The 55781-nt window shown below is 62.0% G+C and carries 55 protein-coding genes (2 of these 55 only partly in view); 30 read left to right on the forward strand and 25 right to left on the reverse strand.

Annotated elements, in window-relative coordinates; all coding sequences use genetic code 11:
- A protein-coding gene (locus ISP19_RS09190; RefSeq protein ID WP_204681064.1) for an NAD(P)H-dependent glycerol-3-phosphate dehydrogenase crosses the window boundary here: on the reverse strand, positions 1-827 show its 5' portion. It extends 199 nt beyond the left edge of the window; the window shows 827 of its 1026 coding nt (coding positions 1-827); the start codon lies at positions 825-827; its stop codon lies off the left edge, out of view.
- Between the two features lie 10 nt (positions 828-837).
- A complete protein-coding gene (gene secB, locus ISP19_RS09195) occupies positions 838-1335 on the reverse strand; it encodes a protein-export chaperone SecB (RefSeq protein WP_204681065.1) in 498 nt (165 codons plus the stop codon).
- Between the two features lie 417 nt (positions 1336-1752).
- Between secB and rpmB the strand changes: the two genes are divergently transcribed.
- From rpmB to ISP19_RS09215, 4 genes are all read left to right on the forward strand, one after another.
- Entirely contained in the window at positions 1753-1989 is a 237-nt protein-coding gene (gene rpmB / locus ISP19_RS09200; RefSeq protein WP_128899395.1) for a 50S ribosomal protein L28, read from the forward strand.
- 10 nt (positions 1990-1999) lie between these two features.
- Positions 2000-2167, forward strand: coding sequence for a 50S ribosomal protein L33 (rpmG, locus tag ISP19_RS09205; RefSeq protein WP_126675274.1), 168 nt, complete (start codon positions 2000-2002; stop codon positions 2165-2167).
- A 92-nt stretch (positions 2168-2259) separates the two neighbouring features.
- The gene (locus ISP19_RS09210) at positions 2260-2811 is read left to right on the forward strand and encodes a DUF4166 domain-containing protein (RefSeq protein WP_204681066.1); all 552 of its coding nucleotides are present in this window, start codon (positions 2260-2262) and stop codon (positions 2809-2811) included.
- A complete protein-coding gene (locus ISP19_RS09215) occupies positions 2804-3220 on the forward strand; it encodes a thiol-disulfide oxidoreductase DCC family protein (protein WP_204681067.1) in 417 nt (138 codons plus the stop codon). The genes ISP19_RS09210 and ISP19_RS09215 overlap by 8 nt, the downstream gene beginning before the upstream one ends.
- Here ISP19_RS09215 and ISP19_RS09220 read toward each other — a convergent pair.
- Together ISP19_RS09220 and ISP19_RS09225 are read right to left on the reverse strand one after the other, a co-directional pair.
- The gene (locus ISP19_RS09220) at positions 3210-4322 is read right to left on the reverse strand and encodes a saccharopine dehydrogenase family protein (RefSeq protein WP_204681068.1); all 1113 of its coding nucleotides are present in this window, start codon (positions 4320-4322) and stop codon (positions 3210-3212) included. The two genes, ISP19_RS09215 and ISP19_RS09220, sit on opposite strands and share 11 nt — an antisense overlap.
- Before the next feature lie 72 nt (positions 4323-4394).
- A complete protein-coding gene (locus ISP19_RS09225) occupies positions 4395-5594 on the reverse strand; it encodes a DesA family fatty acid desaturase (RefSeq protein ID WP_204681069.1) in 1200 nt (399 codons plus the stop codon).
- Positions 5595-5738: 144 nt separating this feature from the next.
- Here ISP19_RS09225 and ISP19_RS09230 point away from each other — a divergent pair, with 144 nt between their 5' ends.
- From ISP19_RS09230 to mutM, 5 genes are read left to right on the forward strand one after another with little or no spacing between them, the layout of a single operon-like run.
- The gene (locus ISP19_RS09230) at positions 5739-6491 is read left to right on the forward strand and encodes an ABC transporter ATP-binding protein (protein ID WP_204681070.1); all 753 of its coding nucleotides are present in this window, start codon (positions 5739-5741) and stop codon (positions 6489-6491) included.
- The gene (locus tag ISP19_RS09235) at positions 6488-7273 is read left to right on the forward strand and encodes an ABC transporter permease (RefSeq protein ID WP_204681071.1); all 786 of its coding nucleotides are present in this window, start codon (positions 6488-6490) and stop codon (positions 7271-7273) included. Before ISP19_RS09230 ends, ISP19_RS09235 begins: the two co-directional genes overlap by 4 nt.
- Positions 7273-8595 carry a GldG family protein gene (locus ISP19_RS09240; RefSeq protein ID WP_204681072.1) on the forward strand — a complete coding sequence of 441 codons (1323 nt, stop codon included), beginning with the start codon at positions 7273-7275 and terminating at the stop codon, positions 8593-8595. Before ISP19_RS09235 ends, ISP19_RS09240 begins: the two co-directional genes overlap by 1 nt.
- Entirely contained in the window at positions 8592-9086 is a 495-nt protein-coding gene (locus ISP19_RS09245; protein WP_204681073.1) for a hypothetical protein, read from the forward strand. Before ISP19_RS09240 ends, ISP19_RS09245 begins: the two co-directional genes overlap by 4 nt.
- A 1-nt stretch (position 9087) precedes the next feature.
- Positions 9088-9915, forward strand: coding sequence for a bifunctional DNA-formamidopyrimidine glycosylase/DNA-(apurinic or apyrimidinic site) lyase (mutM, locus tag ISP19_RS09250; RefSeq protein ID WP_204681074.1), 828 nt, complete (start codon positions 9088-9090; stop codon positions 9913-9915).
- Positions 9916-10029: 114 nt separating this feature from the next.
- Here the strand turns inward: mutM and ISP19_RS09255 are convergent, their stop codons facing one another.
- Positions 10030-10806 carry a hypothetical protein gene (locus ISP19_RS09255; RefSeq protein ID WP_204681075.1) on the reverse strand — a complete coding sequence of 259 codons (777 nt, stop codon included), beginning with the start codon at positions 10804-10806 and terminating at the stop codon, positions 10030-10032.
- A 24-nt stretch (positions 10807-10830) separates the two neighbouring features.
- Positions 10831-11463, reverse strand: coding sequence for a thymidine kinase (locus ISP19_RS09260; protein WP_204681076.1), 633 nt, complete (start codon positions 11461-11463; stop codon positions 10831-10833).
- A 261-nt stretch (positions 11464-11724) separates the two neighbouring features.
- On the opposite strand from ISP19_RS09260, the gene ISP19_RS09265 reads away from it, so the two are divergent.
- On the forward strand, positions 11725-13707 hold the full coding sequence (locus tag ISP19_RS09265; RefSeq protein ID WP_204681077.1) for a UvrD-helicase domain-containing protein: 1983 nt from the start codon (positions 11725-11727) through the stop codon (positions 13705-13707).
- 9 nt (positions 13708-13716) lie between these two features.
- Complete coding sequence (bluB, locus tag ISP19_RS09270; protein ID WP_204681078.1) at positions 13717-14421, forward strand: 5,6-dimethylbenzimidazole synthase; 705 nt, start codon at positions 13717-13719, stop codon at positions 14419-14421.
- Between the two features lie 136 nt (positions 14422-14557).
- On the opposite strand, the gene ISP19_RS09275 is transcribed toward bluB, so the two are convergent.
- Positions 14558-15541 (reverse strand): AI-2E family transporter, encoded by a 984-nt coding sequence (locus ISP19_RS09275; RefSeq protein WP_204681176.1) that lies wholly within the window; start codon positions 15539-15541, stop codon positions 14558-14560.
- A gap of 431 nt (positions 15542-15972) precedes the next feature.
- Here ISP19_RS09275 and ISP19_RS09280 point away from each other — a divergent pair, with 431 nt between their 5' ends.
- From ISP19_RS09280 to ISP19_RS09295, 4 genes are all read left to right on the forward strand, one after another.
- Positions 15973-16947, forward strand: coding sequence for a hypothetical protein (locus ISP19_RS09280; protein WP_204681079.1), 975 nt, complete (start codon positions 15973-15975; stop codon positions 16945-16947).
- 163 nt (positions 16948-17110) lie between these two features.
- A complete protein-coding gene (gene plsB / locus ISP19_RS09285) occupies positions 17111-19789 on the forward strand; it encodes a glycerol-3-phosphate 1-O-acyltransferase PlsB (protein WP_379946231.1) in 2679 nt (892 codons plus the stop codon).
- A gap of 448 nt (positions 19790-20237) precedes the next feature.
- Entirely contained in the window at positions 20238-22628 is a 2391-nt protein-coding gene (locus ISP19_RS09290) for a hypothetical protein (protein ID WP_204681080.1), read from the forward strand.
- Positions 22629-22749: 121 nt separating this feature from the next.
- Positions 22750-23808: a hypothetical protein gene (locus ISP19_RS09295; RefSeq protein ID WP_204681081.1), complete on the forward strand. Its 1059-nt coding sequence runs from the start codon at positions 22750-22752 to the stop codon at positions 23806-23808.
- Positions 23809-23911: 103 nt separating this feature from the next.
- On the opposite strand, the gene ISP19_RS09300 is transcribed toward ISP19_RS09295, so the two are convergent.
- Complete coding sequence (locus tag ISP19_RS09300; RefSeq protein WP_204681082.1) at positions 23912-24829, reverse strand: LysR family transcriptional regulator; 918 nt, start codon at positions 24827-24829, stop codon at positions 23912-23914.
- A gap of 141 nt (positions 24830-24970) precedes the next feature.
- Here ISP19_RS09300 and ISP19_RS09305 point away from each other — a divergent pair, with 141 nt between their 5' ends.
- The 6 genes from ISP19_RS09305 to ISP19_RS09330 are packed head-to-tail and all read left to right on the forward strand — an operon-like array spanning position 24971 to position 30608.
- A complete protein-coding gene (locus ISP19_RS09305; protein ID WP_204681083.1) occupies positions 24971-26200 on the forward strand; it encodes an acyl-CoA dehydrogenase family protein in 1230 nt (409 codons plus the stop codon).
- Positions 26197-27267, forward strand: a complete 1071-nt coding sequence (locus ISP19_RS09310) for a phosphotransferase family protein (protein ID WP_204681084.1) — start codon at positions 26197-26199, stop codon at positions 27265-27267. Before ISP19_RS09305 ends, ISP19_RS09310 begins: the two co-directional genes overlap by 4 nt.
- A gap of 2 nt (positions 27268-27269) precedes the next feature.
- Positions 27270-27959 (forward strand): histidine phosphatase family protein, encoded by a 690-nt coding sequence (locus ISP19_RS09315; RefSeq protein WP_204681085.1) that lies wholly within the window; start codon positions 27270-27272, stop codon positions 27957-27959.
- 30 nt (positions 27960-27989) lie between these two features.
- A complete protein-coding gene (locus ISP19_RS09320; protein ID WP_204681086.1) occupies positions 27990-28760 on the forward strand; it encodes an SDR family oxidoreductase in 771 nt (256 codons plus the stop codon).
- A 15-nt stretch (positions 28761-28775) separates the two neighbouring features.
- On the forward strand, positions 28776-29564 hold the full coding sequence (locus ISP19_RS09325) for an SDR family oxidoreductase (protein WP_204681087.1): 789 nt from the start codon (positions 28776-28778) through the stop codon (positions 29562-29564).
- Between the two features lie 27 nt (positions 29565-29591).
- Complete coding sequence (locus tag ISP19_RS09330) at positions 29592-30608, forward strand: NADP-dependent oxidoreductase (RefSeq protein ID WP_204681088.1); 1017 nt, start codon at positions 29592-29594, stop codon at positions 30606-30608.
- Between the two features lie 83 nt (positions 30609-30691).
- On the opposite strand, the gene ISP19_RS09335 is transcribed toward ISP19_RS09330, so the two are convergent.
- The 4 genes from ISP19_RS09335 to ISP19_RS09350 are packed head-to-tail and all read right to left on the reverse strand — an operon-like array spanning position 30692 to position 33782.
- On the reverse strand, positions 30692-31621 hold the full coding sequence (locus ISP19_RS09335; protein ID WP_204681089.1) for a c-type cytochrome: 930 nt from the start codon (positions 31619-31621) through the stop codon (positions 30692-30694).
- Positions 31618-32280, reverse strand: a complete 663-nt coding sequence (locus ISP19_RS09340) for a c-type cytochrome (RefSeq protein WP_204681090.1) — start codon at positions 32278-32280, stop codon at positions 31618-31620. Before ISP19_RS09340 ends, ISP19_RS09335 begins: the two co-directional genes overlap by 4 nt.
- Positions 32277-33227, reverse strand: a complete 951-nt coding sequence (locus ISP19_RS09345; RefSeq protein WP_204681091.1) for a substrate-binding domain-containing protein — start codon at positions 33225-33227, stop codon at positions 32277-32279. The genes ISP19_RS09340 and ISP19_RS09345 overlap by 4 nt, the downstream gene beginning before the upstream one ends.
- A gap of 15 nt (positions 33228-33242) precedes the next feature.
- The gene (locus ISP19_RS09350; protein WP_204681092.1) at positions 33243-33782 is read right to left on the reverse strand and encodes a DsrE family protein; all 540 of its coding nucleotides are present in this window, start codon (positions 33780-33782) and stop codon (positions 33243-33245) included.
- A gap of 136 nt (positions 33783-33918) precedes the next feature.
- Between ISP19_RS09350 and ubiE the strand changes: the two genes are divergently transcribed.
- A complete protein-coding gene (ubiE, locus tag ISP19_RS09355) occupies positions 33919-34668 on the forward strand; it encodes a bifunctional demethylmenaquinone methyltransferase/2-methoxy-6-polyprenyl-1,4-benzoquinol methylase UbiE (protein ID WP_204681093.1) in 750 nt (249 codons plus the stop codon).
- 25 nt (positions 34669-34693) lie between these two features.
- Here the strand turns inward: ubiE and ISP19_RS09360 are convergent, their stop codons facing one another.
- From ISP19_RS09360 to ISP19_RS09375, 4 genes are all read right to left on the reverse strand, one after another.
- On the reverse strand, positions 34694-35239 hold the full coding sequence (locus ISP19_RS09360) for a lipid A 3-O-deacylase (protein ID WP_239556694.1): 546 nt from the start codon (positions 35237-35239) through the stop codon (positions 34694-34696).
- Positions 35240-35312: 73 nt separating this feature from the next.
- Complete coding sequence (locus tag ISP19_RS09365) at positions 35313-35786, reverse strand: acyloxyacyl hydrolase (protein ID WP_204681094.1); 474 nt, start codon at positions 35784-35786, stop codon at positions 35313-35315.
- 255 nt (positions 35787-36041) lie between these two features.
- Positions 36042-36731 (reverse strand): glutathione S-transferase family protein, encoded by a 690-nt coding sequence (locus ISP19_RS09370; protein ID WP_204681095.1) that lies wholly within the window; start codon positions 36729-36731, stop codon positions 36042-36044.
- 29 nt (positions 36732-36760) lie between these two features.
- Positions 36761-37693: a DMT family transporter gene (locus ISP19_RS09375; protein WP_204681096.1), complete on the reverse strand. Its 933-nt coding sequence runs from the start codon at positions 37691-37693 to the stop codon at positions 36761-36763.
- 113 nt (positions 37694-37806) lie between these two features.
- On the opposite strand from ISP19_RS09375, the gene ISP19_RS09380 reads away from it, so the two are divergent.
- The gene (locus tag ISP19_RS09380; protein ID WP_204681097.1) at positions 37807-38313 is read left to right on the forward strand and encodes an Lrp/AsnC family transcriptional regulator; all 507 of its coding nucleotides are present in this window, start codon (positions 37807-37809) and stop codon (positions 38311-38313) included.
- A gap of 44 nt (positions 38314-38357) precedes the next feature.
- On the opposite strand, the gene ISP19_RS09385 is transcribed toward ISP19_RS09380, so the two are convergent.
- A complete protein-coding gene (locus ISP19_RS09385) occupies positions 38358-39980 on the reverse strand; it encodes a DUF3300 domain-containing protein (RefSeq protein WP_204681098.1) in 1623 nt (540 codons plus the stop codon).
- 319 nt (positions 39981-40299) lie between these two features.
- Between ISP19_RS09385 and pip the strand changes: the two genes are divergently transcribed.
- From pip to ISP19_RS09405, 4 genes are all read left to right on the forward strand, one after another.
- The gene (pip, locus tag ISP19_RS09390; RefSeq protein WP_204681099.1) at positions 40300-41250 is read left to right on the forward strand and encodes a prolyl aminopeptidase; all 951 of its coding nucleotides are present in this window, start codon (positions 40300-40302) and stop codon (positions 41248-41250) included.
- 78 nt (positions 41251-41328) lie between these two features.
- Positions 41329-41970 (forward strand): glutathione S-transferase family protein, encoded by a 642-nt coding sequence (locus ISP19_RS09395; protein ID WP_204681100.1) that lies wholly within the window; start codon positions 41329-41331, stop codon positions 41968-41970.
- 75 nt (positions 41971-42045) lie between these two features.
- Entirely contained in the window at positions 42046-43902 is a 1857-nt protein-coding gene (locus ISP19_RS09400; protein WP_204681101.1) for a M1 family metallopeptidase, read from the forward strand.
- A 147-nt stretch (positions 43903-44049) separates the two neighbouring features.
- Positions 44050-45039: an alpha/beta fold hydrolase gene (locus ISP19_RS09405; protein WP_239556695.1), complete on the forward strand. Its 990-nt coding sequence runs from the start codon at positions 44050-44052 to the stop codon at positions 45037-45039.
- A gap of 122 nt (positions 45040-45161) precedes the next feature.
- Here the strand turns inward: ISP19_RS09405 and ISP19_RS09410 are convergent, their stop codons facing one another.
- From ISP19_RS09410 to ttcA, 6 genes are all read right to left on the reverse strand, one after another.
- A complete protein-coding gene (locus ISP19_RS09410) occupies positions 45162-45890 on the reverse strand; it encodes a hypothetical protein (RefSeq protein WP_239556696.1) in 729 nt (242 codons plus the stop codon).
- A gap of 137 nt (positions 45891-46027) precedes the next feature.
- Complete coding sequence (locus ISP19_RS09415) at positions 46028-46609, reverse strand: methyltransferase family protein (RefSeq protein WP_204681102.1); 582 nt, start codon at positions 46607-46609, stop codon at positions 46028-46030.
- Positions 46610-46685: 76 nt separating this feature from the next.
- Positions 46686-47453, reverse strand: coding sequence for a M48 family metallopeptidase (locus tag ISP19_RS09420; protein ID WP_239556697.1), 768 nt, complete (start codon positions 47451-47453; stop codon positions 46686-46688).
- A gap of 347 nt (positions 47454-47800) precedes the next feature.
- Positions 47801-48712 carry a recombination-associated protein RdgC gene (locus ISP19_RS09425; protein WP_204681103.1) on the reverse strand — a complete coding sequence of 304 codons (912 nt, stop codon included), beginning with the start codon at positions 48710-48712 and terminating at the stop codon, positions 47801-47803.
- Positions 48713-48829: 117 nt separating this feature from the next.
- Positions 48830-50029: an amino acid aminotransferase gene (locus ISP19_RS09430; RefSeq protein WP_204681104.1), complete on the reverse strand. Its 1200-nt coding sequence runs from the start codon at positions 50027-50029 to the stop codon at positions 48830-48832.
- 56 nt (positions 50030-50085) lie between these two features.
- On the reverse strand, positions 50086-50967 hold the full coding sequence (gene ttcA / locus ISP19_RS09435) for a tRNA 2-thiocytidine(32) synthetase TtcA (RefSeq protein ID WP_204681105.1): 882 nt from the start codon (positions 50965-50967) through the stop codon (positions 50086-50088).
- 106 nt (positions 50968-51073) lie between these two features.
- On the opposite strand from ttcA, the gene ISP19_RS09440 reads away from it, so the two are divergent.
- Positions 51074-51280, forward strand: a complete 207-nt coding sequence (locus tag ISP19_RS09440) for a YdcH family protein (RefSeq protein WP_204681106.1) — start codon at positions 51074-51076, stop codon at positions 51278-51280.
- 56 nt (positions 51281-51336) lie between these two features.
- Positions 51337-51933, forward strand: a complete 597-nt coding sequence (locus ISP19_RS09445; protein ID WP_204681107.1) for a GNAT family N-acetyltransferase — start codon at positions 51337-51339, stop codon at positions 51931-51933.
- Between the two features lie 287 nt (positions 51934-52220).
- On the opposite strand, the gene pssA is transcribed toward ISP19_RS09445, so the two are convergent.
- Together pssA and ISP19_RS09455 are read right to left on the reverse strand one after the other, a co-directional pair.
- Positions 52221-53618 (reverse strand): CDP-diacylglycerol--serine O-phosphatidyltransferase, encoded by a 1398-nt coding sequence (gene pssA, locus ISP19_RS09450; RefSeq protein ID WP_204681108.1) that lies wholly within the window; start codon positions 53616-53618, stop codon positions 52221-52223.
- A gap of 48 nt (positions 53619-53666) precedes the next feature.
- Positions 53667-54212 (reverse strand): MarR family winged helix-turn-helix transcriptional regulator, encoded by a 546-nt coding sequence (locus ISP19_RS09455; RefSeq protein ID WP_204681109.1) that lies wholly within the window; start codon positions 54210-54212, stop codon positions 53667-53669.
- A 527-nt stretch (positions 54213-54739) separates the two neighbouring features.
- Here ISP19_RS09455 and ISP19_RS09460 point away from each other — a divergent pair.
- Positions 54740-55781, forward strand: the 5' portion of a protein-coding gene (locus ISP19_RS09460; RefSeq protein ID WP_204681110.1) for a 2-isopropylmalate synthase. 620 nt of this gene lie beyond the right edge of the window; 1042 of the gene's 1662 nt are visible here — the first part of the coding sequence; the start codon lies at positions 54740-54742; its stop codon lies beyond the right edge, outside the window.

A 55781-nucleotide genomic window follows, 5' to 3' on the forward strand; every position in this document is an offset into this window, starting at 1 on the left:
TGCGCTACCGCTTCGTGAATGCCGATGCCCTGCCCCAAGGCCAGGCCCAGACGGCGATTGCGCGACAGATCGCCGGTGCAGGTGAGCACCAGGTCGCCGAGACCGGACAAGCCCATCAGGGTTTCCGGCCTGGCTCCGAGCGCCTTGCCCAGGCGCAGCATCTCGTTCATGCCGCGGGTGATCAGGCCGGCACGCGCGTTCAAACCCAGCTTCATGCCGTCGGCCACGCCGGTGGCGACGGCGAGCACGTTCTTCATCGCACCGCCGAGTTCTGCGCCGAGCACATCGTTGCCGGAATAGGCGCGGAAGTTCGGCGCATGCAGCAGCACGGCGAGTTCCTGGGCGAAGGCATCGTTTTCCGAATGCACGGTGACCGCACTGGGCAAGCCCGCCGCCACCTCGCGCGCAAAGGAAGGACCGGTGATCACCGCCCGTTCGCGCCCCGGCAGCTTTTCGGCCACCAACTCATGCAGGAAACGGCCGGTACCCGGTTCGAAACCCTTGGTCGCCCAGGCGATGTTGGCGTCGGGATCGAGCAGTGGCGCGATCTCGTCCAGCATTTCGGCAAAGGCGTGGCTGGGCACGACGATCAGCACGACCTTGGCGCCGCGCACGGCGGCGGCCAGATCAGGTTCGTAGTCCAGCTCCGCCGGGAGTTCGAGGTCCGGCAGGTAGCGCTGGTTGCGACGGCTGACCTTCATCGCGGCCAGCGCCTCGGCATTGCGCCCCCACAGGCGGGTCGGCACGCCGTTGCGGGCGGCCAGGGTCGCCAGCGCCGTTCCCCAGGAGCCGGCGCCCAGCACAGCCATCACGGGCTGATCGCTCATGATGGAACGATCAGCTGTTGAGCGTATGCGGCTCACCACCCGCGCGGCGCTGCTGCTCCGCGTAGAGAGCCTCGAAGTTGATCGGCTGCAGCAGGAACGGCGGGAATCCACCCTCCTGCACCAGGCTGGAGATCACCTGGCGGGCATACGGGAACAGCAGGTTCGGGCAGTAGCTGCCGATAATGCCGGCGTGATCGACCTCGTTGAAGCCGGCGATGCCGAACAGGCCGGCCTGATGCACTTCCGCCAGGTACGCGGTGCGGTCGTTGACGGTGCAGGTCAGGGTGAGGCTCAGCACGACTTCGTACAGGTCGTTGCCCAGACCGGTCGCGCGCTGCGTCAGGTTCAGCTGGACCTGCGGCGCCTCGCTGATTTCGCTGACTTCCTGGAAGATCTGCGGAGCATTGGGCGCCTCGAAGGACACGTCTTTTACATAGATCTTCTGCAACGCCAGCATGGGCTGGTTGGCCGGGCTGTTGACCTGGCCGTTGGCGGTGATATCTGCCATGGGAATCCCTCGGTTCAAATAGGCGCGCGCGTGGAGCGCAAAGCATGGGATTGTTCCATACATCCCGGTCTGCGGCTATGAGACGGTTTCGGGTGGGTGGATGTTCAAAGGCGAGGCACCGGGGGTTAATGGCGGGGGGCAAGCCGGTGGGTTTTCGGGAGGCGGCTGGCTGGTGTTTTCGCCACTCGCTGCCAACCCCTAACTCCTCGCCCCTGCTCAAATATTGCACAGGACCCCGTTTTCCTGAGAGAATGCGCGGCTCGCCCCTGTCGACCCGGCTTTCCGGGCATGTCCGCAACGCGATGCGGACCTCACGGCACGCGGCGAAAGCAATCTCTCCAGCATCGCGAGGCGCGTAGCGCCGCTGGGCCGATGTCGCCCTGGCCAACGGGCGGTTCACGAATTACGGAGGTCATCATGGCCCGTGTATGCCAAGTCACCGGAAAGGGTGTGCAGACCGGCAATAACGTCTCGCACGCCAACAACAAGACCCGTCGCCGCTGGTTGCCCAACCTGCATGAGCGTCGCTTCTGGGTTCCCAGCGAAAACCGTTGGGTGAAACTGCGCGTCTCCAACCAGGCGCTGCGTACTATCGACAAGAAGGGCATCGAGGCCGTGATCGCCGACCTGCGTGCCCGTGGTGAAAAGGTCTAAGGAGTAAGTCATGGCTAACAGCAAGCAAGACAAGATCCGCCTGATCTCGTCGGCCGGTACCGGCCACTTCTACACCACGCAGAAGAACAAGAAGAACACCCCGGACAAGTTCGAGTTCAAGAAGTACGATCCGGTCGTTCGCAAGCACGTGATCTACAAGGAAGGCAAGATCAAGTAATCGATCTGCTTCCTGCGTTTGAAAACCCGCCTCCACGGCGGGTTTTCTTTTGCCCGCTTGCCAGCGTCGCAACGGCCTCCGATGATCCGCCCATGGAGAATGCCGACGCCCTCTTTCCTGGTTTGCTGGGCGAGGCTGCCTGGCGCAGCCTGCCTGAACCCGTGCAACGAATGCATGGCGCCGCAGCGCGCGTCACGGCTCACGGCATCGCCGATGTGGAGGGAGATGGCAATCTGATTGTCCGCATGCTTCGTCGGATGCTCGGACTACCTGCGCCCGGCAGGCAGCAATCGCTGGAATTCTTTATCGAGCGCCGCGGTTGTAAAGAAACATGGACTCGGCGCTTTGCGCATGGCGAGATGCGTTCCGAACTGAATCGCGATGCGAACGCGCTGCAGTTGCTTGAAAGGCTGGGCCCGGTGACCTTGTGCTTTGCCTTGCATCACGACCCTTCCGGCATCGACTGGCATCTGCTTCGCGTGTCGGTGCTTGGCGCCCCAGTGCCGCGTGCGTGGTTCGGCCACGTACTTTCGCGCAGCAGCTCTGATGATGGCCGTTACGCCTTCACCATCGACACGCGCCTGCCGCTGGTGGGCAGGCTGGTCGCCTATCGCGGCTGGCTGGAGATCGTGCCAGATGTCTGAACCTTGCACGCAACCGGTGGTGGTCTATGACGGCGTCTGCCTGTTGTGCAGCCGCTGGATTCGCTTCCTGCTCAAGCATGATCAAGCGGGCCGCTATCTATTAGCGGCCATGCAATCCGACAGCGGGCGCACGCTGCTGCAATCGCATGGACTCGATCCGGATTCCCCGTTCTCGATGCTGCTGGTGGAAAACGGACACGGCTATACCGATACCACGGCCATTGCGCGAGTCCTGCGCGGCCTGCCGGATCGACGCTGGCACTGGCTCAGTGCAGCGATGTTGTCCGTGCCGCGGCGCTTGCGCGATTCGGTTTATCGCCTGGTCGCGCGCAACCGTTACCGACTGTTCGGGCGCAGCGCGCAATGCTTTGCGCCCACGCCGGAACAGCGTAAGCGTTTCATGCCGTAAGCGTTTCGAGCCGGGTGCTGATTGCATAGGCGGAGAGCGCATCCAGCGCTTCATCCAGATTGAACAGACCCATGCACGGCACCGCGCCAGTGACATCAAGCGAGCCAGCGGCGAGTTTCCGCGCGAGCACCACAGCAGGCATGGCTGGAATCTGTGGCCCATCGCCCGCGGTCGCATGCAGCGACCATCGCAAATGGATGGGTTTCGCCGCTGCGTCGTGGCCGCGTAACTCAACCACCATTCCGCCAGCATCTGTACCGGTACGCAGGAACCATTCGCTCATGCGGCGCAAACCGTGCGCATGTCGTGGCAGATCACGCAGCAGCCCTGTACGAACCAGCCATGCAAGCAACCACATGCCAAAGTGCAGCCGACGCAATTCCAATCCAGCGCGAAAGACGACACGCTGCACGCCTGCATAACGCTGCGGAAACAAAGCCAGATCGGGCACATCGCACAAACCCACCCAGCGCGGTCCTGACATGAATGACGCACGCCGCGTCGACAGCCAGCCGTAGCCTCGATGCCACTCCCCGTTCTGCCAGATGGATACGGGACGTCCGCAGTAACCCAAGATCGCCGCTACCGTTGCATCACCGCGTGGGGTGCGATTGCCGGGACTGATGGCGTGCTCGATAGACCGCAGGGATGCAAAGCCGGCTTGAAGCCGATCGATCACCGCACTGCTCAACGCTGGCAACGTCGAGGCCCCGCTGACCAACAGGCGGCCGGCCGCCCGCGCTCGCGCATCCAGGGCAGCGAAGCCGGCCACAAAATCGCGCCCATCGGCCAGATCCACATAGTCGCTATGGCATGCCAGGCAGGCTTCCGCGACGCGATAGTCCTGGGCCTGGAATGGCCCGGCCGCGTGGATCACCAGTTGTGGCGCAAGACTGTGCAGCGTTGCCAGCAAATCGATGGCATCGACATCGATCACGGCAATCCTTACCAAGACATCGCCCAGTTGATCTCGCAAATGTTCCAGGCCTGCGCGAGTGCGCCCAGCCAGGATCAACTCAAACCGCGAATCATGCGCGAGGCGCGCGGCAATACGTGCGCCGAATACGCCGGTCGCGCCGATCAACAGGACTCGCAACGCCATGTCGCCCCCATCAACAAAAAGCCCGCCATCATGGCGGGCTTTTAACGCTTGCCGGTTAGTGGTGCAAAGCCCTCAGGCGTTGCTGCCCACCAAGGCATAGCTCTTCAAGCGCTGCGCGAATTCCTGCAAGGAGCGAATGCCGCTCTGCTCGGCTTCGACAATCCACTGCTGCAAACCCTTCAACGCCTGCTCGGCGCCACGCTGTTCCATCAGCTCGGCGAGACGATTGCGGAAATCGCACACCGTGCTGAGGTTCGGGCGCTTGGCCAGCACGGCTTGCATGCGCTCGCGGCCTTCGCCGTCGAGCCAGCGGCCGCCATCGGCGAAAGAACGACGCAGGCGGCGCGGCACGGCCTTGATGCTTTCGCCGGCGTGCTGCGCTTCGTCGGCCAGGGTCGGCACGATCACGTTGCGGTAGTAATCGGTCATCGCCTGGAAGCGATGGGTCAGCACGGCCTTGAGCGTTTCGGCATCCGGCAGGTGCACGTTGGGACGCACGTCCAGGGTCGGCGCCACGCGCAGCACCTTGGCCAGGCCAACCGAGCGCAGCAGGCAGATCATCGCCCAGCCGATATCGAACTCCCACTTGCGCAGGGCGAATTTCGCCGAGCTGGGGAAAGCGTGATGGTTGTTGTGCAGTTCTTCACCGCCGATCCAGAAGCCCCAGGGGATCAGGTTGGTGGCGGTGTCGGAGCTTTCGAAGTTGCGATAGCCCCACCAGTGGCCGATGCCATTGACGAAGCCCGCCGCCCAGAACGGAATCCACGCCATCTGCACGGCCCACACGGCCAGGCCGATCACGCCGAACAGTGTGAAGTTGATGATCAGCATCAGCACCGGGCCCCAATAGGGATGGCCGGTGTAGAGCTTGCGCTCGATCCAGTCGTCGGGGGTGCCGCGACCGTACTTCTCCAGGTCTTCCTTGATCAGGCTGGCGTCGCGGTACAGCGACACGCCATCCCAGAACACCTTCTTGATGCCGTAGATCTGCGGGCTGTGCGGATCTTCCTCGGTCTCCACCTTGGCGTGGTGCTTGCGATGCACGGCGACCCACTCCTTGGTGACCATGCCCGTGGTGAGCCAGCCCCAGAAGCGGAAGAAATGCGAGATGGACGGATGCAGGTCGACGCCGCGATGCGTCTGGCAGCGGTGCAGATAGAGGGTGACGGTAAAGATGGTGATCTGGGTGACTACCAGCAGGTAGACAAGGATCTCCACCCAACCGGCGCGACTCACACCACCGGAGAGGAAATGCAGCACAGCATCTAACATCTTGGATATACCCGGAATCGTTGAAAAAGCAGTGTAGTGGAGGGTCCCCATACCCACCAGCATGGTAGCGCTCTGTCCGTTAAACCACCGCTTCGTGACGGTGTACGGTTGTGCAACGGATGGGGTCGCCGTGACAATCATGCAATGAACGCGCCGAAACCTGCTTTACCTCCCGTACTGCAACTTGAAAAGGTCACCCGGCGCCGCGCCGGCCGTACCGCCGTGCGTGACCTCGACCTGAGCCTGCAGAGGGGCCAGGTGCTTGGCCTGCTTGGGGTGAACGGGGCCGGCAAGTCGACCACCCTGGCGATGATCGCCGGAGCGCTGCGGCCTGATGGTGGCAGCATCCTGTTACAGGGACAGGATTTCCTGGAGCAGCCCGAACTGGCCCGGCAGGCGATCGGCTGGCTGCCGGAAGCTGCCCCGCTCTGGCCGGAATTGACGGTATGCGAACACCTTGAAGCCCACGGCCGTCTGCGCGGCATGCCGCGCGCCGATCTCACCCGCGCCCGGGACGCCATCCTTGAACGACTTGAGCTGAAGGACATCTCGCGCCGCCTCGCCGGCGTATTGTCGCAGGGCCAGCGCCAACGCCTCGGCCTGGCCTGCGCGCTGCTGCATCGCCCGGCCTTGCTGGTGCTGGACGAGCCGGCCAATGCGCTCGATCCGGTGCAGGTCGTCGCCTTGCGCAGCTTGCTGCGCGAGCTGGCCGCAAACGGCACGGCGGTGATCCTGTCCACCCACCAGCTCGCCGAAGTGACGGCGGTGTGCGACCGGGTGGCGATCCTGCACGAAGGCACCCTGCGCTACGACGCACCACTACCCGCGGACCAGCACGCCGCCTTGGAAAAAACCTTCTTCGATATCGCCATGGCCGGCAGGGCTCAAGCCGCATGACACTTCTTGCTGTGACGCGGCTGGAACTGCGCCGCCTGTTGGTGCGTCCGCTTGGCTGGATCATCGCCGCGCTGGCGCTGGCCGAACTCGGCTGGCGCTTTGCGTTGCTGCTGCAGATCTTCCTGCTCAACCAGGTTCGGCTGGCCGCGCTGCCCGATGGCCCCGGCTATACCGATCTGGTGGCGGTGCGGATGGACAGCAGCTTCATCACCGGCAGCCCTTTGCCGTTCGGCGTGATCGAACTCGCGCTCCTGGTGGTGCCACTGCTGACCATGTCGACGCTGGCGAGCGAACGCAGTGCCGGCACCTTGCCGCTGCTGTTTGCCAGCGGGCTTTCGTCTGCGCAGATACTGCTGGGTAAATATCTCGCGGTACTGATCTGGCTCGCCTTGTGGCTGCTGCTCGCTCTGGCCATTCCGGTGAGCCTCGCGCACGGCGCCACGCTGGACTGGGGCAAGCTCGCCGCGGCAACCCTGGGCACCTTTTTGGCGCTGGCCGTGCTGGGCGCCATCGGCGTGGCCTGCTCCGCGTTCGCTTCGCACCCCGCCGTCGCCGCGGTCGCCGCATTGATGCTGGGGCTAGCCCTCAACTGCATCAATCTCGGCGCGCAAATGGCGGGGGTCAGCAACGGCTTCCTCAACTGGCTGGCGATGAGTACGCATCAGGAAACACTGCTACGCGGCCTGGTTTCGAGTGCGGATATCGTGTGGTTCCTGTTGGCCATCGCGGTTGCACTCGCATTGGGTGTGCGACGCCTGGCGGCAGATCGGGAGCGCGGCTGATGAGCAGGATTACCCGCCGCCTCAATAGCTGGCTGTTTGCCGTGCTCGTGCTGCTCGGGGCAGGCGCGATCGGCTATCTCACGGCGCGCCACGATCACGTCGCCGACTGGACCTACGGCAGCCGCGTCAGCATGTCGCCGCAAACACGCGCCGTGCTGGCGAAGCTGGACGGCCCGCTCGACATCGTCAGCTATGCCGATCCGCAGGGCGATCTGCGCCAGACCATCGCCGCCGTATTGCAGCGTTATCAGCAGGCCAAGCCGGACATTCATCTGAGCTTCGTCGATCCGCAGAAAGATCCGGCGGCCATGCGTAATCTCGGCATCACCGTCGATGGCGAGTTGATCCTGCACTATCGCCATCGCGAGCAACGCCTGGATGTACTGAACGAGCGCAGCTTCACCAACGCACTGGAACGGCTGGTGCGCGGCAACGATCGCGTCGTCGCCTTCGTCGCCGGCGATGGTGAGCGCCGTGCGGACGGTGATGCGAATGCTGATCTGGGCACTTTCGTTGCCCAGTTGGAAGATAGCGGCATGCGTGCCGTGCCGCTGAATTTCTCGCAGACGGCGAGCGTGCCCGAGCAAACCGACCTGGTCGTATTGGCCAGTCCACAAGCGGCGTTGTCGCCCGCCGCCAGCAAGGCGCTGGTTGATTACCTTGGCAACGGCGGCAATCTGCTGTGGCTGGCCGATCCCGGCAATCAGGATCCCAGCTTGCAACCGCTGGCGGATACGCTCGGCATTCGCGTGCTGCCCGGGGAACTGATCGATCCATCGTCTTCGGCGCTGGGACTGAAAGATCCACGCATGATTCCGCTCGGCGACTATCCCGTCAGCCCGATCACGCGCGGCTTTGTGCTGACCACGCTGTTCCCCGAGGTCGCGCCGCTGGCGGAAGTGCGCAAGAGCGAATGGCAGATCACGCCGTTCCTGCGCTCCAGTCCGCAGGCGACGATGCAGTCCCTGAACGGCTCGTCGGGCAATGCCCCCAAAGGCCCGCTCGATTTCGGCTTCGCACTCAGCCGGCTTTCGCCGAGCCCGGCCAAGGCGGAGCAGCGCGTGGTGGTGATCGGCAACGGTGATTTCCTATCGAACAGTTTTCTCGGCAACGGCGGCAACCGTGCGCTGGGCGAACGCATCTTCGACTGGCTGCTGGGCGACGACCAACTGATCGACATGCCGTCGCGCAGCGCGCCGGATCGCGTGCTGAATGTTTCGCAGGGCGAACTGAACATCCTCAGCATCGCCTTCATCCTGCTGATACCCGTGCTGCTGCTGGTGATCGGCGGCGTCATCGCCTGGCGCCGGCGGCGCGCATGAAACGCGCAGTACGTCGACAGCTCTGGCTGCTGATCGTGGTTGTCGCATTGCTCGCGGCGGCCTGGTCGCAGTTGCGCAGTGATCAACAGGACGCACCCGGCACGCTGCTACCGATCAAGCCCGATGCGATCACCCGTGTAGACCTGCAAGTCGGCCAGGCCCCCGCCGAACATTATGTGAAGCACGATGAACACTGGTGGCGGGTCGATCAAACCACGTCCACACGTGCCGATGATTTGCGCCTGGGCGAACTGGTGCGCATCGCCGCCGCACCGGTGCAAAACTGGACACCCGTGGATAGCTACGATCCGGCCAAGATTGGCCTGATGCCACCGCAGGCCAAGCTGGACCTGGACGGCCAGACGCTGCTTTTCGGCGGCATGACGGCCATCGGCCAGAATGCCTACGTGCAGGTTGGCCAGCGTGTAGGTATCGTTTCCCTGCGCTATATGCCGCGCTCGGCGCAAAGCCAGAACATCAAGGCGGAATGAGATGCCTGAGTTGCCCGAGGTTGAAACCGCACGACGGGGCATTGCACCGTACCTGATCGGACGCCGCGTCGCAGGTGTCACGCTGCGCCGTGCAGACCTGCGTTGGCCTATTCCGGACGAAATCACCCAGTTGTTGCCGGGACAACGCATTGACGAAGTGGAGCGCCGCGCGAAGTACCTGCTGTTGCACACGCACGCCGGCAGCGCCCTGTTGCACTTGGGCATGACGGGTGTCTTGCGCGTACTTCCGCCTGATATCGCACCGGGCATTCACGATCATGTCGACATCGCACTTGAGCCTTTACAGGGTGAGCAGGCGCGCATCCTGCGCTTCACCGATCCGCGGCGTTTTGGCTGCCTGTTGTGGCAACCGCCCGGCACCACGCACGAATTGCTGGCCGGACTCGGCCCGGAGCCGCTCACCGATGCCTTCGATGGCGATCTGCTGTTCCGACGCTCGCGCGGACGCAAAGCTGCGGTGAAGCTGTTCCTGATGGATAACGCCATCGTGGTGGGGGTTGGAAATATCTATGCCAGCGAGGCGCTGTTCGCCGCCGGCATCGATCCACGGCGCGAAGCGGGTTCCGTATCCCGTCCGCGCTATCAACGTCTTGCAGGCGAGGTAAAGCGCATTCTTGCCTGGGCGATCGAACGCGGCGGCACCACGCTGCGTGATTTTCTCAATCCGGATGGCGCGCCCGGTTATTTCTTCCGCGAGTTGTTCGTCTACGGACGCGAAGGCGATCCGTGCAAGGTGTGCGGCACGGCGATTCGACAAGCCGTCATCGGGCAGCGCTCGACGTTCTGGTGCCCGCGATGCCAGAAATAACCGGAATGGGTTGGGTAGGTTGGGTTAGCGCAGCGTAACCCAACGGATCTTCATCGAAGCAACAAACATCGTTGGGTTACGCTGCGCTAACCCAACCTACGCACCTCTCTCCACTCACTCTTCGCTCTGCGGCCAATAGAACGCAACGTAGGTGTTGTTGAACTGCGGATCGTCATATCCGCCGCCCAGCTCGGCCGTCAAACCACCGAAGATCCCGTCGACGTCCAGCGATTGCCCATGCTTGAAGTGCGCGCCCATCGCCTGCAATTCGACCAGGCGCTGGCACAGTGCGCCGGCGCGATCGATTTGGGTTGCTGGCACATCATGCAGGCTGATATCGGGACGCCCGAACTTGCGCAAGCCGCGCGTATGAATCCACAGGCGATCGGAATCTTCTTCTTCATCGCGCAGAATCAGCACGTGATGGCGCAAGGGTGCGCCGTCCCTGATCAGATAACGTTGACGCCATTCGTCGGCACTGAACAGGGTGAGGATCTGCGGATCGAGAATCGCCACCCCGCCGATATCCAGCAAACCGGCCAGCACCCCGAACGTATCGCGCAGGTAGCCGGTATCCACACTGTCCTTGAAACGCCCGCGCAGCACCAGCACCTGCGGTGCTGCCACGGCTTTGTCGAAAGCTTCCGGGGCGTCGTTCTTGAACAGCTCGCCCAGCGCGCCTTTCAGAGGATACCCGTCCCAGTCGCGCAACACGTTGTTGTAGTGACTGGTCAGTTCCACTTCTTCCGGCAGGCCGTCGCTGCCGTATTGCGCAGACGGTACGCGGATCGGCTGGAAATCGCCGAACACGTAGAACTGCACAATGATTTCCTCGTCGCTGGGCTGCCAATGCGGGCGCTGCCAGGCAGGGAAATAAAGCGGATTGCTCATGGATGGGTCCTTGGGATGCTCTGATCAGCGCTGGTCGTCCAGCGGCAGGCTGGGCTGTTGCAGTTCGATGCGGCCGCGCCCCTGGGTGATCTTCTTGAACTCGGCCCGGCTCACCGAGAGATAGCGTTCGTTGCCGCCAATCTCAACCTGCGGGCCTTCCGTGATGGCGCGGCCCTGCTCATCCACACGCACCACCATGGTGGCCTTGCGGCCGGTATGGCAGATGGTCTTGATCTCTTCCAGGCTGTCGGCCCAGGCCAGCAGGTAACGGCTGCCTTCGAACAGCTCGCCACGAAAATCGGTGCGCAGGCCGTAGGCCAACACCGGAATGTTCAGATTATCGACCACATCGGTGAGCTGCCAGACCTGCGCCTTGCTCAGGAACTGTGCCTCATCGACGAACACGCAATGCAAGTCACCATGTGCCACGATATCCGCTTGCACCATGGCGTAGAGATCCGCATCGCCGCTGAAACGCATGGCCTCGGATTTCAGGCCGATACGCGACGCCACGATGCCTTCGCCGTAACGATTGTCCAGCGCCGGAGTAAGAATCAGCGTGCGCATGCCGCGCTCGTAATAGTTATAAGCGCTCTGCAGCAGATTGGTCGTCTTGCCGGCATTCATCGCCGAATAATAGAAATACAGCTTGGCCATGGTCCCCACCGCACGGATGACTGCACATGGTACTGCCAATCGGGCGGGATTCAGCTTCGCCTCGACGGGCATGTCAGCGCAAGCCGACGAGATCAGGGTATTGAAATCCCGGTGCCGGCAACGGCACCAGACGCTAACATCCTGTCGACGCTCGAATAACCGTTTCGGGACGATTGCCCCGCCCCGCCCAGCCGCACATTCCCGCCACGCCGCTGCTACCATCATGCGCCGCGCTCCCGCGCATCACGCTCCACCCCACGCATGCTCAACCCCCAACAACTGGCCGCCGTCGAACACGTCGAAAGCCCGCTGCTGGTGCTCGCCGGCGCAGGTTCCGGCAAGACGTCCGTGATCACGCAAAAGATCGCGCACCTGGTGCAGCGGCGTAAGCTGCCCGCCTCCAAGATCGCGGCAATCACCTTCACCAACAAGGCCGCGCGCGAAATGCGCGAGCGTGTCAGCAAGCTGGTGAGCGCGGAAGATGCCCAGGCGTTGACCGTGTGCACCTTCCACGCGCTGGGTCTGAAGTTCCTGCAGATGGAGCATGAACGCGCCGGTCTGCGCCGCGGCTTTTCCGTGCTGGATGCGGATGACAGCGAAAACATCGTCAAGGAACTCGCACCGAAAGGCGCCAAGCCGGATGTCTTGTTCGGCATTCGCAATCTGCTCAGCCGCGCCAAGAACAGCGGGCTGTCGCCGGAAGAGGCGCTGGCTGCCGCACGCAGTCCGCGTGAGCTGGATGCCGCGACCATCTACCAGATGTACCAGCAGCGTCTTGCGGCGTTCAACGCCGTTGACTTCGATGACCTGATCCGCCTGCCGCTGCGCATCCTTGAGAACGACGAGGAGTGCCGCAACGGCTGGCGCGAACGCCTGCGCTATCTGCTGGTGGATGAATACCAGGACACCAACGACGCACAGTACCGTTTGCTGAAGGCGCTATCCGGTGAACGCGGGCATTTCACCTGCGTCGGTGATGACGATCAGTCGATCTATGCCTGGCGCGGCGCCAATCCGGAAAACATCGATCAGCTTGGCAAGGACTGGCCGAACCTGCGCGTGATCAAGCTGGAGCAGAACTACCGTTGTGGCAAGCGCATCCTTCGCTCCGCGAACCAGCTGATTGCCAACAATCCGCATCTGCACACCAAGAAGCTGTGGAGCGAGCACCCGGAAGGCGCGCCGATCCGCGTGATCGAGTGCAAGGACAACGAGCACGAAGCCGAGCGCATCGCGGGCATGGCCGCCACCCTGGCCGAAAAACACAAAGTGCGCTGGCACGACATGGCCATTCTTTATCGCGGCAACTTCCAGGCGCGTCCGCTGGAAAAAGCGCTGCGGCTGGCACGCGTGCCTTATCACCTTACCGGCGCGCTGTCCTTCCTCGACCGCGCGGAGGTGAAGGATCTGCTTTGCTATCTGCGTCTGCTTACCAACCCGAGCGACGACGCCGCCTTCCTGCGCGTGGTGAATGTGCCGAAGCGCGAAGTCGGCGCCACCACGCTGGAAAAGCTCGGCCAGATTGCACAAACACGGCACTGCTCGCTGCTTGAAGCCACACGTAGCGATAGCGTGCTGCGCCAGCTAAGCCCGCGCCCTGCTGCGGCGCTCGCTTCGTTCTCCGATCTGCTCGATGAACTGCGCAGCGCCTCGCTGCACGAAAGCGCGGCCGACCTGGTCGACCGCGTGCTGACCCGCACCAACTATGCCGCGCACATTGCGACGGGCACCACGGACGCCGCCTTGCGCGACCGTCGCCTGGGAAACCTGCGCGAATTGGCCGACTGGTTCCGCGCCATGCAGAAGGGTGGCAACAGCGCCGGCGACCTCGCGTCGCAGCTCGCCCTGCTCAGCCATGCCGATCGCGACGAGCCCGGCAATGCGCTGCGCATGATGACCTTGCACGCCGCCAAAGGCCTGGAATTCCGCTTCGTGTTTATCGTCGGCTGCGAGGAAGGCACGCTGCCGCATGACGGCGCCATCGACGAAGGCCGTACCGACGAGGAACGCCGCCTGATGTACGTAGGCATCACGCGCGCAAAGGAATTGCTGACGCTGTCCTGGTCGTCCAAGAGCAAGCGCTACGGTGAAGTGCACAGCAACCAGCCCAGCCGTTTCCTGCATGAATTGCCGCAGGACGATCTGCACTGGGAGGGCAAGGATCTGGAAGCCGACAAGGAAGCGGTCCGCGAAACGGCCGAGTCGCACATGGCAAAGATTGCCGCGATGCTTGCCGGCAACTGAGATCAAGACATGACCAACCACGGCTTCCCGGACGAACAACGCGAAGGACTGTACCGCGCCATTCGCGAACGCCGTGACGTGCGCTCGCAATTCCTGCCCGATCCGATCGCACCGCAGATATTGGCGCGCTTGCTGCAGGCAGCACATCTGGCACCTTCGGTTGGTTTTATGCAGCCGTGGGATTTCCTGGTGATCGACAGCATCGAGATCAAGCGCGCGGTCAAGACGCTGTATGAGCAGGCCAACGCCGATGCGGCCAACAACTATTCCGGCGACCGCGCCGCGCAATATCGGCGCTTGAAGCTGGAGGGCATCGTCGACAGCCCCATCAATCTGTGCATCACCTGCGACCGCCAGCGTGGTGGCCCGCACGTGCTGGGCCGCAACACCATGCTGGAGACCGATCTGTTCAGCACCTGCCTGGCCGTACAGAACCTGTGGCTGGCGGCGCGCGCCGAGGGTATCGGCGTAGGTTGGGTGAGCATTGTCGATCCGGCGCTGCTGGCGGAAACGCTCAAGCTGCCCGCGCACGTGCAGCCCGTGGCTTATCTGTGCCTGGGTTATGTCAGCGAATTTCTGCCCAAGCCGGAGCTGGAAATCGCCGGCTGGCGTTCGCGTCTGCCGCTGGAACAGCTGCTGCATGGCAATACCTGGGACGGCCAGATCGAAGACGATGCCCTGCTATCAGCCGTGCGCAATCCCCACGATACTTGACGCACAACCGCGCAAGTTCGAGTAGGTTGGGTAGGTTGGGTTAGCGCAGCGTAACCCAACGGAACTCCATCGAAGCGACAACCATCGTTGGGTTACGCTGCGCTAACCCAACCTACCCGACCTACAGTGAGTGCGGTCAGATAAGTCCTTCCGATTCCAGCTCGCTCTTCAGATACGCATAGTAGATCGGCGCCGCAATCACGCCGGACAAGCCAAACGCCGCTTCCATCACCAGCATCGCCACCAGCAATTCCCACGCGCGCGCACGGATCTGCGTGCCGATGATGCGCGCGTTGAGGAAATACTCGAGCTTGTGGATCACGATCAAAAAGCCGAGCGACGCCGCGGCCACCCAGACCGATATCGACAAACCGGCGATGGTCACCAAGGTGTTCGAAATCAGGTTGCCGATCACCGGCAGCAAACCGGCCAGAAAAGTGATGACCACCAGCGTCTTGGCAAAGGGCACATAGATACCCAGCAAAGGCAGGACACCCAGCAGGAAGACGGCCGTCGCCGCGGTATTGATCAACGAAATCTTGATCTGCGCGAAAACGATGTTGCGGAATCCTTCGGCCAGATGCTGGCAGCGCTCGCCCAACGCACTGGCCAGCGGTCCGACCTGATGCGGTGGACGCGCGCGATTGAGCGCCATCAACGCCCCCAGCACCATGCCGATGATGATGCGCACCAGCACACGCGCGGTTTCCTTGCCGATGTTCTGCAGGCCCATCGCATGCTTGCGGGTCAGGTTCAGTGCCATCACGCGCAGCTCATCCACGCTGTCCGGCAGCCAGTTGGTAGTGCTTGCCGGCAGTTGCTCACGTGCTTTTTCCACCAGCGGCATCAACTGTTGTTGCCACAACAGATCCGGATCGCCCATTTCCCGGCGGAAAAAACTCACCAGCCACACCACCAGCAAAGTAAGCAGGCCCACGACAATGGCGCCCAGCACCGTTACAACCACCAGCCGCGCACGTTCGCCGGAAATGCGGCGCCCCAGCAACGGTGTCATGACGTGCACCAATTCGTACACCAGCAAGCCCGCAAGCAGCGCGGGCAGCAAATGCAGGAGCAGCACCATCAACAACGCCAACGCAGCCAGGACATAGCTGGTCATGCGAATAGCGCGGTTGGAATCGTGAAATACGGGCACGTGGGTGACCTATGGCATCCTTGATACCGGCAAGTCTGTCATAAACTTAGACGATGCTCTGCGGACGCCGCCTTCTTCGTCACGCATTGACTGATAAAAATATCAATAACTTAGATATCCATACTTAAAGTGTTGCATGAAGTTTGGCAGGCCCGTATCATGGGCCCCGCCGAATCCTGCTGACCTCCAAATACTGCGGGCAACGGCCATTTCCCTTCCGGCAATGCCGGCATCACCCCGCGAGGCCCAACGCCCGTGGGGTTTTCTTTATAGAGCCTGTCCCCTTACCAGTACGATCTACGTGCCGACATGAGACAGGCTCTAAGATGCAGCGCGGCGCCACCTCCGCCGCAGGCCTACACGGGCCGCCACCGCCCTCCCATGTGAGAGATTTCATGCGTTTTCAGACACTTGGCCGTAGCCTGCTGGTTCTGGCGATGCTCATGCTGGTCGCTTGCCATAAAAAGGAAGAGACCGCAGGACCACCCGGCGGCGCCACACCGGAAGCGGCCGTGCAGCAGTCGGCAGCCCTGATCAAAGCCGGTGACTTCAATGGATTCTGGCAGCATGCCCTGCCGCCGGCCGACTACAGCACCCTGAAGGCCGACTGGAAACTGCAGCGCGCCAACCTGCCGCCAATCACCGACCAGGACCGCGCCCGCTTCACCCTGGCCATCCAGCAGCTCACCGCCCCCAATGCGGAAACCACCCTGTACGACCAGCTCCAGCCCAAGCTGGCGCAGATGGAAGAGCAATATCACGACCAGTTGCCGGTCATGATCGGCATCGGCCAGGCCATCCTCACCACCGGCATCACGCAGAACAAGACCATGTCGGAAAACCAGAAGCAGCAGGCCCGCGATGCACTCAACGTGCTGCTGCCCTGGGCCCAGCAAACGCCCTGGTTCGATCAGGACAAGGCCAAGCAAGGGGTTGGCGTGATTGTCGCGACCGCCCGCCAGCTCAACCTGAAGAGCCCGGACCAGCTGGAGAGCATGGATTTCAACACCGCCATGCAACAGTATTCGATCGCCTGGGGTGGCGTGAAAAAACTGCTGCTGATCTACGGCCTGTCGATTGACGACACGTTGGATTCGGTAAAGGTCACCACGATCGGCATCGACCACGGCAACGCGCATGTGAAGATCGACTACACCCTGCTCGGCAAATCGCTGAGCACCGATTCGCAGCTGGTGCTGGTCGAGGGCCGCTGGTACAACCAAGAGCTGATCAACAGCGTCCATGCCCAGCACGAGCAGTTACTGCATCCACCAGCACCGGCAGTGAGCGGTAGCGCCCCGACGCCGGCCGCCAGCACGCAGGTACCGCCCGCTAGTTCGTCGGTGGGCAATGCCGTAGCGAAACCATAGCCATGCCGCGCGTCAGCCTCGATGCCTCAGCAGCAGCGCACGTCATTCCGGCACAGACCGGAACGACGGTGCGGCAAGATCTGCGGCTCGGGCAAGAACACCGGCAAAAATCGCCTTCACACACCGATCACAGGCGCCAATCCGCTAACGATAGAATATGCAGATGCCGACTATGACGACCGCGGAAACCACTTACCGCAGCCGCGCCCCCTGGTGGTTCAACATCGCCGGGCACCTGCTTGAACCCTGGGTTCGCATCCGCCGCGACCCGGCCGAACCGGCCGGGCTGCTGAAGAGCGACGCCCCGGTTTGCTATGTGATCGAGCGTGATGGCTTTTCCGATGCGCTGATCCTCGATCGCGCCTGCCGCGAGGCCGGTCTGCCCAGCCCGATGCAGCCGCTGAGCAATACGCGGCGCAAACGCTCGGTGTTCGCCCTGGCTCGTCGTGACGGTGAAGTGTTCGGCCGCAATCGCAAACGCTCGCCGAATGAACCGATCGGGCAACTGATCCGCTCGCTGGAAGGTTTCCCCGAGCGCGACATCCAGATCGTGCCGGTCTCCATCTACGTCGGCCGCGCGCCTTCGCGCGAAACCGGCTGGTTCCGGGTGTTGTTCTCGGAAAACTGGGTGGTGGTCGGCCGCTTCCGCCGCATGCTCGCCCTGCTGCTCAATGGCCGCGACACGGTGGTGCATTTCTCTGCGCCGGTATCGCTGCGCCAGGTGATGAACGAGAGCAGCGAGCTGCAGCCGGAACGCTTCGCGCGCAAGATGGCGCGCGTGTTGCGCACTCACTTCCGCCGTATTCGCGCGGCAGTGATCGGGCCGGATCTTTCGCACCGCCGTACCGTGGTCGATGCCGTGCTCAACGCCGAACCGGTGCGCGCTGCGATCACCTCCAACGCCGTGAAGGAAAACATCAGCTACGCCAAGGCGTGGGAACGCGCGCACAACATGATGATGGAAATCGCCGCCGACTATTCGCACCCGGTGGTGCGCTCGGCGTCGTTCCTGCTGCGCAACTTCTGGAACAAGCTGTACGACGGCATCACCATGCATCATTTCGACAAGGCCCGCGCTGCCGCGCCGGGCTACGAAGTAGTGTACGTGCCCAGCCATCGCAGCCATGCCGACTATCTGCTGATGTCGTATCAGCTGCATGCCTCGGGAGTGGTGGTGCCGCATATCGCCGCCGGTGTGAACCTCAACCTGCCGCTGATCGGCCCGATCCTGCGTCGCGGCGGTGCGTTCTTCCTGCGCCGCAGCTTCAAGGGCAATGCGCTGTATCCGGTGGTGTTCAACGAATACCTGGCGCAGCTGATCGACCGCGGCGTGCCGATCGAATACTTCATCGAAGGCGGACGCTCGCGCACCGGCCGCTTGCTCGCACCGCGCGCCGGCCTGCTGGCGATGACCGTGCGCGCTTTCCTGCGCGCGCCACGCCGCCCAGTGCTATTCCAGCCCGTGTACATCGGCTATGAAAAGCTGATGGAGGGCAAAAGCTATGCTGGTGAACTGTCCGGCAAGCCCAAAGAAAAGGAATCACTGATCGGGCTGATCCGCGGCCTCAGCGTGCTGCGCCAGCGCTACGGCCATGTCGCGCTGAACTTCGGCGAGCCGATCGAGCTGACGCCGATGCTCGACGCTGCCAACGGCGATTGGCGTGACAACACCAGCGATCCCAGCGTAAAGCCGGAATGGCTCAACGGCGTGGTCGACAAGCTGGCCGAACAAATCCAGATCAACATCAACCGCGCCGCTGACGTTAACCCGATCAACCTGCTTGCCCTCGCCTTGTTGGCGACGCCCAAGCATGCGATGGCGGAAAACGATCTGCTTGCGCAGCTGGAGCTGATGAAGGCGCTGCTCGAAGAGCTGCCCTATTCCGATCGCGTCACGCTCACGCCGATGGCGCCGGATGCCATCATCGCCTACGGCGAACAGATGGGATGGATTACCCGCATACGCCACCCGCTTGGCGATGTGCTGACGGTCGAAGGCGAGCCGGCGGTGTTGCTGAGTTACTTCCGCAACAACGTGCAACACCTGATCGCCCCCGCCGCGTGGGTGGCCTGCTGCTTCCTCAACAACCGCCGCATGACGCGCGCCTCGATTCTGCGCCTGGGCCGCATCATCTATCCGTTTATCCAGGGCGAACTGTTCCTGCCCTGGGACAGCGAAGGCTTCGGCCATCAGTTGCAGGCAACCATCGATTTCTTCGTGCGCCGCGGCCTGCTGGAAGCCAGCGGCGAAAGTCGCGTGCTGGAACGCGGCCCCGGCCAGGACGACGCCGCTTATCAGCTGAAAGTGATCGCGCGCAACCTGATCCAGGCTTTCGAGCGCTACTACATCGCCATCGCCGCCCTGGTGAAAAACGGCCCCCATACTGTCACCGCTGCCGAACTGGAAAACATCTGCACGCTTACCGCGCAACGCCTGAGCCTGCTCAGCGAACCTTCCGCACCCGAATTCTTCGACAAGGCCCTGTTCCGCGGCTTCATCCAGAAACTGCGCGAACGCCGCGTGGTATGGATCGACGAGAACGGCAAGCTCGACTACGACAGCGCGCTGGAAGGCATGGTGCGCGACGCCCGCGTCATCCTCGCTCGTGAAATGCGCCACTCCATCCTCAAGATCACCGGCGGCGATCCGGAAAAGGAATCAGCGCGTCCTGCCGCCGCGCCGGTGGAACCACCCGCAGCAGCAAAGCAGCCCGAGCAAGAAGAGCTTAGCGAGCAGCAGGAATTGCCGCTCAATACCAGCGAAGAACTGCACGAACGGCATGTGATCGCTGAGCATCGCGAACACGAACACCACGCCCCTGCGGAGCAGGACAAGGACTGAACTGCACCGCGTGCGTCGTTACAACCGATCGCCCGCCATCCATGACATGCACGCGCCTCATCGCGAGGCGCAGCGATCCGCACGCCGATGCCTGCTCGCCCGGCCACCTGCCTCAGCATGGACGTGTCGATGGCTTATCGATTTCCTTACCCGCGGGTTCTGCGGCCTTCGGCAGCGTCCAGTGAGAACACGCCATGCCTGGCGTCGGCTCGTGTAGGTGCGAATGAGCGCCCGTAACGAAATGACGGCGTGCCTTAACCGTGTAACACCGATGCAAAGCGGGCCTCGCGATCATGACACTCAACCGGATGCCAGTGCGAAGCCGGCAACATGACCCAACGAGTTGAATGGCGTGGAGCTCTCATGGTCGCAAGCACTTTGGCCGCTCGCTGGTCATAAGGCGTCGACTCTTGGCAGATCTGTTCGCTATTGATCGAAGGAACGAACCATGAGCGACACGACCATTTCAGCAGCGAGCACTTTCGTGCCGCCGATAGCACCGACTGAACAACGCACCGATCTAACGGCCAGCCGTGCCAGCGACCCGAATCTACAAAACAAGAGCCCTTCCACCGACCTCGCCATGGCCCGCACCGGCACGGCCGAACTCTCGGTTTTAACAAGCGCGGCGGGAGACAGCTATGGGCTCACCAGGCAACTGAAAGGCGTTCCGGCGCCATCGGTATTCAACCAAATCTATACCCCGTTACGTACTGTCACCAAGGGCATCGATTTGCCATTTCGGATCGCCGTCTATGCCCCCAGCATCAACGACCGCGAAACAAGCACTGTCGACAAGATCGCTTTAATCACCAAAGTGGCGACGGCCGCAGCCGATCTGGGGACCGAAGCAGGACTGGTCTGGGCCAATCACTTCAATAACAAAAACAACATGCAGCTGGAGCACGTGCTGGTCACCCGCCCAGCGCCTGCGACACCTACCGCCGGTGACATTCCACTGCGGGAATTTGGACATGGGCGCGTCAAGGCCCCCATCACCCCATCGAATCCGGATCCAGAAACGACGCCGCCCGCATCAGCAAACGGGAATGTGCACGATCGCACTTCCATACCGACCGCGCCGCCTGAGCCTGATGCGCCTCACCTCGCCAAACCGCAACCCTTTGATCGCAACGCACCCAGTCGCATCCCTACGAAGCGCTTCAACATGACCACTCCCGGCGAGCCATTCGCTCGCGGTAGCCTGGACATACCAGATCCGCCATTTATCCGGTACGGCGCTGGCCGCCGGCCCGTGATGAGAATCGCCACTCCGGTGCCTTCTTCATCGCTGAGTACGATCAAGGGACTCAACTATGCAAGCAATGGCATCGGCGCCCTTAGCAGCCTGGCAGACATTTACTTTGGCATGAAAGCCGTGGTCACTGAGCGGGAGCCGCTTGCCAAGACGCAAGGTGCCGCTTTCGCACTCGCCGGGACAACCGGAGTTGCCGCAACCGGCCTTGGCTCCATGAGTGTTGCAGAGATGGGCGGCGCTGCGGCAGCGGCAGCAGCAACCGGATTGTCGGTCGTATCGGCCGGAGCGGCGGCGGTCGGTCTCGGGTTGAACTTTGTTCCCCTCACCCATGGGCACGACAACCGGCGCCGCGCCTACAAAGTCCATAACGACCTTAGCTATGACGTCAAGCAGCTTGCGTTGGCCGATCACCAACTGACGCAACGCACCGGGCAGCGCATCCGCTCGGACCTGCTCCGACTGAACGCGCGCTACGGCGTCGAACCCAAGACGGTATGGCTCAACAACAACGGCGCCGACCTGATGAACGAGATCAACTCGCCCAACAATACGGCCTCGGGCCAATGGAAACCCGATGCGGACGGCAAAGTGTGGTCGGACTTCCGTGACAAATACATCCGGATAAACGGCACACCGCACCAGGAGACCAGCAGCCTGAACCTGGCCTGCGAGCACGATGGCGTGGTCAACGTACCTGCGCCACGCACAACGGTAAACATACCCGGCGACGAGAACCCGGACAAAACCCCGCAGCCGATACAGACGCCGGCCAGCGATGCCTCGCTATACACAGCGCAAGGCTGGCGCCACAGCACGCAGCAACCGTGGCTCTACAAGGATTACGGTTATCAAACCTCGGACTGGGGGTACTACTGGGAAACATCGATTCCAGCTTCCGTATCGGCGGGCCCGCTTTATGTCGCCCATGACGCCGTACCAGAAGGCAAGGACCGCGTCGTCTTGATTGAAGACACCCGCCTGGCCTCCACGCCCGCCCTGCCCAAAGACCATTATGCGGAAACGTCGCTGTTCCAATTCAACGGCAACGATGCGCAGCTATTGAATGAGCCGCAGATTGGCGAACTCATCCACGACAAAAAGCCCGTGGCAGTGCCGGCAGCCCCTGGCGACAGGGTCCAAGTCGACGGCATGAAGCTAAACGCGTCGGAAAGCCACGACAAGCAACAGGAAAACGCCTATCGGGAAGCGGTCTATCCGATGGATAGCTTGCCGCATGCGCGCTCCCCCGATGCCTTCCATCGAACGATAGAAACCGATCCATCCGCTCGCACGGTGGTTTCCCTGCCCTATATAAGGCGACCGGTAACCATCATTGCCAGGAATCCAAACGACGTGATCGACCTGCCCCAAATGCCTGAGGCAGACATGCACGTCACGCTGCCGGCGGTCGACGCTGCGATAGATAAGCGGCAGCTTGGCTTATCCGACAGAAACTCGCTCCGCCGCCAGACAGCCAGCGATGCGCCCACGCAGGTCTACGTTTTCTCCAATGGAAAAACACTGACGGTGCAGGCGGAAAATGCGGCCAGCGCCGCGAGGTTTGTCCAGGGACTCACCTAAATAATGCAGCAGTCGCCTCGGCATCGACACCTGATTTCGCCCATTCCCCAGGGAGTTTTCCGTGCAACCGTCTCCCATATCTCATGGATCTTATGACGCCCGCCCCATGGACACGCCAACCATGCCCACAGGGCAACGCGCTCCACAGACCTATCCACTGATCACGCCTTCGCATCCGTTCGCTCGCCCTTCCAATTTCCCCAATCCACCGCGCGCAGGACTCCCCAGGCCGAGCTACCCGCATGTGAGGTATCAAGGCGATGCATCCAGCAACATCAACTCGCCGAGCACATCGCAAGGCTTGCGTGGGAAACCATCCCCTGGTCCGAGCTACCCGGACAAAAGGTATCCAGGCCAATCACCCGGCAACACAACATCGGATAGCCCATCGCGTCCCCCGAGTTGGTCGGATATCAACGACAGACGCGATCGGCTCAACGACATTGTCAGCGGCGCCGACTCCGCGCGTGCGAACTTTGATAGCGCCTCTAAAGCGTGGAACGAAGGCCGCTATATCGACACGCTCTTTGACAGCTATCAAAGTGTGAATGGAGGGTTTCGCGCATTGCGTGGCGTGCTCGCTCTGGCCAGTGTGGCAGCCGACCAGGCAGGGTATCAACGCGCCGCGGAATTCCTGAAGAACACCGCCGACGACATCAAATCGGCACGCTTCGCACTGGCGGGTGTATTGAGCCCCGTGAGTAGCTTCCGTGGCCTTGCGAGCGTACTCACCGACCCATCAAGCACCCGCGCAGACGTACTCAGCAGCGGCACGGATTACGCCACTGGCCTGGGCCAGAGCACCGGCCTGGCGATCCTGCAACTGGATCGCCGCAAGGGCGACACCCCGCTGAAGCAATTCGGCTATGGGATGTTTACCCTGGCGGAAGGGGGATCCGCCGCCAATCAAGTCATCTCGGGCTATTCGCAAGCCTACGACGCGCTGGGCGAGGGCGATTTCAAGACCGCTACCAAGGCAGCCCTTGGCGCCACCACCAATCTCGTCGAAGGCCCGCAAATTGCGGCCAATTACCTGGCCGATACCTTCGACACGCTAGGCATGAAACAACAAGCCACGCGAATGTACGAGGTGTCGGCGCGCTTGCTGACCGTCGAGATCGCCGTCAAATCCGTGGCAGCCATCCTCAACCCCTTGCTCGATGACTCGAAGGAGGCATGAGTCAACGCGTAGGAGGCCGTCCAAAGGCGCGTTTTTCATCGGCCGTGTGCCTGCGTACCATCACGCGCCAGCATGACGATCGCGTGGCGCCCCACGCACCCGCTCATGCCGAAATAATGCCCGCGGCAATCGCCTCGATGACACACTGCCGAAACCATGCATGGGCCGGATCATCGTGGGTCGACGCATGCCAGTACGCCATGATCGGAATCGCTTTAAGTTTGACCGGCAACGGCAGCATCGCGATCGGCAGCATCGAGGAGACGTGCAGCGCGTAAGAACGTGGCACCGTCATCAGCAAATCGGTCCTGGACGCGATCTCGCAGGCCGAAAAATAGTGTTGGCAAACCAGCCGTACATGACGGAACTTGCCGCTTTGCCGCAGCAGCACGTCCAGCGCGCTGGCTTCGCCGAGCGGCGAGACCGTCACGTGCCCAGCGGCCAGATAATCGCCGAGCTTCAGTTGCGAAGACAGCGGATGACCGGCGCGCATCAGCACCACCAGCGTCTCGTCGGCCAAATGCTGGTGCACAATCTGCGGCCCGGCGCGTAGCGGGCGGTCGACCACCAGGCTCAAGCTTCCTCCGCGCAATTCCCGCTCCGCTTCGTCGGCGACAATGCGATGACTGGCCACTCGCACATGCGGCGCTTCACGCTCGAGCCTGGCAATCACCGCAGGCAACGCGATCGACTCCAGGATGTCGCGAAACCCGATCGTGAAGGCCAGCTCCAGCCGTGCGGGATCGAAGCTCGGCTGTGCATGCACGCTGGCATGCAAGCCTTCCAGGTGCGCCTGCACGGCCGGCATCATCGTGCGTACCTTCTCGGTCGGCAGCAGGCGATTGCCTTGTCGCACGAACAGCGGATCGCCCAGGTGATCGCGCAAGCGCTTCAAGGCGTGCGTGACGGCGGGCTGGGTAAGGTGCAGCACGCGGGCCGCAGCGCTGACGCCACCATAGGTGTAAATGGCGTCGAGTACGTGGAACAGGTTGAGGTCGATGCGTGTATCGGGGCGATCCATGGAGAGGCGCTTATCGGCTCGTTGATCCGGGGGCAAGGATACGCCAACCCATGCATCACGCTAATGGGTGCCCATAAAGGATATTCATTTCAATAATCCCCTTGGAAGGGCGTAGGCTGGACGGAATCAGGAGACAAGCCCGTGGATTTCGCCCCTTCTGCACGTACCCAGGCCCTGGCCGAACGGCTTGCCCGTTTTATGCGCGACGAAGTCGCGCCGGCCGAATCCGTGTATGCCGCCGCCTTGAGCGGCCGCAGCGATCACCGCACCTGGCGACAGCCGGCGATCATGGAAACGCTGAAGGAAAAAGCGCGTGCCGCCGGGCTGTGGAATCTGTTTCTACCCGACGCCGAGCATGGCGCCGGCCTCAGCAATGTGGACTACGCGCCACTGGCCGAGATCATGGGCCATTCGTTTATTGCGCCCGAGGTGTTCAACTGCAGCCCGCCGGACAGCGGCAATATGGAAGTGCTGCATCGCTACGGCACGCCGGAACAGCGCGAGCGCTGGTTGCAACCGCTCCTGGCAGGCGAGATCCGCTCGGCATTCGGCATGACCGAACCGGGCGTGGCGTCATCGGATGCGACCAATATGCAAGCAACCGCCCGCATCGAGGGAGATCAGGTGGTGCTGAACGGTCGCAAGTGGTGGACAACCGGCGCGGGGCATCCGCATTGCCGCTTCGTGATTTTCATGGGCCTCAACGATCCGGATGCCGAGCCCTATAAGCGGCACATGATGGTGATCTGCCCACTCGACACGCCCGGCGTGTCGATCGAACGCATGCTGCCGGTGTTTCATCACTACGACGAGCCGTCCGGTCACGGTGAATTGAGTTTTACGGAGGTACGCGTGCCGCTGGCCAACGTGATACTCGGCCCGGGACGCGGTTTCGAGATTGCGCAGGGCCGGCTCGGTCCGGGACGCATCCATCACTGCATGCGCGCGATTGGCGCGGCGGAACGTGCGTTGTCCCTGTTGTGCGAGCGTGCGCGAGCGCGCGTCGCGTTCGGCAAGCCGCTGTCGGAACTGGGTGGCAATCCGGACATCGTGGCGAACCTGCGCATGGCCATCGAACAGGCGCGCCTGCTGACTTTGAAAACGGCCTGGACACTCGACACGCAAGGCACCAAGGCGGCGTTGAGTCTGATTTCGCAGATCAAGGTGGTCGTGCCGGCGGTGGCGCAGCAGGCGGCGGATGCGGCCATCCAGATCCATGGCGGCGCGGGTCTTTCCGATGATTTTCCGCTGACGCGGCTATTTGCCTATGCCCGCGTGCTGCGCCTGGCCGACGGCCCGGATGAAGTGCACCGTAGTGTGATCGCCAAACTGGAAGCGAAAGCCCAGGCCCACCGGGAGTCTTTGCCATGAGCGACACGCTGGATCAGCCGCGCGCCTTGCGCGATGAAGACGCCTTCGACGTGGCCCGCGTCGATGCGTTTCTCAAGCAACGTATCGCGGGCCTGCATGGCACGCCGACACTGGCGCAGTTTCCCGGTGGCGCGTCCAACCTCACCTATCTGCTGACGTATCCGGATCATGAGTTGGTGCTGCGCCGGCCGCCTGCAGGCGCCAAGGCGAAGTCGGCGCATGACATGCTGCGCGAAGCGCATGTGATGGCGACGCTGAAACCGCAGTATCCCTATGTCCCGGAGATTCTCGCGATCTGCGATGACGAAGCGGTGATCGGTCAGCATTTCTACGTCATGCAACGCCTGCGCGGCAGCATCCTGCGCCGCGATCTTCCTGCCGGACTGGGCATGCGCGCCGACGATGTGCGCACGCTGTGCCTGAGCTTTGTCGACCGGCTGGTCGAACTGCATCAGGTCGATACGTCGCGGCCAGACATACAGCAGATCGGCAAGGGCGAAGGCTATATCGCACGGCAGGTTGCCGGCTGGAGTGATCGTTGGCGCGGAGCCCTCACCGAAGGCACCGACGCCTGCGAAGACGTGCTCGCCTGGCTGGCGCAAAAGCAACCACCACGCGACAACGCCGTTTGCGTGATCCACAACGATTACCGTTTCGACAATGTGGTGCTCGATCCACAGCAACCGCTGCGCATCATCGGCGTACTGGACTGGGAAATGGCGACGCTCGGCGATCCGCTGATGGATCTGGGCGGATCGCTGGCGTACTGGGTGCAAGCCGATGACGACGCCACCTTTCAGGGATTCCGCCGCCAGCCTTCGAATGCGCCGGGCATGCTTACGCGCCGCGAGCTGGTCGACTACTACGGTAGCCGCACCGGCTGGCACGTAGATAATTTCGATTTCTACGAAGTGTTCGGCCTGTTCCGGCTGATGGTGATCATCCAGCAGATCTATCGTCGCTTTGTGCTGGGGCAGACCACCAATCCACAGTTTGCCGGCTTCGGCCATGCCGCCCGCTACATGGGTGAGCGCTGTCGCGGCATCATCGCGCGCTCGGTGCTTTGAGCATGCGCAGCGCGCTGCTGATTCGCCATGGACAGGCCAGTTTCCGCTCGGCGGATTACGATCGACTGTCGCCCATAGGCGAGGAACAGTCGCAGCGCCTGGGGACGTGGCTGGCCGATTGCGGCTCGCTGCCGGAGCTGGTGGCGATCGGACCGCGACAACGTCATCGACGCACGGCCGAACTGTGTCTCGCTGCGGCTGGCATCGACCGTCCGCTGCTTAGGCTCGAAGGCCTGGACGAAGTCGATCATCTGGAATTGCTGGCGCGGCTGCGCCCTGACCTCGATGGACCGGAAGCCATCCACCAGGCGCTGAAGCAGACGCCTGATCCGTATCGCGCTTTCCAGCAACTGTTCGCCGCCGCGGTCGCGCGCTGGGTCGAGGGTGAGCATGACGCGTCCTATATGCTGAGCTGGCCACGCTTCCGCCAGCAGGCGTTGGAGGCTTTGCAAACGCTGGCCGACCATGCCGCGAAAACCATCTGGGCGTTTACCTCGGCCGGTCCGATTGCCGTGGTCGTCAACACGTTGACCGAAGCGCCGGTCGCGCAGACTTTCAAGCTCAGCTGGCCGTTGGTCAATACCAGCATCACGACCTTGCGCTGGGGTCGCAGCGGCGCATCGCTGGTCACCTACAACGCGTGGCCTCACCTGCAGCGTACGGAACACCAACATCTGGTGACGCTGCGCTAACCCTTCACGGATCGCCGGGACATACTGACCATGACTTCACCCCCCTCTTTCGACCTTACCGGCAAGATCGCCATCGTCACCGGCGCCAGCCGCGGCATCGGCGCGGAGATCGCCAAGCTGCTTGCTGCGCATGGCGCGCATACGATCGTGTCGAGCCGCAAGCAGGCCGATTGCCAGACGGTGGTCGACCAGATTGTCGCCGCGGGCGGTTCCGCCGAAGCGGTGGCCTGCCATATTGGTGAGATGGAACAGATCGACGCCTTGTTTGCGCAGGTCGCCCAGCAACACGGCCGGCTCGATATCCTGGTCAACAACGCGGCGACCAATCCTTTCTTCGGCCATATCCTGGATACCGAGCCGTCGATTTTCCAGAAGACCGTGGATGTGAATATCCGCGGCTACTTCTACATGTCCTCGCACGGCGCGCGCCTGATGGCCAAGCAGGGCGGCGGCTCGATCATCAATGTGGCGTCGGTCAACGGCGTGGTGCCGGGCGTGCAGCAAGGCATCTATTCGATCACCAAGGCGGCGGTGATCTCGATGACCAAGGCGTTTGCCGTGGAATGCGCCGAATTGGGCGTGCGTTGCAATGCACTGCTGCCAGGCCTGACCGATACCAAGTTCGCCTCGGTGCTGGTCAATACGCCGGCCATCCTCAAGCAAGCCCTGGCCCATGTACCGATGCGCCGCGTGGCGCAGCCCTCGGAAATGGCTGGTGCGGTGCTTTATCTCGCCTCCGATGCCGCCTCGTACACCACCGGCTCGGTGCTGAATGTCGACGGTGGCTACCTCAGCGTTTGACCCACGGGAATCATCATGACTGCACCTTCTGCACAACGCGTCGCCGGCAAGTGCGCCTTCGTGACCGGCGCCGCCGGTGGTCTCGGCGCGGCCACCGCACGCATGCTGGCGCGCCATGGCGCCAAGGTTTTTATCACCGATGTACAGGAAGCCGCCGTCAGCGCGCTCGCGGCCGACATCAATCACGAACTGGGTGCCCAGGTCGCCTGGTCGGCCGCGCAGGACGTGAGCGACGAAGCCAGCTGGCAGCGCTTGCTCGCGCAAGCCGTGGAAAACATGGGCGGCCTGTCGGTACTGGTCAACAACGCCGGCATCGGCTCGCTGGGCGGCGTGGAACAGATCGAGCTGAAAGAGTGGCGGCGCGTGATGAGCGTGAATGTCGACAGCATCCTGTTCGGCTGCAAGTACGCGCTGCCCTATCTGCGCCAGCAACAACCGGCGTCGATCGTGAATATTTCCTCGCTGGCGGCGTTCAAGGTCGACCCCAGCTACACCGCTTACAACACCTCGAAAGCGGCGGTGGCCATGCTGACCAAATCCGTCGCGGTCGACTGCGCCAAGCAGCAGGTCGACGTGCGTTGCAATTCAATCCATCCCGCCTTTATCCGTACGGGCATCGTGGCGCCTTTCTTCGCGGCGCTGGGTGAAGAAGAGGCGACGCGCAAACTGACCCGCGGCATTCCCATGAAACGCCTGGGCGAGCCGGACGACGTCGCATACGCGGTGCTTTATCTCGCCTCGGATGAAAGTCGCTACGTCACCGCCGCCGAACTGGTTATCGACGGCGGCGCTTGCGCGGTATAACACCCTCTCTGCCCAAGGCTTATCGTCATGTCTCTTATCAATCGCCAATTACGCCTGAAGACGCGCCCCGAAGGATTGGTCCAGCGCGAGGACTTCGATCTGCAACAACACGCCGTGCCCGAGCTCAAGGACGGCGAAATCCTGGTGCGCGTGTTGTATCTGTCGATGGACCCCACCAATCGCGTGTGGATGAGCGACATTCCGCAATACATGCCGCCCGTGGCCATCGGCGAAGTGATGCGCGCGCTGGGCCTGGGACGGGTGATCGCCTCTAAATCGCCACACTATGCCGAGGGCGATCTGGTGCAGGGCCTGCTGGGTTGGCAGGACTACGCCGTGATCGACGATCGCCGCCGCAAGGATTACGTGAAGCTGCCCGCGCATCCGTCGGTGCCGCTGCCCACCCTGCTCGGCGGATGCGGCTTCAGCGGCATCACCGCGTATTACGGCCTTACCGAGATTGCGCCGGTGCAGGTGGGCGAAACGCTGGTGGTGTCCGCCGCCGCCGGTTCGGTGGGTTCGATCGCCGGCCAGATCGGCAAGTTGCGCGGCGCCCGCGTGGTCGGCATTGCCGGCGGTCCGGACAAATGCCGTTATCTGGTCGATGAACTCGGCTTCGATGCCGCCGTCGACTACAAGGCCGAGAACTGGAAGCAGGCCCTGGCCGAGGCCACCCCCGACGGCGTGCACGTGAACTTCGAGAATGTCGGTGGCCAAGTGATGCGTGCGGTGCTGTCGCGCATGGTCAACGGCGGGCGTGTCGCGCTATGCGGATTGATCGCCAATTACACCAGCGGCGCACGCCCCAGCGACGACTACAGCATCATCATCGTCAAGCGCCTGACCGTACGAGGCTTCCTGGCATTCGATTACCCGGACACCCCGAAGGCCGTGCAGGAACTGGTCGGCTGGGTGATGAGCGGGCGCATCAAGGCCGAGGAAACCATCGAGCACGGCCTGGAAAATGCACCCGTGGTGTTGAACCAGCTGTTCGAAGGCAACAACCGGGGCAAACTATTGCTGCGTGTTGCGGATGATGTATAGCGAGTCAAGGCGGTCCGTCGTTCCTCATCGACGGATGGAATCCAGTCAGTGCGTCGACGTTTCCGACGCACTGCCCATCCCCTTCAAGGACTCGCACCGCCCTGCCCCAGCAGATGCCCATTGACGGTCGTGCCGTACAAGGAATCAGGCGTGTCGTGGAAAGCCGCACGCGTGGCGGGAATGGAGTCCTTGTAGCGCGGATCCTGCGGACGCTCGTGCGCATTCATGAAGTACGCCACGTCCCACGCATCCTGATCGGTCAGCGTATTGCCGCGCCCGAGCGGCATGTTGGCTTTGATGAAACCGGCTGCGTTGGTGACCAGTTCCATACCGGCACCCCAGTTGAAGGATTGCGGCCCCCATAACGGCGGGAACACCGTATGCCCCGCGGCTTGCTGACCCTGGCCGTTGTCGCCGTGGCACAACGCGCAATCGCGTTTGAACACCGTTTCGCCGCGCGCGTAATCAGGCGTAAGCGCAGGCTTGGACAACTTCGGGTAGCTGCGCCCCGGCTGCGACGTGCCGATCGGCTCGCCCTTGGACATCCAATACGCATACGTCTCAAGCGCCACCAGCACCGGATCGCCCAGCGGCGGCGCCTTGCCGTTCATGCTGTAGTTGAAACAACCCTGCAGTCGTTCGGCAAACGTATTGACGTCGTGCGTCTTGCTGCGATAGGCCGGATACATCGGATAAGCGCCCCACAATGGCGCGGAATGCGCAAGGCGCCCGGCATCCAGATGGCAGCTTTCGCAGCTCAGCTGATTGCCGACGTAAGCCTTGGCATATTTGCCCGGGTCCATGAAAATCTGCCGGCCCAACGCCACCTGTTTGCCGAAATCATCATTGGGAATGGCCGATTCCGGCGGCGGCGTGAAATGGCTTGCGCTTTTTGGCGCTGAGGATGCCGGCGCGGGAGCTTTTGCAACAGGCGCAGCCGTCTGCGGCGTGGAATGTTCGCATGCGGCAAGTACAAGTGTTGCGATGATCAGTGCCGAGGTTTTCGACTTCATGGCTGCGACTCCTTCGGCACTCCCGCCGGCTGCGCGGCATACCACGCGCTGATGGCGGCGATATCCGCCTCACTCAATTTGCCGGCGACGCTTTGCATGAGTTGCTGGGGATCGTTATGCCGCGAACCTTGCTGCCACGCATGCAGCTCGTTGCCGATATACGTCGAGGATTGCCCGGTCAGTGGCGGGAAATGATCGCCGACGCCGATGCCCCCTGGCCCATGACATTGCTCACATGCAGGCAGCGTATTTGACCAGCGCCCACGCGTGGCCAGCACCTGACCGAGCTGTGCGACATCGTCTTTGAGCGGAGGACTTGCGGCCGGAGCCGGTACCGGCAACTTGCTGTAGTAAGCGGCCAGCACATCACGCTCGGCATCGCTCAAGGCCATCGCCACCGGTTGCATGGTGGCGCTGGTACGCGAGCTGTTGGCGAAATCATCCAGTTGCTTGCGCAGATAGGCTTCAGGCAAACCGGCCAAGCGCGGGAACCCGGCTGCCGCCTGGCCGCCGCCATCTGCGCCGTGGCAAGCCATGCAAGGCGCTGCGCCATGCCCATTGCCTTGCTGCGCGATCGTGGCGCCCTGGGATGTATCGGCCGATGTAGCGCCCGCCCAAAGCGCACAACACATCAGCAAGGCGATCACTGTCTGTTTCATGGCTGCGGCGGCTGGAAGCCGTATTTGTGGTAGATGGCCTGCGCCTGGGCCGATGTCATGAAGGCGAGAAAATCCTTGGCGGCCTGCGCATGCGGCGCATCTTTCATGCGCGCCGCGGTGTACGTTGCGGTGACATTCTGCTCGGCGGGAATCGCCACCGTTTCCACCGGACGATGCAGGATCTGCTGCTGGAAGTAGGCTTCGGTTGACCATACCGGTGCCGCATCCGATTCGCCTTGCAACACGCGCAATGGAGATTCGCGATGGTGGATGCGCGTCAGATAGGTACTGCCGTCCTTGACCTTGCTATCCATGATGGTGTGATCCAACGCATCGCCGCCGGCTTTGCGATAACTGGCCTCGATCTGCTTGGCGATGCCTTCCCATTGTGGATTGGGCATGCTGACACGCACATCCGCGCGGCCCAGATCCTTCAGGCCTTCCACATGCTTGGGATTGCCCTTGGCCACCAGGATGGCGAGCGGGTTGCGTGCGTAATCGGCAGTGTCGGCAAACCAGCCGTGTTGTTTTTGCAGCTCCGCTATCGAACCCTTGCCGTTGGTAAAGATGTCCGGCTTCAGCGCAATGCGCAGATTGCCCATCACCAGCGAACCGGTTTCGATCTGCTTGGCCAGGATGCCCGGCGGCAAGGTTTCCACGTAAATGCGCTGGTACTGCGGATAGCGTTGCCTGAAAGCGTCGACCAGGTCATGCACCACCATGAACTGGTTGCCGGCAAAAAATACCGTGAGTTGCGGATCGACGATGTCGCCATGCAGATCCGCTATGGCATCGAACGGGGGCACCGCGAACGAGACACCGCCACTCGGCGGTGGATTCCACGGCGGCAGATAATCCGTCTGGCCGGCATAGGCAAAGCTAGCGGCGACAGCCAGCATGCCGGTCAGCAAAGCGCGTAACCAGCGACGATTCGAGCACGGCGACATGATCGGCTCCGTTTCTTAAAGCGGCATCAGGGCATAACCCTGCTGCTCCAGTTCGGTAATGGTGGTGAGCGCAGCCAAGCTAAGGGTGACGTCCTTGGCGGCCCACTCGTTGGGATAGTGATGTTCGGCCATGGCCTGACCGCATACCGCGACATCAACTCCGGCCTTGCGCAGTTGACGGATCACTGCGAGATTGGGGTTGGCCGTACCGAACTGCGCCTTGTAGTGCTCATCATCCAGCACCAGACCGGTGGCCTGGCCATAGGCCACCGCGACAAATTTCAGATGATCCAGTGGCACACCTGCCGAAACATACAGGTTCACCGTACGCGCTACGCGCTCGATGCCCGGATTGATCTGGTCGGGCTTGTCGCTGGCCTTGGTCAGGGCGAACACCACCTTGTAGGTTGCCTTGCGATCGGGCTGATAGGCCGCGTGCGGCAGCGGGTGATAGGCACCGGCGGCAGTGATCGCTTGCGGGGCGTTCTGTGCTGCGGCAACACCGTAAGCAAACAGGCCAGCGACACAGGACAACAGCAGGACCGAACGTTTCATGTTTTCCCCTCATCAGGCGGTGCAGTTCCGCAGCAGTGAGAAGGCTACGCCGCTCTCGCCCAGCGGACCACTTGTTGTTGCGTAGGTGGCGGACAGGATTGTCTCATCCCCATCCCCCATCCTGTACCATGACGCCATGAGCGAACAGCCCACAACCCATTTCGGCTTCCGCGACGTTCCGGTCGGGGAAAAGCAAAAGCTGGTCGGCCAGGTGTTTACCTCGGTGGCCCGCAACTACGACCTGATGAACGACCTGATGTCGTTCGGCGTCCATCGCCTGTGGAAGCGCCACTTCGTGGCCGTCAGCGGCATCCGCCGCGGCGACCGGGTACTGGATCTGGCTGGCGGCACCGGCGATATCGCCGCGCTGATCAAGCCGGTGGTGGGCGACGAAGGCGATGTGGTGGTGGGTGATATCAACGCCGCCATGCTCAATGTCGGGCGTGACCGGCTGACCGATCGCGGCCTGGTATCCGGCCTGCGCTGGGCGCAGATGAATGCCGAGATGCTGCCCTTCCCCGACAACAGCTTCGACGCGGTGACCATGGCCTTCGGCCTGCGCAACGTCACCGACAAGGACAAGGCGCTGGCCGATATCTGCCGCGTGCTGAAACCCGGCGGCCGTGCCCTGGTGCTGGAGTTTTCCAAGGTGCAGAGCGAGCTGTTCGGCAAGCTCTACGATTTCCATTCATTCCAGGTGCTGCCCAAGCTGGGGCGCCTGTTCGCGGGCGATGCCGACAGCTACCAGTATCTGGCCGAATCGATCCGCAAGCATCCGGATCAGGAAACGCTCAAGACCATGATGGAAAGCGCCGGTTTTGGACGCGTGGAAGTACGCAATCTCAGCAACGGCATTGTGGCGATCCATCGCGCCTACAAACTCTGACGCCGCCCCGCGCCGGAGCCCGGGCTTAAAAGGTAACGCCCCCGACAAGCATCGTTTCACCCAGGTTGGGCCCGTTCAAGTCGGCGTTGGAGCTGTGGCGCACGCCGAGCATCCAATGCCGGGCCTGCCACCCCAAGGTAAGCGTAAACTCGTAATTGCCGCTCTCCGCCGGCGTCAGCCCGGCGTGCAAGGTGGGCTGCAGACTGAAGAAGAACGGGCGATACCACGCGTTTGCGGCGCCGTAATGAAAGCGCAAGCCGGCGGCGATCAGCCAGATGTCGTTGCGGGCTGAGTAGCCTTGATAGTCCCCGCATGGATAGCCACGTCCTGAAATCCAGCCGGCGGTGACGTCCGGCGCCCAGGTGAATGCCGTGCTGCCAATCGGGTGGTCACCGAACAGAGCTTCTACAAACGCCGCCGCCGTACTTTTGTCGACGGTGTAGTTCATGCCCATGAAACTCCATCCACCCTCAATGGATATCAGGGGATCAGCGGCGATGGCGGGATGCGCTACGCAACCAAACGTCAACACGAGTACCGTCAGGCAGCTCAAGACTGCTCTAGTGTTCATGATAGGGAATCTCAGCAACGGGACCATGGCGATCCATCGCGTCTATAGGCTCTGGCCGGCTATGCGCTCCTGCTCAAAACGAGATGCCCGCCAGCAGCATGTTCTCGCCCCGGTTCGGCATGTGCAGCCACGCGTTGGAACTATGTCGTAGCGCAAACATCCAGTGCCGGCCCTGCCAGCCTAGGGTGCTGGTGAATTCGTAGCTGCTGCTCAGACCCTGGGTGCGGCCAGTGTGCAAAGTGGGCTGAAAGCTGAAAAACAAGGGGCGATACCAGGCATCGGCCGCACCGTAATGAAAGCGCACACCGCCCGCCAGCAACCAGATGTGATCGCGCGTGGTGTAGCGGTCGTAATGGAAATTGGCGATGTCACGGCCATCGATCCAGCCGCCTAAGATGTCCGGTGCCCAGGTGAAGTTGCTATTGCCGATGGCGTGTTCGCCAAAGACCGTTTCACCAAAGACCGCGGGAGTGCCTTGATTCCAGGCGAAATAACCGCCCAGGAAGCTTACGCCGCCTTCGATCGAGAACTGCGGATCGGCGGCCATGGCTGTAGCTGCAACAGATAGCAGAAGTACGGCCGCAAAACGACGGAATGTATGGGGAGCAGACATTGGGGGGACCTGCCGGGACAGCCACTGTCAGCCTAATCAAGTCACAAACCCCTGTAACCACCCGCCCGGGTGATTTCTTGGTTGCCTGCGTTTGCGCGCGGACAGCCACAGCATGGTCTCGCGTTGCTTATCCGATTGTTCTGAAGACGCGAAGATTTCGCTATCTGATCGATATTGCTGTCACGGCCATCACGCCGCGCGCAGATCTTGCAACAGCGTTCCCTGGCGCAGCGTCTCCGCCTCATGATCGGGATCGCGCCAGCTTTCGTGCAGCGCCGCCGCATACCAACGCTGCATGCCGGGTAGCACAAGCATGCGCTGCACATAGGCACGCAGAGCGTCATCCACTGACAATTGATAGCTCTGGATGCGGTACACGACCGGCGCAAAGAATGCATCCACCGCGGTGAACGCCGCTCCCGCCAGGAAAGGTCCGCCGAAGCGCGCGAGCCCCTCGCTCCATAGTTCATTCAAACGCGCAATATCACGCATCAGTGCCGCCGGCATACTGTTCAACTGCATGCGGATGCCGCAGTTCATCGGACAGTGGGAACGCAAGGCATCGAAGCCTGAATGCATTTCCGCTGCGGCGCTGCGCGCCCAGGCACGCGCGCGAACATCGCCCGGCCACACGCCGGCATGCTGCTCCGCCACATATTCAGCGATGGAGAGCGAATCCCACACCGTGATATCGCCGTCATGCAGGCAAGGTACCTTGCCGGTGGGGCAAAACGCGCGGAACACCGTCCAACTCGATGATGTGCCGTGCTGGAACGGCGTGAGCTTCTCCTCGAAAGGAATCTCCAGCTCGGTCAGCAAAATCCATGGGCGTAGCGACCAGGAAGAATAATTCCGGTTGGCGATGTGGAGCGTGTACATGACTCCCCCTTCAAGAATTTGAATGGCGCTCAGGTCTGCTTGCAAGCCTGCTCGGTGGCGGCAGCAGCCATCGGTGCAGATGCGGGTTTGCTGCGGCGGGCATTGGCCAGCGCGACACCGGCTACCGTGATAGCGCCACCTATCAGTGTCAACCAGCCCGGCTGCTCGCCCAACCAGATCCAGCCGATGAATACGGCGATCGGCGGCGAGAGGTAGATGAAGCTGGAAACCTGCGATGCCGAAGCACGGTGCAAGGCCGCGTTCCACGCCAGATACCCTACGAATGTCGGTGCGATGCCCAGCCACAACAGCGCCGCGATATGCGACCACGGCGCCAACGCCAGCGCATGCGGCAACCCCAACCCGAACGGCACGGTGCCCAAGGTGCCGGCAAAGAATCCAAAGGCGGTGACGCCAATCACGTTGTTACGCGTAAACAGGGGCTTTTGACCGACGAAGAGCACCGCGCAAGCGATCACACTGACTACCACCAGGCCTGCCATCGGTTGCAACTTCACCTGCTTGCCGCTGGCCAGCACGACCAGCACCACACCCAGCAAGGCGACACCCAGTCCAAGCATGTTGCGCATGCTGATGCGTTCGCCGATCCACAGCGCCGAAAGCGTGGTGGTAGCGGCAGGCACCAGCGAAATGATGATCGCCGCCGTACCGCTGGCGATGCGCGTTTCGGCGTAGTTGAGGCAGAGGTGATAGACAGTCAGGCCGATCACCCCCAGCACCGCCAGTTGCGGCCAGTCCTTACGCTGCGGCAGCGGAACGCGCTTGGCCCAAATCAGCAAGGCGAAGCAAAGCGAACCAATGGCCAAGCGTGCCAGGGCCACTTCGCCCGGCGTGAACGAGGCCAAGGCATAGGCGATGGCGGCATACGCCGATGACCAGGTGATCAGGGCTATGGCGATGTAAACCAATGCGCGCCCGTCGAGGCGCTCCGTGCTGTCCATGGATCGATTCCGCGGGGGATGGAATGTGCAAATCCTAGTCTTGCGCCGATCGCCGAGGAATAATGGCCCCAAAGCCAACCCGTATGTTTCGCCGTCGAACGAAATATCAATTTATGTCTACAACCTACGAATCGAAACCCGAATGGGACGCCAAAGATTGGCAATTGCTGGAAGCCCTGCAACGTGACGCCCGCTTGGGCTACGCCGAACTGGGGCGCAAGGTGCGCCTGTCCGCGCCGGCGGTGGCCGAACGCGTAAAGCGCCTGGAGGAAGCCGGTGTGATCACCGGTTATCACGCAGTAATCAATCCCAAGCGGCTCGGCTACGGCATCGATGCGATGATCCGCCTGCGGTGCGATGGCGGGATCTGCGCACGTATCGGGAAAATTGTCGAAAACGTACCGGAAGTATTGGATTGCCGCCGTCTTGCCGGCGAGGATTCCGCGCTGCTGCGCGTGGTGGCCATGTCGATCAGCCATCTGGAAGCGGTGCTCGATCGTCTGCTGAAAATGCATTCAAGCATCAGCACGACAACCCTGATCGTGCTGCAGACACCGCATGCGAATCGGCCGCTCACCCGCTCAATGTGGGATGCGGGACGAAGCTTGTCGCAAGATTGAATCCCCCTCCCCGGTACCCCGGGGAGGGGTGAAGCGCATGCGCATCAGTTATGCGAATCATCCTTCTTCTTGGGCGGCGGCGGCTGATGGGCCGGCGCAGGGTGAGCCTGCTGCGGATGCGGCGCAGGAGCCGGCGCGTGTTCGGCCGGCGGCGCGGGACGATGCACTTCCTGGGCCGGTGCCGGGCGTGGCGCCTGGGCCTGAGGATGCGGCTGTGCCTGCGGCGCCGGATGGAATGCCGGCTGCGGATGCGCCTGAGGCGCTGCATGGACCACCGCCTGCGGCGCAGGATGCGCCGGTTGCTGCGGCAACGGACGAGCCTGTGGCGTCGACGGATGGGACGCCACCTGCGGATGTGGCACGGTCGCAGGCCGCTGGACCGCTTCAGCCGGTTGTGGACGCGCTGCATTCGGATGCGGCGCTTGCGTGAATCGCGCCGGTGCGGCCGGATGCTGCTCCGGTGCCGCAGCATGTGGTGCCTGCGCCGACGGATAACCTGCGCGTGCAAAGTTCGGCACGCTCATCGGCTGCCCCGCCGGGTGATTGTTGTTGGTCACATTGCTGGTGGCGTTGCGATTGAACTGGTTCTGGTTGTGGGTGAAGTTGTTACTGACGTTGCTGTTGTAACGATTGTTGGTGACGTTGTTGGTGACATTGGTGACGTTGGTGTAGCGATTGATCACCGTGGTCGAGCGCGATACGTAAGTCTGGTTGTTGTAGACCACCGCCGGGCGATGCCAGCCGCCGCCACCGCCGCCGTTGTAACCGCCGCTATAACCGCCGCCCCAGTTCATGCCCCACGAATGCCAGCCACCGCCACCGTGGTGATCGAACAATGCGCCCACCACAATCGCCGCACCGAACACTATGGCGCCGACCGCGACCACCTGGCCGGTGGTGTAGGTCGGCTGCGCGTATGCATAGCCGGGGTAGTACGCCACCTCGCCGCCATAGACGGTTTGCGGGTCGTAACTGGGCACATAGACCGCATCCGGTTGCGCCGGGTCAATCTGGATGATCTGTTCCGGCGGCGGCACCACCGCCGGACCGTCATACACCGGCGGCGCGTCACCGCTGACGACATAGCCGGACTGCTGCTCGCTCGCCTGTACCTGCTGCACCGGCTGCACGGTAACCGCCTGTTGCGCGGAGTTTTGCAGGTTGCCCTGCGCACGCGCGCGCTGACGCATCACCTGGATGGCGTTGAGCACGTCGGTAGGATCGTTGACGTAAGCCTCGCCCAAGGCCGCTGTCCATTGGCTGTTCTGCGCCATCTGGCTCAGCACGGACGGAAACTGGGTCAGGCCCTTGACGCTGGCATCCCAGCTTTGCGGCTCCACCGCAGCCTGCAGCAAATCGCCTTTGAGGTTGGGATTCTGCGTCAGCAGGTTTTCCGCCGCCGTGATCTGATCCGGATAGGTCGATCCTGCCAGCACCTGCGCGACGAGCTTATCGGGGAACAGTGCGATCGGCGCAACCATCTGATACAGCTGGTCCGCCGTCGGAGGCGTATAGGCAGCTGCCTGCTGCTGCCCCGCGGCGCTGGCGGACGATGCCGGCGCGCTCGCCTGATTCGATGCCGGCTGCTGATTGCAAGCGGCCAGGACCAGCATGCTTGCGCATACGCCTGCGGCAATCGCCATGCTGAGAGAACGTTGCTTGACCAAGGGTCGACTCCTTCGCGATATCGGGTTATGAAAAACCGTTCGGTTTTCCAGCTTCTTGCCATGTGCGGCGGATAGCCCCTGAACCGGATCCACCGAAACACCCTAACCTGCCTGGCCATTTGGCCAGGGACGGGAACGCAGTATGCCTTTGCGATTGTTCTATTTGGGCTAATCGCTGATGAATATTCCCCGCGTTTGGTTGGCGTTAGGCAAGCCGGTAAGCTTCATGTCAGTTCTGTCCTTGCGACTTGGCAAACGCGAGCCGTTTTGCCGCCCGCGCGTCACTCCACGCTGCTCTCTCATGCCGGATCACCACACCATGCGCACGATGTATCCCGAAATCGAGCCCTATCGCACACATCGCATCGCGGTCGATCAGCGACACACGCTTTATGTCGAGGAATGCGGCAACCCTGCCGGGCTGCCGGTGATCTTTCTGCACGGCGGACCGGGAGCAGGTTTATCGCCTTATCACCGGTGCTTCTTCGATCCGGCGCGATACCGCATCGTGCTGTTCGATCAACGCGGCGCCGGCCGCTCCACCCCGTTTGCGGATCTGACCGACAACACCACCTGGCACCTGGTCGCCGACATCGAAGCCATCCGCGAACAGTTCGGCATCGAACGCTGGGTGGTGTTCGGCGGCTCGTGGGGTTCCACGCTTGCGTTGGCCTATGCACAGAAACATCCCGAACGCGTGCTTGGCCTGGTGCTGCGCGGGATCTTTCTGTGCCGGCCTGAAGAGGTCCGCTGGTATTACGAAGAAGGCGGCGCTTCGTGGATCCTGCCGGAGAAATGGCAGCGCTACGCATCGGCCATTCCGCCGGAAGAACACGGCAACATGCTCGACGCCTATTGGCAACGCTTGACCAGTGACGATGAAGCCGTGCGGCTGGCTGCGGCAAAAGCGTGGGGCGCCTGGGAGGGCGGCGGCATCACCCTGGAAGAAAGTCCGGAAACCGAGGCCAGCTTCGCCGCACCGGAAGTGGCGCTGAGCCTGGCGCGGATCGAAGCGCACTATTTCCGCCACCATGCGTTTCTCGAGTCCAACCAGCTACTTCGCGACGTTGAAAAACTGCGCCACATTCCGACCACCATCGTGCATGGTCGTTACGACATTATCTGTCCGGCGAAAAACGCCTGCGATTTAGCCGCGGCATGGCCGGAAGCAGAGCTGCATATCGTGCTGGCCGGCCATGCCGCGTCGGAACCGGCGATTGTGGATGCGCTGGTGCAAGCCACGGATCGCCTGGCCGACCGTTACGTCTGAGCACCGCACAAGAATCAGATATCGCGGCATCGAAGGCTTGAGAATAATCACGCCGGCTTGAATTCAGGAGCTTGCCGCATGCTCACCTTGTTCGACTATCCCGCCTCCGAAAACGCCTGGAAAGTCCGGCAACTGTTGCAGCACCTGCAACGCCCCTATCGCACCGTCAACATCAGCATCTTTGAAGGTGAAGGCCGCACCGACGCGTATCTGCGCATCAGCCCCACCGGCACGGTGCCGGCGATTCAACTCGAAGACGGCCGCACCTTGGCGGAATCGGCTGCGATTCTGTTTTTCCTCGCCACCGATACGCCCTATCTGCCGGCTGACGCGTTTGGCCGCGCCAAAGTGCAGCAATGGCTGAGCTTCGAGCAGGAACGCATCGAATCGGTGATCGGCTCGCTGCGCTATTGGACACTCACCGGCAAGCTGGAGCGCCGCGCTCCCGCCCTGGTCGAGATGAAGCGCAGCACCGGCCACGGAAGCTTGCAGATACTCGAGCGTGAATTGGCCCTGCGGCCGTTCCTGACCGATCACGGCTACTGCATTGCCGACATCGCGGTCTTCGCCTATACCAGCCACGCCGCGGAGGCGGGCTTTTCGCTTGAGCCCTATCCGCATGTCCGTGCGTGGCTAGCGCGGGTGAAATCCCAGCCCGGCTTCCTGGCCACCATGCATCCGTACTCGGACGACCCGTTTAGCACCAGCGAGTTACCCTGAGCCGCTTCCGCCATGGGCCGGGACCGGGGCCACAGTGGCATACTCGCCGCTCTCAAGTCCCACTGGAAAGCCCCGATGTCCCCGCTTCGCACCCTGGCCCTTGGCGCGCTGGTCCTGCCCTTCGCGGCCCATGCCAACGATCCCTATTCCTATGCCCAGCCGGATGAGGTGCGCGTCACCCACCTGGACCTGGCGCTGAAGATCGACTTTCCACAGCACCAGCTGGACGGACAGGCGACGCTTACGCTGGACTGGAAGGATCCCAAGGCCGTTGCCCTGGTGCTGGATACGCGCGATCTGAATATCGCCCGCATCGAATCGGTCGATGCCAGCGGCAAGACGGCTCCGCTGCAATACGCGCTGGCGCCGCGCGACAAGCAACTCGGCAGCAAGCTGACCATCCAGACGCCGCAGCGTCCGCACGAAGTGCGCATCGTCTACACGACATCGCCCAGCGCGAGCGGCCTGCAATGGTTGCCGCCGGCGCAGACGGCGGACAAGAAGCAGCCCTTCATGTTCTCGCAGTCCGAGTCGATCCATGCGCGTTCCTGGGTACCGCTGCAGGATTCGCCCGCGATTCGTTTCACCTATGCTGCGCATGTCACCGCACCGGCGGATACGCGTGTAGCGATGAGCGCGCCGAACGATCCCAAGCATCCGTTGAACGGCGACTTCAGCTTCGAGCAGACCCATCCGATTCCGTCCTATCTGCTGGCGATTGCGGCAGGCGATCTGGCGGTAAAGGAAACCGGCCCGCGCTCGGCGGTGTATGCCGAGCCGTCGGTGGTCGGCAAGGCGGCACACGAATTCGAAGACACCGAAAAGATGATCGAGACGGCCGAGAAGCTCTACGGTCCGTACCGTTGGGGCCGCTACGACATTCTCGTACTGCCACCGAGCTTCCCGTATGGCGGCATGGAAAATCCCAACATGACGTTCGCCACGCCGACCGTGCTGGTGGGCGACAAGAGTCTGGTCTCACTGGTGGCACACGAGCTGGCGCATTCGTGGTCCGGCAACCTGGTGACGGCGGCATCCTGGCGTGACATGTGGCTCAACGAAGGTGTAACGACCTATGTGCAGGGCCGCATCACCGAGGCGCTGTACGGCACGCGTCAGGCAAACGAAGAAGCGCTGCTCGATATCCAGGCTTTGCAGAAAGATTTGCCGAGCATGCCGGAAAACTCACGCCGCCTTGCGCCCAAGCCCGGCAATGTCGACGCGGACGACTCGCTCTCCGATGTCGCCTATTTCAAGGGCTCGTGGTTTCTGCGCACGCTGGAACAGCGCTTCGGCCGCGACACCTTCGACAACTACCTGAAGAACTACTTCAACCACTTCGCCTTCCAGAGCATCACCACCGAACAGATGCTCGCCTTCATGAAGCCGAACCTGATCGACAAATACCCCGGCAAGATGAGCTGGGACGAAGTGCAGGATTGGGTCTACGGCACCGACATTCCCAAGCATGCGCCGATGCCGGTGTCGCCGAACTTCGCCACGATCGACAAGGAACGCAGCGCCTTCCTTACCGGCACGCTGACGGCTGACAAGCTCGATGCCAAGGGTTGGAACACACAGGAATGGATGTACTTCCTCGATGGCATGCCGGATGCACCGCCGCTCGCCAAAATGCAGGAACTCGACGCGGCCTGGCATCTCACCGGCACACCGAATGCGGAAATCGGCATGCGCTGGTACGTGCACGCGATCAACGCTGGCGACAAGGCCGTCTGGCCGGCCGCAGCGGAACACATGACACGCATCGGCCGTCTTTACCTGACCATGCCGCTTTACGCGGCGCTGGTGAAGACGCCCGATGGCCTGGCGTTCGCCGAGCAGGTGTACGCCAAGGCAAAGAACGGCTATCACCCGCTTACGCAGCAGGCAGTTGAAGCCTTGTTTGTGAAAGCCAAAGCCGGCAAGCCGTAAACCATGCCCGCCATGCGCGTCGCCGATGCACGGATATCTCCCCATCCCGGCGAAAGCCGGGGTGAAGCATCGGCGATGTTGCGTTTACCGGCAAACCGTCTCTTTTGAGCGACACATACCAGACACCGTCTATTGCGAGTCACGGAAATGAGTACACCCGCAAATACCAATGCCCGCCCGCTCTGGCAGCGACTGTTGATCCGCCGCCTGAAATTCCTGGGGATCGTCGCCGCATTGCTGATCGTGCTGCTCGGCGGCAGCTACCTGTTCGCGCCGCAGTGGCTGATCAAGGCCGGCGCCCTGCGCGAAGCGATGAATGCCGGGCTGGAAAAACATTCGGTACAGGCCGGCGATACCAACTGGGTGTATTACGAAGGCGGCCAGGGGCCTACCATCGTGCTGCTGCACGGTTTCGCCGCCAACAAGGAAGTGTGGCTGAAAGTGGCGCCGATGCTGACCGCGCACTTCCGCGTGGTGATTCCTGATCTGCCGGGCTGGGGAGAGTCTTCGCGCATTCCCGGCGCCAGCTACAACATCGACAATCAGGCCGAGCGCCTGAACGATTTTGTGCAGACGCTACATCTGCAGCACGCCTTGTTCGTGGGCCATTCGATGGGCGGCGCGATCGCCGGCGTGTATGCCGCCGAGCATCCGCAGGATGTCGCCGAACTGGCTCTGGTCGACTCCTTCGGCCTGAAGTTCAAGGAGAACGATTTCGCCAAAGAGGCCATGGCGGGCAAGGATCCGTTTATCTATGACGACCGCGCCGGCTTCCTGCGCGCCACCTCGCTGGCCTTCGAACACGTGCCGCATATCCCGGGCCGCTTCATCGACGTGTTCGTGCAGGACAACATCAAGAATCGCGCCTTTATCGAGAACACCTTCAACGAACTGCGCGAACCCTCGCAGACCTTGGCGCTGCAGAATCGTCTCGACAAGCTCACCATGCCGACCCTCGGCATGTGGTGCCGCGAAGACAAGATCATTGACATCTCGGCGCTGGACAGCCTGCGCGATGGCCTGACGCATGCGCCGGCCATCAGCACCAGCATCCTCAACGGCTGCAATCACATGCCGCAGTTGGAAAAGCCGGAGGCGTTCTCGCAGGTCTTGACCAGCTTTGTGCTGGCTCATTGACCGGCAGCATCTTCATCGCCGCCACAAAACGGCTCTGCCTGCCTGTCTTCGCAGCACAGCAGAGCCGCTGCATTGAACGGAAACGGCCGGATGCCCGGGGATAGCCGGGCTAGCCGGTGCAATCAGCTAGCGGGCTTGAATGAATCCAGCTCTTCAGTTAGCCGGTAACTGCGGAAGCCGCTGGTGTTGTAGCTTTCTTCCACGGCCTTCACGTAGCGCTTGATCTCCGGCACATACCAGTAAGCGCGATAAATGCGCCCTGATATCACAGTATGAGGCAGGATGCGTTGACTCTGCATTGCCGCGGCGGCGCCCGTCTGGTTCGCCGAGGCGACGGACGCCACATTCACTCCCGGGGCGAGCTCGTTTGACCACTGCCCATCGCATTCGACCTTGAGCGCGTTGAACTTGCCGGCCGGCACCTGCACCTCTTCCCAACCGGTGACGGCGTATTTGCAATCGAAAGTGTGACTGACCAGTTTCGGATCGGGATGGGCCTGGATATAGCTCAACTCCCACTTCTTGCCCTCCTTCAACGGGAAGGACAACGGTTGGGAAACAATTTGCTGTTTGCCGTTGATGTCAACGGCATGGTTCCAGTCCAAACCACGCAGCTCTTCTTGCGGCGGCTGATTGGACCCCTTTTGGTTGAGCGTGACCAGTACACCGTCACCCATGACACGCTCTACCGATATTTCCTCGTCCTTTTGCGCCCACCCGTGCTGGCCGTTTTCGGTCGTATACGTGTAGACCCAGGTATCCCCTGTCTTGAGCGCAGGAGCATCTACCGAAGTCGCATAGGCGGAACCGCACAGCAGGCATGTGCCCAGCACAAACATCCATCGAGACATCGAAATTCCCCCTGGGACAATATCGGATTTAGTCTATTTGCCCACGTTGTGATCGTGAAGTGACCCCACTAATGGCCCCATCTTCCATGGGACATGGCAGGAATGCATCCGCAGGAAATTGCGGAAATTCTCCGCACTCAAAGCACCCATGGCACCAACGCCTTAACGCGCAGCATGTAATCGCGATACTGATCGCCAAACAGTTCGCACAGCCAGCGCTCTTCCAGACGCAATTTGCGCCAGAACGAAACACCGACAATAGCCGTGGCAAGCAAGGCACGCCACGCACCCACGGCGATCGCGCTGCCCAGAAAAGCCAGCAAGAGTCCGGTGTAAATGGGGTGGCGCACAATGCTGTAGGGGCCACGCACGATCAGCTCATGATCCTGCTTGAGCTGCACGACGCCACTCCAGTTGCGGCCAAGGATCACGCGTGCCCAACAGGTAAACGCCAGGCCCGCCACGGTGAGATAGAAACCGAGCCACACAATCCACTGCCTGGCCGGAACGAAGCGTTGGTCGAGGAAGGTCCCGCGCAACCATCCATACGAATCCCACAACAGCAACACCGCTACGATAATCGGCAGTACATATTTGCCGAAGCGCGAAGCGCTGGATTCAACCCGTACCGCAGCTTTTACACCGATGGCGCTCACGCACCAGTAGACCAGCCAAAGCAGCCAGGCCCCTGCGAACAATCCACCGGCAGAAGTCGACATAAGCACGCCCTTGAATGCAGTGGCGTCAGTCTATCCTTCTTGCAGCAGGATCATTCAATGCGCCCAAATGGAGCGCTCAATCGGCGACGTCGGCAATCAGCCTGTCCAGTTCCGCTTTCAGCGTGGCGCCGTTCTGGCGCAGCCAGTCGCGCTGTTCGCGCCAATCCGGAAAGATCGACTCGACATGCGCCCAGAATCGCGGCGAGTGATTGCGCACCTTCAGATGGCACAGTTCGTGTGCGAGCACGTAGCGCAAGGCCGCGGGTGGCGCCAGCGCCAAGGCCAGATCGAGATTGATGCGATCGCGCGTATCGAGGCTGCCCCACAGGCTTTTCATCGGGCGAATGCGCAGCGCCGTCGGCGCCAGCCCAAGTTGTGGGACGTAGCCGGCGAGCCAACGCGACACATCGCGACGGATCTGGTTTTCGAAATACGAAGCAAGCAGCCCACGCGCCACCGGCAATGCACGGCTGTGCGGACGCGGAATCTCCAGCGTGAGACCACCTTCGTACGCCGCGACGCGCGGATACGCACCTTCGTCCCAGTCCAGCGTCGTTATCTCACCGCGTAGCGGAAATTCGACCGATACACCGACACGCAGCGGCGGCAGCGGCTCGACCACCAGGTTGAGTTCGTCCAGTTTCTTCTCCAGCCAATCGGCGTTATGCCGGAGAAATGCGTTGACCTGTGACGGATGCGTGCCTTGCGGATAGGTGATGCGTGCGCCTTTCGGCGACACCGTCAGACGCAGACGCCGCGCGCGCGGATGCGATGCTTTGAGCACACGAATGGTGTTGCCGCTGGGGGTCGCCAACTCCAGCCAGTCGCCGTCGAGGTACGCCATGATCCTGCCTTCAGAACTACCGCCGGACGCCAAAAGAGCCCCCGGGCTCAAGCAGGATGTGGGGCGCGGGGCTCCATGCGCAAGGGTCTTTTTTGCCTCACCCCGGGAAGCTCGATCTGGCGCGCGTCTCAGCCATTATGGGACGCCTTGGCCGATGACAGGCAGGTTGCAGGAGAGCCTTCAGGCCCTCCTGGGACCGCATGCCCCGGCCCCGCCAAGCTGCCCCCACGCCCGCTCGGCGGCCTTGCGGCCGTCACGCCTTGGGTAGTGAAAAGATGGCCACGCAATCCATCCGTCGCCTGGCCACGCGAAGCTGTGCCGCAAGGTCCGCGTGAACGAAGAAAGCATCACTCTGGGCGAGGAAGACCGAACCACTCTTCCAATTTGCCCAGCAGACGCTCGAGCTCCAAGGTCAGCAAGGCAAACCGGGCGTCCATCTCCGCAGCGGCGTCCTGCTGGCTGTCGCCCAGCTCATCGAGCACGGCATCGAGGAATTTCAATTTGCGTACGACGAGGTCTTCGCCCAACACGAAGCTGATGCGATCGTCGAAGACCAGACCCAATTGAAACACCTGCTTGCCATTGCGCAGGTGTTCCTTCACTTCTTCCGCATCCAGATCCTGGCGACGGCAGCGGGCAATGGCGCCGGTGGCAGTGGCCGGATCGCGCAACTCGCATTCGTCACCCAGCACCAGGCCGCCCGGCAGGTTGCCATGCGCGAGCCAGTCGGTCATCAGCACGCGCGGCCCTTCTTCCGGCGCCAGCGGAACAGCGGGAAAACTGCCAAGCGCCTCGCGAACCTGCGTCAGCGCGTTTTCAGCGGATTTGCGGCTGGACGTATCAAGCACCAGCCAACCGCCCTTGCGATCGACATAAGCCGACATGCGCGAACTGCGCACGAACGCACGCGGCAACAATTCGGTGAGCAGATCCTCCTTGATGCGCTTGCGTTCGCGGCCACCAACCTTGCGCCCTTCTTCTTCGGCGATCTTTTGTACTTTGCGCTGCAATTCGTCATTGACCACCGCGGCCGGTAGCAATTTTTCCTCGCTGCCCACCGTGAGCAGGGTGCAGGCGTTGACGACGTGCGTCATCGCCGCCTCGTCACCACGGCCGACCGGCGGCACGAAGCCGCGCGTGCCCATTTCAAGCGGACCACAGGGCCGCAGGCGATGCTCGCCCAGTGCCTCTTCGAGGCGCTTCAGATCGTCGGCAACAGCGGCAGAAAAGCGGAATAACGTGAGGTTGCGGAAAAACATGCAGGATCCGGTTCGCGAATATCTGTCGTTCCGGCACAGCTGGGGACCCAGTGGCTTCTTGTGCAGAGCCCAAGGACACTGGGCCCCGGTCTACGCCGGGGCGACGATGGTGAAGTGTTAGCGAATGACAGCTGCGACGGCAGCGACCACGTTATCGAGGTTGCCGCGGTTGAGCGCCGCCACGCAGATACGTCCGGTGCCGATGGCGTAGATCGCGTGCTCTTCACGCAGACGATCCACTTGCGCCTTGCTCAAGCCGGAGTAGGAGAACATGCCTGCCTGCTGCTGGATGAATCCGAATTGCGCCGCGCCCTGCGCCGCCAACCCCTGCACCATGCCGGCACGCATCGCGTGAATGCGTTCGCGCATTTCCGTCAGCTCCTGTTCCCACAGCGCACGCAATTCCGCACTGTTGAGTACGCCGGCGACCAGTGCGCCGCCATGCGTCGATGGGCTGGAGTAGATCGAGCGGATGATGCGCTTGACCAGCGACTGCACGCGCAGCGCTTCTTCGCGATTGGCGCCAACGATCGACAACGCACCCACGCGCTCGCCGTACAGCGAGAACGACTTGGAGTACGAGTTGGCCACCACGAACGATTCAATCCCGGATTCGGCAAACAGGCGCACCGCCGTGGCATCCGCGTCGATGCCCTTGTCGAAGCCTTGATAGGCCATGTCGATGAAGGGCAGCAAGCCGCGATCCTTGACCAGCGCCACCACCTGCTTCCACTGCTCGGCCGAGAGGTCGACGCCGGTAGGGTTATGGCAACAGGCGTGCAGCAGCACGACCGTACCCGGCTCCAGCTTGCCGAGATCGGCGAGCATGCCCGCGAAATCCAGGCCATGCGTGGCGGCATCGTAATAGGCGTAATCCACCACGTCGAAACCCGCGGCATTGAAAACGACGCGATGGTTTTCCCAGCTCGGACTGCTGATCACCACCTTGGCCTTGGGCAGCGCCTTGCGCAGCAGCTCGGCGCCCACGCGCAGTGCACCGCTACCGCCAATCGTCTGCGAGGTGGCAACGCGGCCAGCGGCCAGCAGTGGCGACTCCGCGCCGAACACCAGCTTCTGCGTAGCCTGGTTGTAGGCCGGCAGGCCGTCGATCGGCAGATAGCCGCGCGGCTTGGCTTCGCGCGCCAGCGCTTCCTCGACTTCGCGCACGGCGCGCAGCAGCGGGATGCGGCCGGTCTCGTCGTAATAAATGCCAACGCCCAGATTCACTTTGCCGGGACGGCTGTCGGCCACAAAAGCTTCGGTGAGTCCCAGGATCGGATCGCCCGGGGTCATTTCAACGGATGCAAAGAGGGACACGGCTTTACTCGATTAAAGGGGATGAAAGTATGGACGTCCAAACGCCCGCCTGACTTCTAATTATGGTCGCCTTCGGTTCCCGCGAGCCAGCCATGAACATCGGCCCGCCTGGCGCCCTCGCGGGAACCAAGCGAAGCGAAGTCGAACAGCTGGCGATCCGCCAATTGCGAGGGCGCCACATTGCCCAGTGCGCGAAACATGGTTTCACTGCGTCCGGGATACTGGCGCTCCCACTCATGCAACATGCGGCTGACAGCTTTACGCTGCAGGTTGTCCTGCGAACCGCAGAGATTACAGGGAATGATCGGAAACTGCCTGTGCGCAGCATAGTCCGCGATGTCGCTTTCCTTACAGTAAGCGAGCGGACGAATGACAACGTGACTGCCATCGTCCGAGCGCAGCTTCGGCGGCATGGCCTTCAGGCTGCCCTGGTAAAAAAGATTGAGGAAGAACGTACCAAGGATGTCGTCGCGATGATGGCCCAGCGCGATCTTGGTGATGCCGTTCGCCGCCGCCCAGGAATAGAGCGCGCCGCGCCGCAGGCGCGAGCACAGGCTGCACATGGTCTTGCCTTCGGGGATGACCCGCGTGACCGTGCTGTAGGTGTCCTGCTCGATAATATGAAAGGGAATCCCTCGTCCGGCGAGATATTCCGGCAGCACGTGCGCGGGAAACCCTGGCTGCTTCTGATCCAGGTTCACCGCGATCAAGTCGAAACGAACCGGCGCCTTGGCCTGCAAAGACAGCAGGATGTCCAGCATCGTGTACGAATCCTTGCCACCGGACAGGCACACCATCACCTTGTCCCCGTCCTCGATCATGTTGAAATCGGCAACCGCCTGGCCAACCTGATGGCGCAGGCGCTTGGCCAGCTTGCCGGCCTCATAGACCTGCTTGCGGGCGACTTCGGGTGGAACGACCTCAGATCGGGCGGACATGGCGGCAACATCACGGCGGGCAAGCGCCCTATTGTACCCATCCCACCCGCCCCATTCCGGCGCGCTACAATCTGGCTTCTACCGCCGCCCTTGCGATTTGTCCGCCATGCAGGCCCAGGATCCGACCCAGATTGCTCACCTTCTGGCCGAACTACGTCAGGAGCATCGCGACCTGGACGCAGCCATCGAGCAGCTCGCCACCTCGCTCGGCTGCGACGAGCTGCAGATCACCCGCATGAAGAAACGCAAGCTGCTGCTGAAGGACACCATCGCGCGGCTGGAAAGCAAACTCATCCCTGATCTTGACGCCTGAGGCCCGCGCCTGGCTTGTGCTATTCCTTAAGCCCTGCCCGAGTCCCCTGCCCGAACATGCCGACACTTGCCCCAGTCTCCCTCCAGGACGATCACGTCCTGCTCGAACCTCTCGGCCTGCACCACGCACCCGAGCTTGAAGCCGCCGCCACCGATGGCGAGCTGTGGAAGCTATGGTTCACCAGCGCACCCGCGCCCGGCCAGGTCGCGGCCTATATCCAGAAAGCCCTGGATGGCCTGGCCGCCGACACCATGCTGCCCTTTGCGGTGCGCGAGAAAACCAGCGGCGAGATCGTCGGCACCACACGGTTCTATGAATTCAAGCCGGAGCTGCCACGTATCGCGATCGGCTACACCTGGTATGCCAAGCGCTGGCAGAAAAGCCATTTGAATACCGCGTGCAAGCGATTGTTGCTCAAGCATGCTTTCGAATCGCTGGACTGCGTGGCGGTCGAGTTCCACACCGATCGGCGCAATCTCGATTCACAGCGCGCGATCGAGCGCCTCGGCGCCCAGCGCGATGGCGTACTGCGCGCCCATATGCGGCGGCCGGATGGCAGCCTGCGCGACACGGTGTTCTATTCGATCATCGCCAGCGAATGGCCGGACGTGCAGCGCTGGCTGGACCTGCGACTGACCAGGCTTACGGCATAGGGATGCTCTGATCAATTCTGCGCGGGCGTCACCCGTCCTGTCTGTTCGCAGGCCATAGGCACGTCGGCGCACGCGGGGAGGGTACATGGAGGTACCCGGCCTTGAGGAGCGAGGAAGGCAGACTGGCTGTCTGTCGAGACGACGGACCGCACGCGGGGAGAGTACATGGATGTACTCGGCCTTGAGGAGCGAGGAAGGCATGCGGACAGACAGGACTGGCCCCAACGTATTGAATTTAAAATGACGGGGTGATGTCCACGCAGAATTGATCAGAGCATCCCTGGGGCTCAGAGTAGACGATTGAGCAGGCGATCCAGGCGTACGCGGCGCAACCGGCGCAACAGGGTGCGCACTTCGGCCGGGTAACGGCGCGGGTTGTCCAGCACGTGATAGTCCTCAAGCCGTGTGGCATGACGGCGTAGACCTTCCCACTCGGCCTCATGTTGCGCGGCAAGCCGGCGCGCGGGGTCACGCAACACCAGACCATTTTCCAGATCCAGCGCCCACGCACGCGGGTTGAGATTGTTGCCCGTGATCACGGCAACCTCGTCGTCGATCAACAGGCCTTTGACGTGATAGCTGTTGTCACCATCGTGCCAAAGCCACAGGTTGAGCTGTCCACGCGCGATATGCGAACGGTGCGCGCGCGCAAACCGGCGCAAGTTGCTTTCATACAGATAGGGCAACAGACCGATCTTGCGGAATGGCTCACCAGGCGGGATATAGAAATCGTTGGCCGTCTTGTCCCCTACCATGATGTCGATGGTGCAGCCACGCCGCAGCAACTGACCCAATACCGCTCGCACGGGCCTGGGCAGATTGAAGTACGGCGTAAACAACACCACGCGCCGTCGTGCATGGCGCAACAACATCAACAAGACGTCGTTGAGCCGATTGTCATGGCGGCCAAAACCCACCAACGGCGTCACTGCGACATCGCCCTCGGAAAGCGGTTCCTGCGGCACGTGGTAATGCGCGCGCTGCAACTGCCGACGCAAATGGCGGATCGCATTCTGCATATCGCGCGTTGCAGACAACGACCGCACGTCGAGCCGATGTACGGCGTCGCTATCGCGCAAATAGCGCCGCACGAAGTCGGCCATGCTTTCGGCCAGTCCGGCATGCCGGACGAGATGGTAGCGATCAAGCCGGTAACGTCCCTGCCGGGCCAGATAGACATCATTGATGCTGGCGCCGCTATAGAGCACGGCATCGTCAACGACAAAACCCTTCAGATGCAGCACGCCGAACAGCTCGCGATTCTGGATCGGCACGCCGTAAATCGCGACGCCATCGCCGAAGCGCGCGGGATACTCACGATACATGGCCGCGTTGCCTTCGCTGGCTGCCTTGCCGATCAGGCCGCGCCGTGCGCGATGCCAGTCGACATAGACTTCGATCTCCACCTCAGGCCGCGCCTGGTGCATCGCATAAAGGGCATCGAGCACCTCACGTCCCGCTTGATCGTCCTGCAGATAAAGTGCAACCAGCACGATGCGCCGACGGGCCTGCGCAATCAGCGTCATCAAGGTATCGTGAAAGGCAACCGGCCCCTCCAGCGTCTGCAGCGATCCAGCGGGCACCGCAAAGGCAGGCAAGTTTTGCGGCCTCGGCTTCGAAAAGCGGCCCAGCGGCAACAAACGTCGCGCAAGACGGCGGGCAAGTGGTGGGTGGCGGACATTCATGCCGCCATGTTAGCCGGTTCATTGGAATGTCCCGCACTGCACCGCGCCCTAAGCCATGCTGGCCATGGACTTCTTGAGCAGCCTGATCAATTCGTCCATTTCACCCGGTGCAAACGGCCGTAGATAGTCGTGGGCCATGGTATTGATGACGGGCAAGATGGCTTCCATCAATGTCACCCCCTCTTCGTCCAGGCTCACCATGACTTTGCGCCGGTCAGCATGGCCATGGCCGCGTGCGACCAGTGAGCGCCCGTGCAACTCCTGGACGAGCCGACTGACCTGGCTATATGGCTCGCCGATGGTGCTGCACAGCTCCGCGAGAGACATGGCGTGACCTTCACTGCCATAGAGCGCCGCGAGCACGCTGTATTCCAGATAAGTGAGGCCCCAGGTCTTTACCAGGGCTTGAGCGGCCTTGCTCAGATGCCAGCTCGCCAGCTTCATCATGCGCAAGAACAAGGCGAGTTCGGACGGAAAGTCCGGATGCTGGCGGCTGATATTGGCGACATGTTGCTCGATCAGGGCTAGGGCTTTTAAGGACATGGACATGAGTAAGAAGAGATAGTGAATTCGCCTCATCTTGATACGCCTCATGGCGCGTCGTTAATGTCCGATCGGTGCAAATTCTTGTGGGCCTACGCCGCGTTGAGGCGGAGTCCTTGTGCAAACCGGGCATTCATGACTGGCACAGCGATTTGATTTGGCGTGATCAGCGCCACTCTTTTTGGTTACTGATGAAACGAATTAGTCCGAATGAGTCGCTCCGATATGGACGTCCATCCGTCCAATCGGGCCTCCAAAGACAGATCGGAAAAATTTTCATAAAAAAATGATTGACAGCTTGTAATGGCGTGCCTTAGGGTCGACGACATGCCGCAACGCAACAGCCACTGCACCATGACCTGCGCGATCCGACCTCCTTCGGACATCGCCATGCTGCACCTCGGCGGCCTCCTTCTTATTTCCCTTGTACTCGTACTCCTTATTACCAACGGAGGTGCGGGCTGAGGGCGTGTGTCCAGGTAGAGCAAAAATAACCTAGATACCCCAAAGAACCCCGCACCCGACAAGGATGCGGGGTTTTTTGTTGCCCTCGGCGCCGCCCAAAAACGGAGCCAGGCATGACGACTGAAACAACCCACTCCAACGAAGCCGACGACGGCAACGAAAGCGCCGAAGACCACGTACGCATCTTCGACACCACCTTGCGCGATGGCGAACAAGCCCCCGGTTTTTCCATGGATCGGCGCGCAAAATTGTGCATGGCACAAGCCCTGGAAACGCTTGGCGTGGACATCCTGGAGGCCGGTTTTCCACAGGCTTCACCTGACGATTTCGCCGCGGTCGACGAGATCGCGCGAACCTTGCGCAATACCGCCGTGTGCGCGTTGGCGCGATGTCAAACCGGCGATATCGACACTGCCGCACGCGCACTGGAAGGCGCCAGACACTCACGCATCCACCTGTTTCTCTCCACCAGCCCACTGCACCGCGAGCACAAGCTCGGCATGAGCAGGCAGCAGGTACTGGAAACCGCGATCGCTTCGATCGAGCATGCACGCAGATATTGCGCAGACATCGAATTTTCCGCCGAAGATGCCTTGCGCACCGAGCCGGAATTCCTGGTTGAAATCTTCAGCGCCGCGATCGCCGCCGGCGCCACCACCCTCAACGCACCCGACACCGTCGGCTACACCACGCCCGCGGAGATGGTGGAGCTTTTCACCTACCTGCGCCGCAACGTGCGCGATGCCCACAAGGCAGTGTTCTCCGCTCACTGCCATGATGATCTGGGCATGGCGGTCGCCAACAGTCTCGCGGCCGTGAGCGCCGGTGCACGCCAGGTGGAGTGCACCATCAATGGCATCGGTGAGCGCGCCGGCAACGCGGCACTGGAAGAAATCGTGATGGCGCTGAAAGTGCGCGCACCGCACTTCAACCTGCAGACGCGCATCGACACCCGCAAGCTGTATCCAACGTCGCGGCTGCTGACCCAGCTGACCGGGCAGGCCGTCCCCCGCAACAAGGCCGTCGTGGGCGAAAACGCCTTTGCGCATGAATCGGGCATCCATCAGCACGGCATGCTCAAGCACCGCAGCACCTACGAAATCATGCGCCCGCAGGATGTCGGCATTGCCGAGACCACCCTGGTGCTTGGCAAGC

Origin of the sequence: Dyella flava (assembly GCF_016904955.1) — a bacterium.
GTDB classification, from domain to species: Bacteria; Pseudomonadota; Gammaproteobacteria; order Xanthomonadales; family Rhodanobacteraceae; genus Dyella_B; species Dyella_B flava.

What these genes read in the sequence shown, in the direction of transcription:
- secB (WP_204681065.1), bottom strand. Translation starts at nt 1,335, where the DNA reads ATGGCAGATATCACCGCCAACGGCCAGGTCAACAGCCCGGCCAACCAG.
- rpmB (WP_128899395.1), top strand. Translation starts at nt 1,753, where the DNA reads ATGGCCCGTGTATGCCAAGTCACCGGAAAGGGTGTGCAGACCGGCAAT.
- rpmG (WP_126675274.1), top strand. Translation starts at nt 2,000, where the DNA reads ATGGCTAACAGCAAGCAAGACAAGATCCGCCTGATCTCGTCGGCCGGT.
- ISP19_RS09210 (WP_204681066.1), top strand. Translation starts at nt 2,260, where the DNA reads ATGGAGAATGCCGACGCCCTCTTTCCTGGTTTGCTGGGCGAGGCTGCC.
- ISP19_RS09215 (WP_204681067.1), top strand. Translation starts at nt 2,804, where the DNA reads ATGTCTGAACCTTGCACGCAACCGGTGGTGGTCTATGACGGCGTCTGC.
- ISP19_RS09220 (WP_204681068.1), bottom strand. Translation starts at nt 4,322, where the DNA reads ATGGCGTTGCGAGTCCTGTTGATCGGCGCGACCGGCGTATTCGGCGCA.
- ISP19_RS09225 (WP_204681069.1), bottom strand. Translation starts at nt 5,594, where the DNA reads ATGTTAGATGCTGTGCTGCATTTCCTCTCCGGTGGTGTGAGTCGCGCC.
- ISP19_RS09230 (WP_204681070.1), top strand. Translation starts at nt 5,739, where the DNA reads ATGAACGCGCCGAAACCTGCTTTACCTCCCGTACTGCAACTTGAAAAG.
- ISP19_RS09235 (WP_204681071.1), top strand. Translation starts at nt 6,488, where the DNA reads ATGACACTTCTTGCTGTGACGCGGCTGGAACTGCGCCGCCTGTTGGTG.
- ISP19_RS09240 (WP_204681072.1), top strand. Translation starts at nt 7,273, where the DNA reads ATGAGCAGGATTACCCGCCGCCTCAATAGCTGGCTGTTTGCCGTGCTC.
- ISP19_RS09245 (WP_204681073.1), top strand. Translation starts at nt 8,592, where the DNA reads ATGAAACGCGCAGTACGTCGACAGCTCTGGCTGCTGATCGTGGTTGTC.
- mutM (WP_204681074.1), top strand. Translation starts at nt 9,088, where the DNA reads ATGCCTGAGTTGCCCGAGGTTGAAACCGCACGACGGGGCATTGCACCG.
- ISP19_RS09255 (WP_204681075.1), bottom strand. Translation starts at nt 10,806, where the DNA reads ATGAGCAATCCGCTTTATTTCCCTGCCTGGCAGCGCCCGCATTGGCAG.
- ISP19_RS09260 (WP_204681076.1), bottom strand. Translation starts at nt 11,463, where the DNA reads ATGGCCAAGCTGTATTTCTATTATTCGGCGATGAATGCCGGCAAGACG.
- ISP19_RS09265 (WP_204681077.1), top strand. Translation starts at nt 11,725, where the DNA reads ATGCTCAACCCCCAACAACTGGCCGCCGTCGAACACGTCGAAAGCCCG.
- bluB (WP_204681078.1), top strand. Translation starts at nt 13,717, where the DNA reads ATGACCAACCACGGCTTCCCGGACGAACAACGCGAAGGACTGTACCGC.
- ISP19_RS09275 (WP_204681176.1), bottom strand. Translation starts at nt 15,541, where the DNA reads ATGACCAGCTATGTCCTGGCTGCGTTGGCGTTGTTGATGGTGCTGCTC.
- ISP19_RS09280 (WP_204681079.1), top strand. Translation starts at nt 15,973, where the DNA reads ATGCGTTTTCAGACACTTGGCCGTAGCCTGCTGGTTCTGGCGATGCTC.
- plsB (WP_379946231.1), top strand. Translation starts at nt 17,111, where the DNA reads ATGCCGACTATGACGACCGCGGAAACCACTTACCGCAGCCGCGCCCCC.
- ISP19_RS09290 (WP_204681080.1), top strand. Translation starts at nt 20,238, where the DNA reads ATGAGCGACACGACCATTTCAGCAGCGAGCACTTTCGTGCCGCCGATA.
- ISP19_RS09295 (WP_204681081.1), top strand. Translation starts at nt 22,750, where the DNA reads ATGCCCACAGGGCAACGCGCTCCACAGACCTATCCACTGATCACGCCT.
- ISP19_RS09300 (WP_204681082.1), bottom strand. Translation starts at nt 24,829, where the DNA reads ATGGATCGCCCCGATACACGCATCGACCTCAACCTGTTCCACGTACTC.
- ISP19_RS09310 (WP_204681084.1), top strand. Translation starts at nt 26,197, where the DNA reads ATGAGCGACACGCTGGATCAGCCGCGCGCCTTGCGCGATGAAGACGCC.
- ISP19_RS09315 (WP_204681085.1), top strand. Translation starts at nt 27,270, where the DNA reads ATGCGCAGCGCGCTGCTGATTCGCCATGGACAGGCCAGTTTCCGCTCG.
- ISP19_RS09320 (WP_204681086.1), top strand. Translation starts at nt 27,990, where the DNA reads ATGACTTCACCCCCCTCTTTCGACCTTACCGGCAAGATCGCCATCGTC.
- ISP19_RS09325 (WP_204681087.1), top strand. Translation starts at nt 28,776, where the DNA reads ATGACTGCACCTTCTGCACAACGCGTCGCCGGCAAGTGCGCCTTCGTG.
- ISP19_RS09330 (WP_204681088.1), top strand. Translation starts at nt 29,592, where the DNA reads ATGTCTCTTATCAATCGCCAATTACGCCTGAAGACGCGCCCCGAAGGA.
- ISP19_RS09335 (WP_204681089.1), bottom strand. Translation starts at nt 31,621, where the DNA reads ATGAAGTCGAAAACCTCGGCACTGATCATCGCAACACTTGTACTTGCC.
- ISP19_RS09340 (WP_204681090.1), bottom strand. Translation starts at nt 32,280, where the DNA reads ATGAAACAGACAGTGATCGCCTTGCTGATGTGTTGTGCGCTTTGGGCG.
- ISP19_RS09345 (WP_204681091.1), bottom strand. Translation starts at nt 33,227, where the DNA reads ATGTCGCCGTGCTCGAATCGTCGCTGGTTACGCGCTTTGCTGACCGGC.
- ISP19_RS09350 (WP_204681092.1), bottom strand. Translation starts at nt 33,782, where the DNA reads ATGAAACGTTCGGTCCTGCTGTTGTCCTGTGTCGCTGGCCTGTTTGCT.
- ubiE (WP_204681093.1), top strand. Translation starts at nt 33,919, where the DNA reads ATGAGCGAACAGCCCACAACCCATTTCGGCTTCCGCGACGTTCCGGTC.
- ISP19_RS09360 (WP_239556694.1), bottom strand. Translation starts at nt 35,239, where the DNA reads ATGAACACTAGAGCAGTCTTGAGCTGCCTGACGGTACTCGTGTTGACG.
- ISP19_RS09365 (WP_204681094.1), bottom strand. Translation starts at nt 35,786, where the DNA reads ATGGCCGCCGATCCGCAGTTCTCGATCGAAGGCGGCGTAAGCTTCCTG.
- ISP19_RS09370 (WP_204681095.1), bottom strand. Translation starts at nt 36,731, where the DNA reads ATGTACACGCTCCACATCGCCAACCGGAATTATTCTTCCTGGTCGCTA.
- ISP19_RS09375 (WP_204681096.1), bottom strand. Translation starts at nt 37,693, where the DNA reads ATGGACAGCACGGAGCGCCTCGACGGGCGCGCATTGGTTTACATCGCC.
- ISP19_RS09380 (WP_204681097.1), top strand. Translation starts at nt 37,807, where the DNA reads ATGTCTACAACCTACGAATCGAAACCCGAATGGGACGCCAAAGATTGG.
- pip (WP_204681099.1), top strand. Translation starts at nt 40,300, where the DNA reads ATGCGCACGATGTATCCCGAAATCGAGCCCTATCGCACACATCGCATC.
- ISP19_RS09395 (WP_204681100.1), top strand. Translation starts at nt 41,329, where the DNA reads ATGCTCACCTTGTTCGACTATCCCGCCTCCGAAAACGCCTGGAAAGTC.
- ISP19_RS09400 (WP_204681101.1), top strand. Translation starts at nt 42,046, where the DNA reads ATGTCCCCGCTTCGCACCCTGGCCCTTGGCGCGCTGGTCCTGCCCTTC.
- ISP19_RS09405 (WP_239556695.1), top strand. Translation starts at nt 44,050, where the DNA reads ATGAGTACACCCGCAAATACCAATGCCCGCCCGCTCTGGCAGCGACTG.
- ISP19_RS09410 (WP_239556696.1), bottom strand. Translation starts at nt 45,890, where the DNA reads ATGTCTCGATGGATGTTTGTGCTGGGCACATGCCTGCTGTGCGGTTCC.
- ISP19_RS09415 (WP_204681102.1), bottom strand. Translation starts at nt 46,609, where the DNA reads ATGTCGACTTCTGCCGGTGGATTGTTCGCAGGGGCCTGGCTGCTTTGG.
- ISP19_RS09420 (WP_239556697.1), bottom strand. Translation starts at nt 47,453, where the DNA reads ATGGCGTACCTCGACGGCGACTGGCTGGAGTTGGCGACCCCCAGCGGC.
- ISP19_RS09425 (WP_204681103.1), bottom strand. Translation starts at nt 48,712, where the DNA reads ATGTTTTTCCGCAACCTCACGTTATTCCGCTTTTCTGCCGCTGTTGCC.
- ttcA (WP_204681105.1), bottom strand. Translation starts at nt 50,967, where the DNA reads ATGTCCGCCCGATCTGAGGTCGTTCCACCCGAAGTCGCCCGCAAGCAG.
- ISP19_RS09440 (WP_204681106.1), top strand. Translation starts at nt 51,074, where the DNA reads ATGCAGGCCCAGGATCCGACCCAGATTGCTCACCTTCTGGCCGAACTA.
- ISP19_RS09445 (WP_204681107.1), top strand. Translation starts at nt 51,337, where the DNA reads ATGCCGACACTTGCCCCAGTCTCCCTCCAGGACGATCACGTCCTGCTC.
- pssA (WP_204681108.1), bottom strand. Translation starts at nt 53,618, where the DNA reads ATGAATGTCCGCCACCCACCACTTGCCCGCCGTCTTGCGCGACGTTTG.
- ISP19_RS09455 (WP_204681109.1), bottom strand. Translation starts at nt 54,212, where the DNA reads ATGAGGCGTATCAAGATGAGGCGAATTCACTATCTCTTCTTACTCATG.